Consider the following 45,904-nt stretch of genomic DNA (forward strand, 5'->3'; position numbering starts at 1 on the left):
GCATCGAGCACCGGTGGCGGTGCGGCCGGCCCGGTGCTGACGCCGGTGGCGCCCTGCTCCAGGATGGCGCGCGCGTCGGCGTCGTCGTGATCTTTGGGGGTATTGGTGCAGGCGGCCGCCAGGACGGCGGCGGCGAGCGCGGCGGCGCGCCAGGCGGCGGAGCCGGCACGCGACAGCGGCAAAGCAGGCTTCATGGACACGTCAATGCAGGGTGCGGGGCATGGCCAGCACGAATTCAGGGATGTCGACTTCAAACGGCACGCCGTTCTCGCCGACACAGTGATAGGTGCCCCGCATCGTACCGACGGGGGTCGAGAGCGGGCAACCGCTGGTATATTCGAAGCTCTCACCGGGTGGCAGCAGCGGCTGCTGACCGACGACACCCAGACCACGGACCTCTTCCGTGCGTTCGTCCCCGTCGGTGATGATCCAGTGCCGGCTGATCAGCTGGGCTGGATGGGCCCCCGTGTTCGTGATGCGAATCGTGTAGGCGAACACGTACTGCCTGCGCGCCGGATCGGACTGCTCCGGCAGATAGCGCGGCACCACCGTCACGGACATATCGTAGGGTTTCATTCGTCTTCAAGGAATATTCAGCATGTCGAACACCGGGCCCGGCGCCACGCGCATTGCCCCCAGCATTCTATCCGCGGATTTCGCCCGCCTGGGCGAGGAGGTCCGCAACGTCGTGGCCGCCGGCGCAGACTGGATCCACTTCGACGTCATGGACAACCATTACGTTCCCAACCTCACCATCGGCCCGATGGTCTGTGAGGCTCTGCGCCCGCACACCCAGGCGCCCATCGACGTGCACCTGATGGTCGAACCGGTCGATGCCCTCATCCCGATGTTCGCCAAGGCCGGTGCGAACAGCATCACCTTCCACCCGGAAGCGAGCCGCCACGTCGATCGCACGCTGCAGCTGATCCGCGACCACGGTTGCCAGGCCGGTCTGGTGTTCAATCCGGCCACCTCGTTGGATTGGATGGATCACGTGATGGATCGTCTGGACCTGGTGCTGCTGATGTCGGTGAACCCCGGATTCGGTGGCCAGAGCTTCATTCCGGCCACGCTGCCCAAGCTGCGCGAGGCCCGCGCCCGCATCGATCGCTGGACGGCCGAGACGGGCCGCCCCATCCTGCTGGAGGTGGACGGCGGCGTCAAGACCGACAACATCGCCGAGATCCGCGCGGCGGGCGCCGACACCTTTGTCGCCGGCTCGGCCATCTTCGGCAAGCCGGACTACGCCCAGGTGATCCGCCAGTTGCGCGACGAGATCCGTCGGGGCGAATCGACCAGCGCCTGAGGTGGCGCCAACGACCCTGTCGCGCGACGCCGCGGGGTCGTGTCTGGCAGAGTCCGGGCGCCACGCGATCTTGACGCCTGCGGGCCGCAGCGCGACAGTGTCATCCGGCAGGAGTACGCTCGCAGGTTGCCCGACTCTATCGAGACCGCTCATGTTTGAAGCCGCCCTGTTCGACCTGGATGGCACTCTTCTCGACACCGCCCCGGATCTTGCCCTGGCCGCCAACGCCATGCGCGTGGAATACGGCATGCCGCCGCTGCGCGAGGATGTCATCACGACGTTCGTCGGCAAGGGCATGGAAAACCTCGTGCGGCGCGTGCTGGCCGGCTCGCTCGAGCCCGAGGAGCAGCTCGCGCACCCGATCGAGGAAGCGCTGGCTGTCTTCAAGCGCCACTATCACATCGTCAATGGGGATCGCGTGCGCATCTTCGACGGCGTCCTCGAAGGCCTGCAGGCCATGCGGGCCGATGGGCTGTCGCTCGGCGTCGTCACCAACAAGCCCACGGAGTTCACGCTGCCGCTGCTCGCACAGACAGGGCTGGGCGGCCTTTTCGAGACCATCGTGTGCGGCGACACCTGCGCGCACAAGAAGCCACACCCGGAACCGGTGCTGCATGCCTGCCGCCAGTTGAACGCCGATCTGGCGCGCGCGGTCGTCATCGGCGATTCGGTGAACGACGCGCTTGCCGCGCGCGCAGCCGGCACGGCCGTGCTCATCGTCCCCTACGGCTACAACGAGGGCCGCGACGTGCGTACCCTGGATGCGGACGGCATCGTGCCGGACGTGATGGCGGCTGTCGCCTGGATGCGCGAGCGCGCTTCCTGACGCCGACGCGCGGGCGGGCAGCCATGCCCGCCCGCGCCACGACTTTGGGGCACGCGCTACCTCAAAAGCGCTTGGCGAACCGCGCGCTGCCCTGATGCGACACGAAGTGCCGGCCGAACTGCGCCTGGTACTCGGCAGTGACCTCGTAGCCGTTGATCGTCATCAGATGCACGCCCACCCCAGCATCGCCCAGCACGCGCGTCATGTGCGAGGTGGTGCGGAAGTCCGCCACCACGCCGTCCAGGCCGCGCAGGTTGGCCTGACCCGACAGGGTGTCGTCCGACAGCACGGTGACGCCCAACGAGCCGTACGGACGCAGCCAGCCGCCCGAGGCGAGATCCAGGCGCGCGCCGAACTCCACGTTCGGGCGCAGGGCCACCGTCGTGTCGCTCAGGCCCGACACCTCCAGGTCCAGGCTGCCCGCGCCCGATTCGGTGTAGCCGGGCTTGCGGGTGTGGATGATGTCCAGATCCAGTTGCGGACGCACGTAGGCACGCGGGCCGGCAAACTGGTAGGCCGCGCGCAGACGCGTGCCAAGCGTGGAGACGCGCGTGTCGCTCAGCGCCTGGCGCGTCTGGTCACCCAGCTGGATCGTGCGGCGATTGTCGAACCAGCCCTGCCCCACCGCCAGCGAACCCGCAAAGAGCCAGTTGCCGTATTGACGCTTGAGCGCCACGGCCACGTCCGCACTGTCGCCCCGCGAGCGTGACAGACCATCGAGACCGTCGAGGCGGGAATCCGTATAGGCTGCCGACACCCCCACGAACCAGTCGGGACGCACTTCGCGCTGCACGCCGACGCGATACACGGCCGCATCCTGGCGATAGCCCTGGATGGCGTTGGTCTCCTGCTGGTTGGTCCGGCTCACGTTGGCCTGGCCCCAAACGCAGTCGCCTTCGCGCCAGGCGGTGCCGCTGCCCACGAAGGCCGGGCAGCTCATGACGGACTTGAGCGCGGCACGGCTTGCCTGCAGACGCGCCACGGCGGTGGCCTGCGTGTTCTCCGGACTCATGCTGTCCAGGCTGTCGGCGTAGGCCTCAGCCGAGGGCGTCTGCACGAAAGCGGCGAAGGTGCTCGCCTGTGCTGCGGCGCCCTGGTCCCAGGCCTGCTGCAGGTGCTCGGCCGTGGCGCGCTGGTTTTCCGTCAGCGTGACACCCTCGGGCGTGGCGAAATGGGCGGTCGGCACGAGCGTGAGCGCGCGCTCGCGCTGCTCGATGGACCAGGCGATCGGCACGTGACGCGGCCACGTCCGGATGGCGTCCGCCCCCTGGGCGTCCAGGGCGCCGGTGGACTCGAGGAAGGTATAGCGCCCGGGCAGAAGCGCCGTGATGAGCGCCGGCTGGACATGGCCCTGGAACCGGGTGTCGCCCGTCACCGTCAGGCGATCACTGGTGGGCTGGCCCACGCCGGCGTCGGGCGAGATGTCCACCAGCAGCGTCGCATCCTGCTGATGCCACAACGAGCCCTCCAGGCGGACGTTGGCGATCTGGCCTGACTCACCGATGGCGAGGGTGCCGGCGTTGTTGAGCCAGCCCTGGCGACCGAGCCGTGCGCCAGTCAGGTTGAGGCGGCCGCCAGACAGGTTGTTGACGGTGTTGATGTCCTCACCGCTGGCACCAACCAGATCGAGTCTGCCGGTGAGCGTGCCGGCATTGTCGATCGTCTCCCGCGCAAAGGAGCCTCGCACGGCCGTGCCCGACAAGGCGCTCACCACCGAGCCGGCTTCGAACGTGACGTGGTTGTTCGCGCCGCCTTCCACGACGACTGCGGCGCCCGTGCCGGAACCGCCCTTCAGTTCCCCCGTGTGCCGAATGGTGATGTCTCTGCCCTCGCGGGTGCCATCCAGTGCGCCGGAAGTCGTCTGCACACCACTCTGGGCAAAGATGCCATGTGCGTCCACGCCATCAGCCACGATGCTGCCCTGGGTGGTGATCGTGATGGCACCACCCTGGCCCTTGGCCTGGGTACGCGAGGTGCCGCCGGATTCGGCGACCGGCAGCAGCAAGCCATGGGCATCGGCGGCCAGCCCACCCCCGCCACCCAGGCTTTGCGCGACGATGCCGTGCGCGCGTTCGCCGCGGGTACGGATCGAGGCCGTCGCCCCTGGGCGCATGGCCACGGTCACCGCGCCGCCGTTGCCGCTGCTGCCTGACATGGCATTCTCGAAGACATAGGCGGGCCGCTCCGAGCTGCCGGCCAGCACGGCTGCATCCCAACTGCCCGAGTAGCCTCCGCCCCCGCCGATAGACTGGGCGAGAATGCCGACCGAGCCTGCGCCGTGCGTCTGCACCGTGGATCCATTGCCCAGGGTCACGTTGACGGCGCCGCCGTCGCCTGCGGCGCCGCCAAAGCCGCCCATGCCGATGGCAACTTTGGCATACCGCGAATCGCCCGTGCTGCCGCCGGCGCCACCGCCGCCGCCAATCGATTGCGCGAAGATGCCGAAAGCCGTCCTTCCCTGCGTTTCCACGCGCTGGTCGTTGAACACATTGACGGCCCCTCCGGCACCGCCGGCGCGCCCCGGCCACCAAATTTGAGGTCGACCGACGGGGCGGGCAGGATGGTGGCGTTGTTGTCGAACTGCGCTGACCCGGCATCCGGCATCCCCAGTGCCGTGAAGAGCTTGGTGAGCTCCTTCGTGGCTGCCGCCTCGGCCGCCTTGTCCGCATCGGTCATGTCGACGGCGAAGCGTTCCGGCTGGAGGGGGGCTGCCTGATTGACGTAGAACACCCCGCCGCCGCCGCCCACGCTCTGCGCGAACACGGCGTGCGACTGCCCGCCTTCTGTCAGGATGCTGCCGCCCTGATTGACGGTCACGACGCCGCCCGGCGAGCTCTTGCCGCTATTGCCGCCCAGCGACGCATTGGCCGACACCGAGATGCTGTCGGCGTTGGCCGAGCCACCGCCCAGGCCACCACCGCCGCCCACACTCTGCGCGAAGATGCCGCTGGAGAGCTCACCCCGGGTGCGAATACTGGCGGTGTTACCCACGGTGACGTTGCCTCCGGCACCGCCTTCGTTGCCCCGGCCACCCATGGCATACGTGAGGTTGACCTTGCTGGTGCCATTGGCATAGGCCGACCCGCCACTGCCCCCGCCGCCACCGATCGATTGCGCGAGCAGTGCGTGCGCGTGATCACCCTGGGTGAGCACGTCGGCGGCGTTGGTGATCCGGACGACGCCGCCCGTGCCGCCGCCACCGCCCGTGCCGCCCCACGTGCCGGCGAGCTGTCCGTTCGGCACGGACACCTGACCGGCTTTCAGGCCTTTGTTGATCTCTTCGATCTGCTTCTTCAGCAGCAGTTGCGTGGCCTGCAGATTGAGGTAGAACTCAGCCGCCTTCAGGCGCTCCTGAACGTCCATCTTCTTGCCGTCGATGATGTCGGCGTTGAAACCCTTCAGATACTGCGCGACAGCATCCATGGTCTCCTTGAACCCCGCATTGCTGTCGAGCTGCTTCTTGATCTCTGGCGACATCTTGTAGAACTTGCTCAGTTCCTTCACGATGCGCACGTGCGTGTCGGCCGAATACTGCAGCGAGCCCGATTGCGCCCCCGTGAAGCCCCCGCCCGTGCCGCCACCGCCGCCCACGCTCTGGGCCAGTACGGCATGCGAGCCCGCGTTGCGCGTGCTCACGGCGATGCCGCTCGCCGTGGTGACGTTCACCTCGCCGCCGTTGCCGCCGGCGCCGCCCGTGCCCCCCAGATTGAGATTGGCCGACAGCGTGCCGCTGCCACCGCCCTGATAGCCCCCGGCGTTGCCGCCGCCGCCGCCCACGCTCTGGGCGAAGACCGCCGTGGCGTTGGCGCCACGCGTCGTCACGGAGGCTCGCGTGTCGATGCGCACGGCCCCGCCATGGCCGCCCTTGGCGGCGCTGCCGCCCACGCTGATGTCTGCCGTGACGGAGTCGGCCATCGAGAATGTCTGGACAATCGCGTCGAGCTGCTTGTTCTGCTGGATGCCCACGGCCGTGCGCGCGATGCCCGGACCGCCCGAGCCACCCCCACCGCCAATGCTCGCCGCGGCAAGGCCATAGCTGAACTGTCCTTCCGTCAGCACCGCGCCCTCGTTGCGCACGGCCACGTCGCCGCCTGACCCACCGGACTGGCCCGCGCCACCCAGGGCGTAGCTCATGCCGATGTTCAGTTTGGCACCCAGCAGGTTGGTCACCGCATTGGCGGCACCCGCCACGCCGCCGCCACCGCCTACGCTCAGCGCCTTGATGCCGTGCGATTGCGTGCCGCGTGTCTGAATGCTGGCGTGGTTGTCCACGTCCACCTTGCGTCCGTCGCCACCGGCGCCGCCATTGCCGCCCAACGCATACGTCAGACCGATGGAAGGCTGCGAGGGCGGGGAGATCACGGTGGTGGAGGAATCTGCCGCGCCGCCCACGCCGCCGCCGCCGCCAATGCTCTGCGCGAGAATGCCGAGGGCACTGTTGCCGCGCGTGTCGAGCGCGGACACGTTGTTCACCTGGACCGCGCCGCCGTGACCGCCGTCGCCGCCCGCGCCGCCAATGGCCATGGACCAGCTGGTGATGGCCCCGAGCGAGGACGCGGAGGCGCTGCCTGCGGCGCCCCCAGAGCCCCCCACGCTTTGCGCGAACAGCGCAGTGGCGTTGTTGCCGCGGGTCGTGACACTGCCTGCGGCGGTGCTGCGCGCCAGGGTGACGGCGCCGCCATTACCCCCTTTGCCGCCGTTGCCGCCCACGGCCACGGCAAAACCCAGCGCGCCAGACTTGGCCGTCCCGGCCACACCGCCACCACCGCCGATGCTTTGCGCCACGACGCCGTAGGCATCCTTCTCGTAGGTTGAGAGCGTGCCGCCCGCCGTCACGTTCACGGCGCCGCCATGCCCACCGGAGCCGCCTGCCCCGCCCACGGCGGCGAAAAAGCCCCAGGAGCTGTTGCCACCCGCGCCGCCGCCCACGGGCCGCGCGGTCAACGTGGCTACCTGCAGTGCGGCCAGCGGCGCGCCGCCGCCCACGCTTTGCGCGACTAGCGCAGCCGCGCCCTGACCGCGCGTCTCGATGGTGCCGCTGTTGACCAGGTCCACCTGGCCACCGGCGCCTGCGTTGCCGCCCGAAGCACCACCGAAGTTGAGAAAGTTGCCGTTGCCACCCACGCCACCCGTGCCACCGACAGATTGCGCGAACACGCCAAAAGCCGACGCGCCTTCAGTCGTGATCACACCCGTGTTCGTGCCGCTGATCCGCCCGCCGCTGCCGCCCTGGCCACCCGAGGCGGTCGAGCCGCCGTCCGGTGTGCCGTTGCCACCGTGCCCGCCCACGCTCTGCAGGGTGACGGCCACGGCACGATCGCCCAGGGTGCTGATCGTGCCGGCATTGTCGAAACGCACCGAGGCGTCGGCACCGACGTCCGACACGCTGCCGCCACGCCCGCCGCTGGTCCCCACCTTGGTGACGGAGCCAAAGGCGGTTGCACGCCCGGCGTTGCCGCCGTCGCCCCCATGTGATTCCACAAATACCGCGGGCGCGTCCGTCCCCACCGTGCTCACGCCACCGCCTGCGCGCACGCTGAGGAATGCCGTCCCGCTCGCGCCGCCCTGCCCGCCCAGGCCCGGGTTGGCATTGAGCACCCCTGCGTCGTCGCCCCCCGCGCCACCATCGCCCCCGCGCGAAGACACCACGACGCCAAGCGCGTTGGCCCCGCGGACCTCGATCTTGCCGTCGAGCGTGACGCCAGCCGTCGCGGCAGTGCCCCCGTGATTACCGTACGTGGCGAAGGTCGAGAACCCGTTGGTGCTGCCTCCCGGCCCGCCATCGCCGCCTTGCGAGAGCGCGCGCAGCGCGCTGACCGGCGTCGAGCTCGTGCCCGGGGTGCTCACAAGAATGGTGGCCTGGGCGCCAACCTGGATATGCGCGTCCCCGCCTGCACCTGCGACGCCCGCGCCGGCCGGGTCTGTCCGATCGAGGTGTAGCCCCCGCCACCACTATTGCCGCCACGGCTCTCCACCTCGATCACGCTCGTCGCCGAGGTTGCCTGGATCGACGTGGACGTGGAAAAGCTCACCTCGCCACCCTTGCCGCCCGTGGCAGGCGGCAGTCGGCCATTGCTGAACGGACTCAGCTGCGCGCTGCCGCCGTCGCCACCGCGCGACGACAGGCGGATCAGGCTCGTTGGCCCGGCGCTGCCGGTGACGGGAAGCTCTTCGCGAATGGTGCCGTCGTTGCTCATGCGCACGCGCCCGGCGTCGCCACCGCGAGAGGCCGACAGCAGACCGTCCCCCTTGCCGCCCGCGCCCCCTTGAGACCGCAACAACACCGCTTCTCGCAGCGTGGGGCGCGACGTCGTGATGGTGCCGTGGTTGGTGGCAGTCACATCGCCCCCCGGTGCGCCCGCCGTGGATTCGTCGTTGCTGCCGATCGGGACCCAATCCGCGTTCTGGCCGTCGCGGCCGACTTCACGCAGCCGGAGCTCGGAGACGATCTGGCCCGAGACGACCGTCTGCTCCGCCGCCATCAGCACGCCAGGCAGGAAGACGGCAGCCAGGGCACACGTCATCACCGTCGGGGCGAACGGCAGTGTCACAGGCAGCGCGCACGACGCTGCGCTCCGGGAGATCGGTGAATACATGGCGGCTTCGAATGCAGGATGGCCCGGGCAAGGCAATGCCTGCCATTGTGCCAGCTAAGAAACAATCAGAGAGAATTTCACACCCGCAGTTGCAACGACACGACACGGCGCAGGCATGGGCGGTCATGGGGGGCCCCCGGATCGGCTCGCCGCGTGTCCGTGCCCTGGCGCACGAGGGCACGGGGCTTTCCCCACTGGCAACGCTACGGGACCTCGCGAATAATGCCCCGCAGCAAACTGCGCCCAGGCCTGCGATGACCCCAACCAGACGAACGACGACACTTTGCGCGCTTGCCGCTGCCGTGGGCACGGCGCTCGCGTTCCCGCTTGCGCAGGCGAACGCGGCGGGCATCGACACGATCGACATCCGCGAGGTCCGCGATGCCTTCGACGGGGCGATCCCGCCCGGTGCGGCCGGGCCCTACGTGCTGCTGCAGGGCGTCATGACCGCGCGCATCGATCCGGCCGCGCCTGCCAATGCCGGCATCGTCGATCTTGCGCTTGCCCCGCGCGATGCCGACGGCCTCGTCCGCTACCAGACCGACATTGCCATCCTGCGGCCCAAGGACGGCCGGCATGCCTCGCGCGTCGTGATCTATGACGTGGTCAATCGTGGTCGACCGGTGGCAGCGGGTCTCTTCGCGGGGGTCGCCGACGTCACGGGCGCCGCGGGCCCCGCGCAGGACTTTCCCTCGATCCTGCAGCACGGCCACACGCTGGTCTGGAGCGGCTGGCAAGGGGACGTGCCACTCCATGCGGCCAGCAAAGGCTTCGCACTGGGCACCGCGTTTCCCGTGGCCGTCCAGGCCGACGGCACCCCCGTCACCGGCGCCAGCCGCGAGGAGTACGTCGCCACCGCCCCCGGCGCCTACCGCTTCGCCCTGTCCTATCCCGCCGCCGATCCGGGCGCGCGCGATGCCGTGGTCTTCACGGCCCGGCAAACGTGGCGTGATGCGCAGGGACGCCTGGTGCCCGACGCGCCTGCCGCCCCCGTCACCGATTGGCGTTACGACACGCCGGCCAGCGTGAGCTTCACGCCCCCGGCCGCCGTTCCCCTGCCCGAGGGCGGCAGCGCGGCCCCGGACGCCGGCACCATCTACAGCTTCGTCTACACCGCGCGCGATCCCAAGCTGATGGGGCTGGGCTTTGCGGCGATCCGGGACGTGATGAGCTTCTTGCGCCACAGCCCGCAGGATGCTGCCGGCCAGGTCAACCCGCTGGCGGACTTCCGCACGGCCTGCGACACGGGCCGCACCTGTGCAGATCCGCAGGCCTTCTTCGACACCGGGCTCGCCACAGGGCTCTCGCAATCCGGCCGTGTCCTGCGCGACTTCCTGTACCAGGGCTTCAACCAGTCGCTGGCGAACGACCGTGTCTTCGACGGCATGCTGGCGATGATCCCCGGCGCACGCCGCACCTGGGTCAACACCCGCTTCGCCCAACCCGGACGTTGGTCGCGCCAGCACGAAGACCACTGGATGCCCGGCGACCAGTTTCCTTTCTCGTATGCGGAGCTGACAGATCCGGCATCCGGCCGGCGCGACAGCCTGATGACCGCTTGCCGCAGCACACAGACGTGCCCGCGCATCCTGCAGCTGGACGGCAGCTACGAATGGTGGGGCGGGCGTGCCAGTCTGATCACCACGGACGGCCAGGGTCGCGACATCATGCTGCCCGATGACGTGCGCTATTACACCGTGGCGGGCACGCAGCACAATGGCGGGCCTGGGCTGGCGGACGGGCTGCCTGCGGCCCCCGAACCCGGCCAGGCTTGCGCCCTTCCGGTGAATCCAGTTCCGATCGCGCCGACGGCCCGGGCCCTGCTGTCGGCGCTGATCGATTGGACTCGGCAAGGCACGCCTCCCCCGCCGTCCCGCTACCCCCGGGTGGACGCGGGCGAGCTTGCCGCCCCCGACGCCCTTGGCTGGGACGCTCGGCTGCCGGCCACTATCACGATCCCGGTGCGTGGTGGCGAGGCGACGCTGGCCCTGCCGAGATCGCTCGCCCCCCTGCTCAACACCCTCTTGCCGACAGACTACGCGCAGGCGGTGCCTCGCGTCGATCGCGCGCGGCCCTACACGGTGCTGGTACCCAGCCTGGACGAGACGGGGAATGAGACAGCCGGCATCCGCACGCCGGAGGTGACCGTGCCCCTGGCGAGCTACACGGGCTGGAATCCGCGAGCAGCGGGGTTTGGCGCCGGTGAGGCATGCCCCGCCATGGGGGCCGCCATCCCGCTGACCCGTGACGAGACCACCCGCGTTTCCGGGGACACGCGGCCTGCGCTCGCCCAGCGTTATGCCGACCGCGCCGCCTACGCCCATGCGCTACGCGAGGCGGCAGATGCGCTCGTTGCCGCGCGACTGCTGTTGCCGGCGGACGCCGAGCGCAGCTACGGTACTCAGGCCGCTGGGCGCATCGACGCGCGCCTGCTGCCCTGAAACGCGTAGCGGGTCAGGAGCGCGGGCGCTTGTCGCCCTTGTTCTTGACCCCAGCGTGCAGCAGCTTGCCGCCCAGGAACACGCCAATGATGGTCAGGACGACGATCATGACGCCCACCGCCATGATCTGCTCGGCCTGATCGAGGCCGGCCGCGGCCGAGCCGCGTGCCACCAGGTAGCCCGGTGCCAGCAGGGCAATCACCCAGATGACGGCCGACGTCGCGTTGGCGAGCTGGAACGGGCGCTCGCGCATGCGCATCATGCCTGCCACCAAGGGAATGGTGGAGCGGATGGGCCCGAGGAAGCGCCCGAGAAAGATGGACGCAAAGCCATACTTCATGAAGAAAAGGCGGGCACGGGCCACGCCTCGGCGATGCCGATTCAGCGGCCAGCGGTGCACCAGCGACGGGCCCGCCCAGCGGCCGATCCAGTACGACACGGCGTCGCCCAGGATGGCACCGCCGATCAGCCAGGCAAGGATGGGGGCAGGCGCCAGCACACCCGAGCCCAGCAGCGTACCGGCCACCAGCAGCAGCGCGGTCGCGGGGATCAGAAAGCCGACGAAGGCCAGCGACTCGCCAAAGGTGACGAGGGCGAGCAAGGGGCCGGCCCAGGCATGGTTGGTCTCGATGAACGCAGCCACCTGCGTCATGAACTGGTCGATCAAGGAAGGACTCCGAGGGGGCGGGGGGAGCGCATGCGCGACAGCGCGGCGCGCGAGGGCGCAGGCAAGCGACGTGCCGCACCACGGGGCCCGACTGTAGCAAATGGCGCTCGCACCGCCCACCCCGCGGGGCGCAATGGTATAGTGCCGTCACAATTTTCCTCTCCGCTTCCCATCGAGATGGTCGCCGTTTCCACCCGCCGCGTTGTCGCTGCCGCCCGTGCCCAAGGCACCTGGCGCTGGTGGCGCTCGCCGGCCGGGTGGTGGTGATTCTTCCCCGGTTGTGCGCAGTCCGACTGCCGCGCAACCTCGCTTGACGATCCAATTCCAGAATCCTTCCACCCGCGCCTGGCTCCCAGGTGCGGCGTGCTGCCGACCTGCGGTGCCAGGGGCTCCGGGTGGCTCACGCCTCGGAGGCACTGCATGACCGAACTCGAATTCAAGGCGCTCGCCGCGCAGGGCTACAACCGCATCCCGCTGGTGGCCGAGACCTATGCCGATCTGGACACGCCGCTTGGCCTGTACCTGAAGCTCGCGCACGCCGGACCGCGCGGCGGCCGCATGAGCAGCCTCATGGAATCCGTCGTCAACGGCGAACGTTTCGGCCGCTATTCCTTCATCGGGCTGCCCGCGCGCACGGTGGTGCGCTCGCAGGGCAATCGCACCGAGGTGCTGCGCGACGAGAAGGTCGTCGAGACGCATGAGGGGGATCCGCTCGCCTTCATCGCCGAGTTCCACCGTCGCTTCAAGGTCGCCCTGCGCCCAGGCATGCCGCGCTTCGTGGGCGGCTTGGCGGGTTACTTCGGCTATGAAGCCGTGCGCCACATCGAACCGCGCCTGGGCCCATGCCGCAAACCCGATCCCGCCGGCATGGGCGGCACGACGCCGGACATCATGCTCATGCAGACGGACGAACTGGCCATTGTGGACAACCTCGCCAGCCGTCTCTACCTGATCGTCTACGCCGATCCGACCGAGCCCGAGGCCTACAGCCGCGCCAAGCAGCGCCTGGCCGAGCTGCGCCAGCAATTGCGCAAGCCCGTGGAGCTACCCTACAGCCAGTCCAGCCTGCAGACCGAGGCCCGGCGCGACTTCAAGAAGGCCGATTACCTCGACGCCGTGCTGCGCGCGAAGGAATACATCGCAGCGGGCGATCTGATGCAGGTGCAGGTGGGCCAGGTCATCGCCAAGCCGTTCCGCGATTCTCCGCTCTCGCTGTACCGCGCTTTGCGCTCGCTGAACCCGTCGCCCTACATGTACTTCTGGAATTTCGGTGACTTCCACGTCGTGGGCTCGTCGCCGGAGATCCTGGTGCGCCAGGAGAGCGTCGAGCACCAGGGCGAGGCGCGTTCGCGGGTCACCATCCGGCCCCTGGCCGGCACGCGCCCGCGCGGCAACACCCCCGAGCGCGATGCCGAGCTCGCCGCCGAGCTCCAGGCCGATGAGAAGGAGATCGCCGAACACGTGATGCTCATCGATCTGGCCCGCAACGACGTGGGTCGCATCGCCGAGACGGGCACGGTGGAGCTCACCGACAAGATGGCGATCGAGCGCTATTCCCACGTCATGCACCTGGTGTCCAACGTGCACGGCCTCTTGAAGCGTGGGCTGGACAGCATGGACGTGCTGCGCGCCACGTTTCCGGCAGGCACGCTCACCGGCGCGCCCAAGGTGCGCGCGATGGAGCTGATCGACGAGCTCGAGCCCGTGCGCCGTGGCATCTACGGCGGCGCGGCCGGCTATCTCAGCTACGGTGGCGAGATGGACCTGGCCATCGCGATCCGCACCGGTCTCATCAAGAACGGCACCCTGTACGTGCAGGCCGCTGCCGGCGTGGTGGCCGATTCGGATCCGGAAAAGGAATGGCTGGAGACGGAAGCCAAGGCTCGCGCGGTGCTGCGCGCCGCCGAACAAGTGCAGCAGGGGCTCGACTCGATCGGGTAGCGCGTTCGACGGCCCGGCCTGCGTCCAGGGCGCAAGCCGGCTTGCGCCTCACTGCGCGGGCAGCGGGTGCGCCCCGCTGCCGCTCAGCTGCCAGCCGTCGAGGCGCGCTCCACGACAGCGAATCCGACGTCGATCACCGGCGTCTCGACCCCCTCGCCGCGACAGCGCGCCAGGATCAGCCGGGCGGCATGGTGACCGATGGCCGCGCCGTCCACGCGCACCGTGGTGAGTGACGGCAGCAGGTGCGCGGCGAAGTCCGCGTCGCCGAAACCACAGATCGCCAGATCCTCCGGCACGCGCAGGCCGCGCGCGCGCGCCTCGATCATCACGCCTTCGGCGAGCGCATCCGCGCTGCAGAAGACCGCGCGCAACTGCGGATCCTGCTCGAGCAGGCGCGCACAGGCCTGCCGGCCCAGCGCCACGCTGCTGGGCGCCGGCACGATGGCCGTGGGCACGTCGCGCCCGATCACCGACAGGAACCCCTCGCGCCGCACCGCCGCCCGGCGATCATCCCCCGAGGCCAGCCCCACCCGCTGCCAACCCTTGGCGAGGAAGTAGCCCGCCACGGCGCTGCCGACCTTCAGGTGCGAGAACCCGACCGCCATGTCCAAGGGACGGTCGCTCAACTCCCAGGTCTCCACCACCGGGATGCCGGCGCGCCGCAAGCGCTCGGTCGTGTCACCCTGCGAGAGCAGCCCCGCCGCGACGATGCCATCGACCCGCCGCCCCGCCATCGTCTGCAGCAGGGCCGCCTCGCGGCCGCGGTCGTAGCCCGTCTGCCCCAGGATCAACTGATAGCCCGCACGATCCAGGTCGGTGGTGAGCGCCTGCACGGTGGGCAGGAACTGCGCCACGGAGATACCCGGCACCAGCGCGGCGATCGTCAGGCTGCGGCGGGACTTCAGGCCGCCCGCGATGAGATTGGGGATGTAGCCCGTGAGGCGCGCGGCTTCCTCCACGCGCATGCGGGTGGCGTCCGAGACGCGGCCAGGGTTGCCCAGCGCACGCGAGGCCGTGATCAGGGAGACGCCGGCGGCCCGCGCGACGTCATGCAGAGTGGGCGATGTCGCGGAGGTGGCGGACGGCTTGGCGGTCGACATGGCGGGCAGCATACGCGAAATGCAGCTTGCAGTCCGAAATGGACAACGTTATCCTAACTTGTAGGTTGACGTCGGGCGTTGGCATTGGAGCCGATATACGGCATCGGCATCCGTACGCAGGCCGGCCGCGTTATCAGGTGAGCCTGACGGACTCGCTATCGAGGCACGGCGCCAGCCCAGCGTTCACCTGCCTTCTCGACGATCGCATCCTTACCCTTCACGACCTAAAATGACAACGTTATCCATCGATACTCCGATTCCTGCCTCGCGCATCGCGTGGATCCGCACCTCGGCCTGCACGCTGCCGCTGGCCAATCCGATCAGTGACGCCAAGGTGCTGACCGGCCGCCAGAAGCCCATGACCGAGGTCGCCATGCTGTTCGTGGAGATCGAGACCGATGACGGCCATCGCGGCCTCGGCCTGAGTTACGCCAAGCGTGCCGGCGGCCCGGGGCAGTTTGCGCACGCCCAGGAGATAGCCCCGGTGCTGATCGGCGAGGATGCGAGCGACATCGGCCGGCTGTGGACCCGGCTGTGCTGGGCCGGCGCGTCGGTAGGCCGCAGCGGGCTTGCCGTGCAGGCGCTCGCCGCCTTCGACGTGGCGTTGTACGACCTGAAGGCCCGCCGCGCGGGCCTGCCGCTGGCCAAGCTCCTGGGCAGCTACCGGGATTCCGTGCCTTGCTACAACACCTCGGGCGGCTTTCTGCACACCCCCCTGCCCCAGCTGGTCGAGAACGCCAAGGCCTCGCGCGCACGCGGCATCGGCGGCATCAAGCTCAAGGTCGGCCAGCCGAACACTCGCGAAGACATCCGCCGCGTGCAGGCCGTGCGCGAAGCGCTGGGCGAGGACGCACCGCTGATGGTCGATGCCAATCAGCAATGGGATCGGCCCACGGCCCAGCGCATGTGCCGCATCTTCGAGGCGTTCGGCCTCGTCTGGATCGAAGAGCCGCTCGACGCGTACGACCACGAAGGCCACGCCGCGCTCGCCGCGAGCTTCGACACGCCGATCGCCACGGGCGAGATGCTCACGAGCGTGACCGAGCACGCCGACCTCGTGCGCCATCGGGCCGCCGACACGCTCATGCCCGATGCGCCGCGCGTGGGCGGCATCACGCCCTTCCTGCGCATTGCAAGCCTGGCCGAACAGGCAGGGCTTGCCATCGCCCCGCACTTTGCCATGGAATTGCACGTGCACCTGGCCGCCGCCTACCCCGGCGCGGACCCCTGGGTGGAACATTTCGATTGGCTGGAGCCGCTGTTCAACGAGCGCCTGGAGATCCGCGATGGCCGCATGCTGGTGCCGACCCGGCCCGGCCTGGGGCTCTCGCTGAGTGATCAGCGCGCGCCTGGACTCAGGCCACGGCCGAAGCGGGCAAGCGCCCGTAACCCACGGCCGCCCATCAAGAGGCGGTTGATACAACGACACCAGGAGACACCCCCATGAAGAAGCTCTTCGCCTGCGCGGCGCTCATGCTGGCAGCCGGCGCCACCCACGCCCAGGATTGGCCCAACAAACCGGTGACGCTGCTCGTACCCTTCCCGCCGGGCGGCTCGACAGACCTCATCGCGCGCACCGTCGGCGCCAAGCTGCAGGAAACGTTTGGCGCCACGTTCGTCGTCGAGAATCGCGCCGGGGCGGGCGGTCTGGTCGGCGCCCAGGCGGCACGACGCGCGGCACCTGACGGCTACACCGTCTTCGTGTCCTCGCTCGGGCCCTTCGTCATCGGCCTGCACCTCACCAAGGATCCGGGCTACGACCCGCTCAAGGATTTCGACACCGTGACCGTGGCCGTGCAGGCGCCCAACCTGCTCGTCGTGCCCGCAGGCTCCCCCTACAAGACGGTCGACGACGTCGTGGCCAACCTGAAGGCGCACCCGGGCAAGATGAGCTTCGCCTCGGCAGGCACCGGCACGTCGGATCACCTGACCGCGGAAGTCTTCTGGCAGGCCACGGGCACGCAGGCCAACCACGTCCCGTACAAGGGGGGTGCGCCCGCCATGGTGGATCTCCTCGGCGGCCAGGTCGATGCGAGCTTTGCCAACATCAATACCGTGCTCGCCAACGTGAAGGGGGGCAAGCTGCGCGCCCTGGCGGTGACCAGCGCCAAGCGCTCGCCGCTGCTGCCCGAGGTGCCCACCATGGCCGAACTCGGCTATCCGGACGTGACCGTGACGTCCTGGCAGGCGTTTGCGTTGCCGCACGGCGTGCCGGCGGATATCCGCGACCGTCTGCAGCAGGCGGTCGCCGCGGCGCTGCGCGACCCCGGCGTGGCACCCAAGCTGCTCGAACTGGGCTTTGAGATCGTGGGCAACACCCCGGCCGAGTTCGACCGCTTCCGCGCCACGGAACATGCCCGTTGGAAGACGGTGATCGACAAGGCCGGCATTCAGCCGCAGTGATCACCCGCCGGGGCTTGGCCCCGGCTCAGCGCGCCGCGCCCGCCAGCAGCCGGCGCGCAGCCGCCACGAGTGCGCCGTCGGGTGCAGCAAGTTCGTCGAGCACGTCGAAGTGATTGCGCCCCGGCACCGCCAGGTACTCTGCGGCTTCGCCGGCGGCCTGGCACGCGAGCGCGTAGTCGTGCGAGTGGCGCACGAGCTCGGCAAGCTCGGCGCCCCCCACAGCCACCACCATCGGCACGCCCGGCCCGATCCGGCGTTGCGGACTGAAATGCTCGACCTCACCCGCGCTCAGGTCCAGCGGGTCATTGAGCGTGCCGAGCCGGATCGGCTCGAGATCCATGAGCCCGCTGATGGGCAGCGCGTGCGTGACACGCGGATGCGAACGATGCACGGCGGCGAGATGCCCGCCCGCGGAATGGCCGGACAAGACGAGCGGCGCCTCGCCGATGCCCAGACCATCGCCGTCGCGTGCCAGCTGGTCCAGCAAGGCCCCGATCTCGGCCACGATGCGCGTCATGCTGGCCTCGGGCGCCAGTGTGTACTCGGCGAGCACCACTTGAAAGCCTGCGGCCAGCGGGCCTTCGACCACGAAGGCGAAGTCCTCTTTGCAGCGGCTCTGCCAGTACCCGCCGTGGATGAAGACGAGCACCGGTGCGTCCGGCGTGACGCCGGGAAACCAGTCATAGCGCTGACGCGCACCGTCGCCGTAGGCAAGGTCGCGCTCGTGCGTGAAGTTGGCGTAGGCGTGCTCGCTGCGCGAGAGCATGCTCGCGATCAGCGTCTCCACCTGGGGCACGGCCCGGCTGTTGTTGTAGGCGAGATCCAGGGTCTCGCGGTCCATGCCGCGATACAGGTCGGCCATGTCGGCACCCTCCGGTTGCGATTCGGTCCGGCACGGCGCCGGCCGGACGGACGAGGCCACGATGATAGCTCGCCGGGCACACGGGCCTGCGGTATCGACGCGCGCCGGGCTGCGTGCTATGTTGGGCATAACCAGGAGAAGCTGCGGCGCGATGCCGCACTACCGAAGGCGTACCCCTCAGAACGCTCAGGTCCCCGTACTGGTCACCGAAGACAACTGGAGAGCGCCGGGCCCTGAAGGGTATGCGGCCGCCGAAGGGGCAAGCCGGGCCGAAGGCCGATCCGGTGAATCTCTCAGGCAAAAGGACAGTGGGGGCAGGCAGCGCCAATGCGCCGCCTGCCTCGCACGCGTTCTGGAGCCTGTCATGAAAGTCATCGTCCTGGGCGCCGGCGTCATCGGCGTCGCCTCCGCGTGGTACCTGGCCAGAGCCGGCCACGACGTCACTGTCCTCGAGCGTAATGCGGGCGCTGCGCGCGAGACCAGTTTCGGCAATGGCGGGCAGATCTCCGTCAGCCATGCCGAACCCTGGGCCAATCCCGGTGCTCCGCTCAAACTCCTGCGCTGGCTGGGCCGCGAAGACGCGCCGCTGCTCTTTCGCCTTCGGGCCGATTGGCAGCAGTGGCGCTGGGGGCTCAAATTCCTGCGCGAGTGCCCGGCGGCACGCTCGCGCCACAACATGATCCAGCTCGTGAATCTCGGCACCTACAGCCGTGCGAGCCTGCAGGCGCTGCGTGCGGAGCTTGGCCTCGCCTACGATCAGGTGACGCGCGGCATCCTGCACTTCTACACCTCGCAGAAGGAATTCGACGCTGCCCTGGAACCTGCCCGCGTTATGCGTGAGATGGGCTGCGAGCGCCAGGTGATCGGCCCGGACGAGGCCGTGCGGCTCGAGCCCGCCCTGGCGCACATCCGTCCGCAGCTGGCGGGCGCCACCTACACCAGCGCGGATGAGTCCGGCGACGTGCACCAGTTCACGACCGCGCTTGCCGAGCACGCGGCCCAGCGGGGTGTGCGCTTTCGGTATGGCGTGCGCATCCAGGCCCTGCGCGCCGAGGGCGGACGCATGACGGGGGTGGAGATCGCCAATGAGGAAGGCGGCTACGAGACGCTCACCGCCGACGCCTACGTGCTCGCCCTGGGCAGCTTCAGCGCGGCGCTGGCGCGCCAGGTGGGCGTGCCCCTCGACATCTACCCCGCCAAGGGCTACTCCGCGACGCTACCGGTGCTCGACCCCGCCTGCGCGCCGACCGTGAGCCTGACAGACGATGAATACAAGCTGGTGTTCTCCCGCTTTGGCGACCGGTTGCGCGTGGCGGGCACGGCCGAACTCAACGGCGATTCGCTCGCCCTGAATCCGGTGCGCTGCCAGGCACTGGTACGCCGCACGCTGGCGCTGTTTCCTGGCGTCAGCCGTCCGGAACTCGCGCAATTCTGGGCGGGCCTGCGCCCTGCCACACCGGGCAACGTGCCCTACATCGGCCCATCCGCCGTGCGCGGCCTCTACCTGAACACGGGCCATGGCACTCTGGGCTGGACGCATGGCTGCGGGTCGGGACGCGCCCTGGCCGATCTGATCGACGGGCGCCAACCCGAGGTGGATTTCGCCTTCACGCAGGCGCCGTACGCCCACGCTGGGCGATTCGCACCGGCCTGATCCGGCGAGGCGCACGTGACGCCTTGGCCGCACGCGCGCCGATGGCGGCCTCTTGCGTTGTGCGCAGCTCTCGACGGAGACCAACGGCCACCCTGGGAATGGCCCGCAGATCGTCGTTCCCAAATTTCTCACTGACTCTCGTAAAATGCAATAATTACATTCGCGATGTAAGTGCTTGTTTCCAACGGAGCGCAGTCGTTGAACCAGTCATCAGGAGCGGGACACCAGCAGCGGCAGCGCCCCATCCCCGCCGCGCCAGGGCATGCGCCAGGCTTGCTGGACATCATGACGCGCCGGCTGTTGCGGCCGCACTTTCAACCCGTCGTGGACATCGTGCTGCGCACCGTCTATGGCTATGAGAGCCTGATCCGCGGCCCTCAGGCGAGCCCCTGGCACGAGCCCGCGGCCCTCTTTCGCGAGGCCCACCGTCTGGGCGTGAGCGAGCGCCTGGAGCTCGATTGCGTGCAGGCAGGCATTGCCGACTTCCCGCTCGACGTCGCCTCCTGTCTCTTCCTGAATCTTTCCGCTGGCGCCCTGGTTCAGTACTGGCGGCGATGGGGCCAGCGCATGCCGGGCGAGCTGCTCGGGCCTGCGGCTGCCATGACGCGCACCATCGTGATCGAACTGAGCGGCTGCGATGCCGTCAACGACTTGGGCGCTGACGCGGCGGCGGAGCTCTGCGATGCCATCCTCGCGCTGCGCGATTTCGGCGTGCGCGTGGCGCTCGACGGCGGGCTCAATCCGTCCGCGCTCCAGCTCTGGGCCGACGCCCAGCCGGACCTCATCAAGCTCGATCGCCAGGTATTCGCGGGCATCGGCACCAACGAGCGGCGCCAGAAGCTCGCGCGTGGCCTGGTCGGCATGGCCCGCAGCCTGGGCACGGCCGTCGTGGCAGCCGGCATCGAAAACACCGAAGATCTCGAAGCCGCCCGCGACCTGGGCATCCGCTATGCCCAGGGGTGGTTGCTCGGCCGGCCGGATCCGTGTCCGGCACGCGAGCTGCCTTCTGCCCTGCACGCCGCGCTGGAGCGCGAGCGGCCGATCCGCGCCTCGGAAGATTCCGCCTACGGCACGGTGGCGGCGCTGCGCCTGGCCGCCCCGACGGTATCGGTTGGGGTGCACACCAACGACGATCTGCACCGGCTGTTCGTGGAACACGACAATCTGCATGCCGTCGCCGTCCTCGACGCGCAGCAGCGCCCCGTGGGCATCGTGCCGCGACGCACCTTCGCCGAACGTTACGCGCTGCGCTATACGCGAGAGCTCTTCGGTCGCAACCCATGCACGTCGTTCATGAACGACAACCCGGTCACGATCGACCGCGCCGCCTCGATTGCCCAGCTGAGCCACATCCTGCTCTCGGAAGACCAGAGCTATCTCGTCGACGGCTTCATCATCACGGACGCAGGGCGCTACGAGGGGCTGGGCACTGGCGAGGCGCTGGTACGCGCCGTCACTGAGATGCGCATCGAAGCAGCGCGCTACGCCAACCCGCTCACCTCGCTGCCGGGCAACATCCCCATCAGCCAGCAGCTCGAAGCCCTGCTCGCGCGCGGCAAGAGTTTCGTGGCCTGCTACGCGGATCTGGACCACTTCAAGCCGTTCAACGATGTCTACGGCTACTGGCGGGGCGACGCGATGATCCGGCTGTGCGCCGAGATCATCCAGCGCCATGCCGACCCGCGCTGCGACTTCGTCGGCCACGTGGGCGGCGACGATTTCGTCGTGCTCTTCCTGAGTCCGGATTGGGAGGTACGCGCGCACCACATCGTCGCGGAGTTCGCCGACGAAGCGCGCGCCCTGTATGACGAGGCCGATCGCGCCGAGGGCGGCCTGCACGCCGACGATCGGCATGGCGTCCCGCGCTTCTTTCCCTGCGTCACGCTGGGCATGGGCGCAGTGCGCGTGCATGGCGAGGGCATCGGGCTGTTGCGTGCGGAGGATGTTGCCTCCGCGGCCGCACAGGTCAAGCGCCGAGTCAAGCGCGACGGCTTGTCCCTGGTCGTGCAGGACTATGCGGCCATGGCCCAGCCCACGGTGCCGGGCAGCCCCTGATCGGGGCGATCAGGCGCGGCGGGCGTCCTCGAGCGTCGGATAGTCCACATAGCCGTGCTCACCGCCCCCGTAGAAGGTGGTCTTGTCCGGTACGTTGAAGGGCCCGCCTTCGCGCAGACGCTCGACCAGGTCCGGGTTGGCGATGAAGGGCTTGCCGAAGGCCACGAGATCCGCCTTGCCGCTGGCCACGGTTTCCTCGGCGGTAGCGCCGTCGTAGCCGTTGTTCACCATCCACGCGCCCTTGCCGCCGGCCGCCGCATACGCCTCGCGCAGCACGGCGTAATCGAACGGGCGATCCCCCTGCTGGTGATCGCGCGCGCCGCCCGTGGCACCTTCGATGACGTGGACATACGCGAGCTCGTAACGCGCCAGCACGCGCACCACGTAGTCGAACAGCGCCTGCGGCTGGTCGTCGGCCGCGTCGTTGGCGGGCGTCACGGGCGAGATCCGGATCCCGGTGCGTTGCGCGCCGATCTCCTCGGTCACGGCAGCCACGACCTCCTGCAACAGGCGGGCCCGATTCTCGATGGTGCCGCCATACGCGTCCGTGCGCACGTTGCTGCCGGCGCGCAGGAACTGGTCGATCAGATAGCCGTTGGCCGCGTGGATCTCCACGCCGTCAAAGCCTGCGTCCACGGCGGCCCGGGCCGCGCGCCGGTAATCCGCGACGATGCCGGGGATCTCGTCGATCCCGAGGGCGCGCGGCTCGGACGTGTCCGCGAAACTGCCCGTGCCATCGGAAGACACCAGATAGGTCTTGGCCTTGGCGCGGATCGCCGAGGGCGCCACGGGCGCGCCGCCACCCGGCTGCAGCGAGGTGTGGGAGATGCGCCCGACGTGCCACAGCTGGGTGACGATGCAGCCGCCGGCCTCGTGCACAGCGTCCGTCACCCGCCGCCAGCCCTCGAGCTGCTCGGGCGCATAGAGCCCGGGAACGTCTGCGTAGCCCTGCCCCTGGTGCGAGATGGCGGTGGCTTCGGTGATCAGCAGCCCGGCGCTCGCGCGCTGGGCGTAGTACGTGGCCGTGACCGGCTTGGGCACGGCGTTGGGCGAGCGATTGCGCGTGAGCGGCGCCATGACGATGCGGTTGGACAGCGACAGGGCACCAGCCTTCACGGGGTCGAACAGAGTCGGCATTCGGGAATTCCTGCGAGAGATGAGGGGTGATACACGGGAGTAACGATACGCCGCCTCGGGCGTGCGTGCAGCCAGCACCCCAGCGCACGCCGCATGCCTGCCGTCCGGCCACCAGGGCTTCATGCCTCTCAGGTCTAAGCTAGGAAGGGATTTGTCGTTCGCGCGGTGCCGCCCCGGCTCTAGAGTGGGGCCTCGCCACGGCGCCCGGCAGGCGCCGCCCCCTCTCAGGAGAACGCATGCTTCGCGCCTTCGGCCCCGAAACGGACGGCTTCACCGACTTCCTGTTGCCCCGCGTGCCGGGCGACACGACCGATCCCCAGACGCACGACGCCATGGCCGCCCTGCGTGCCCTGGCGCGCCGCGCCTTCGGCGCCCGCCCGACACAGGCGCCGAGCGACGCTGACAGCGCTGGCTGAATCACCCCGCGGCAGGGCGTGACGCGCACCCATTCGCTGCTGAGCGTGGCGCGAGCGCCCAGAGCACACGCGGATCAGTTGACGCGCGCGGGGACGGGTGCTGGCGGCACCGCCTGCGGGCGCGCCGCGAATCCGCGGGCGAGGAAGGCGCAGGCAAAGAGCTGCAGTTGGTGGAACAGCATCAACGGCAACACGATGAGCGAGACCGCGCTGCCGGCAAAGAGAATCCCCGCCATCGGAATGCCGGTTGCCAGACTCTTCTTGGAACCGCAGAAGATGATCGCGATGCGATCTTCCTCGGAGAAGCCAAGCTTGCGGGCCATGACGCTCGTCACCAGAAGCACCACCGCCAGCATGAGCGCGCACAAGCCGATGAGCCAGCCGAGATCGGCGGCGTCGACCCGGCTCCAGATGCCCGCGACCACGCCTGCGCTGAAGGCCGAATACACCACGAGCAGGATGGAGCCACGATCGGCGAACGAGGTCAGACGCGGATGCGCCTTGAGCTTGGGGCCGAGCCACGGCCGGCACAGCTGACCCACGGCAAAGGGCAGCAGCAGTTGCACACCGAGGTCCACCACCGAATCCAGGCTGATCGTCACGCCCTTGGTGCCCAGCACCAGGGCCACCAGCAGCGGGGTGAGCAACACACCGACCAGGTTGGACACGCTCGCGCTGGTCATGGCCGCCGCGACGTTGCCACGCGCAATCGAGGTGAACGCAATCGAGGACTGCACCGTGGACGGCAGCACGCTCAGGAACAGCAGCCCGATGATGAGATCGCCCGTGACGTGCCCGCGTGCGAGCCAGGCGATCCCCAGGCCCAACACGGGAAAGAGCAGATAGGTGCAGAGGAACACGAAGCTCTGCAGCCGCCAGTGCAGCAGGCCCTGCCCAATGGACTGCAGCGAAAGCTTGGCGCCATAGAGAAAGAAGAGCAGCGCGATGGCGGCATACACCACGTAGCCGAAGATCTCGGCGGCCACCCCGCGCACGGGGAGGATGCTGGCGAGCACGACCGTGCCCAGCAGCATCAGGATGTAAGGATCGATGGAGAACTTGGCAAGCAGGCGTTTCATGACGAGGGACAGACACGGAATGGCCCTGGGGCCGAATACCCGGCACGCTACCACCGCCCTCTATAATTTGGAATCCCTATCACCAGGATATCAGTCATTCACGATGTCGATAGCCGAAGCGCGTCTGCCCGATCCTGTCCTGTTGCGCACCTTCTTGGTGGTGGCCGAAACGCGCAGCTTCACGGCGGCTGCCCGCCGGCTAGGCACGCGCCAGTCCACGGTCAGCCAGCAGATCTCGCGGCTCGAGGCGCACCTGCGTCGCGTGTTGTTCGCCCGCGACACGCACTCCGTGGCGCTCACGCCAGCAGGCACCCAGCTCCTGCCCTTCGCGCGCGACGTGCTCGGCGCGAACCTGCGTCTTGCCCAGGCGGCTACCGGGCGCACCATGAGCGGACGCGTCCGGCTGGGGGTTTCGGAAGACTTCGCCCTCTCCGGGCTCGCAGACGTGCTGGCCGAGTTCACGCAACAGCACGCCGATGTGGAAGTCGAGCTCGACATCGGACTGAGCGGCCTGCTGCATCAGCGCTTCGATGCCGGCGCGCTGGACGTGATCTTTGCCAAGCAACTTCGCGGCGACAGCCGGGGGCGCACGGCCTGGCGCGAGACGCTCGCCTGGGTGGGCCGCGACGGCAGCCGGCCGGATCCGCAGCGTCCGCTGCCCCTCATCGTGTACCCGCCGCCCAGCATCACGCGCCTGCATGCGATCGAGGCCCTGGAGGCCGCCGGCCGCAGCTGGAAGGTGGCCTGCACGAGCAGCAGCGTGAATGGTCTGCGCGCGGCCGCGCTGGCCGGGCTGGGCTATCTGCCGCACTCGCTGCGTCTGCTCCCCGCGGGTCTGTCTGCCGTGAGCCCGGAAGCCGGGCTGCCCGGCCTGGGCGACATTGCCTTCGTGGTCCTGGTGCGGGAGACGGCAGGGGAATCCGCGGCGGCCCTGGCCGAGGTCCTCCTCGAGGGCGCGGCCCGGCTGGCCGTCCTGCCCTCGGCCACTGGGCGCGTATCGCAAGGCATGCGCGGCCCAGGAGCCTGATGACGCATGCGGGCTGCTATCATGATCGCCACGACACGCATGTGCCGCCATACCCACCTTGAAACCTCCCCCTGCCCGACCCCGCGCCGCTCCTGCGGACACGCCGGCCTGGCCCGCCTCCGTGAGTCTCACCCGGTGGCTGCTCGCCCTCATCCTTCTGCTCGCCGGCCTGGTGGGCGCGCTGCACGATCACGGCCCTCCTGTGGCCGAGGAAGCTGCTGACGCACCCAGCGCGTCGCTCTTCGCCCTCACGCCCCACGCGATCATTCGCGATGCCACGCACGTGGCCATCGTGCTCGAACGCACGTCCGGCGCGCCCACGGGCTGGAAAGCCCCCACGCCGGGGTTGCTCGTCACTCCCGAGCCGCACGATGCCGCCGCGCGCCCCCTGCGCACCGAGCCTCCCGTGCTGGCCTCCAGCCTGCGCAGTCTGTTGCGCGGCGCGGTTCAGGCGCGCGGGCCGCCGGCATCCTCCCTCACCGGATTCCCTGTAGCCGCCGTCACCTGACAGCATCGATCGCGTGTCTCGGCCAGCCGGCCTCGTCCGGGCGGGCCGCGCCGTCAGCCACTGAGCGACGCTGACAGCGAACGCCGCCTACCATTGCCCGGTGCGGCCGGAATCGGTGAAGGACCTGTGATGTCGCTCGAATATGCCCTGGCGTGCAGCGCGCTCGCCGTGGTCCTGCTCTTCTCGGCCTGGCGCGAACGCGCTGGCAACCCGCGAGACGTCCGCCTGCTGGCGACGCTCGGTACGGGCGCCGGATTGGCAGCCGCCGCGGTAGGCCTGTAAGCACTGCCGACCGCCCCGGTCCTTCCTCCTGGCAGGACCGGGGCACCCAACCTACGCTGTGAGACCTTCATGCTTGAAATGCTCTCCGACCCAGCCATATGGATCGGCCTGGCCACCCTGGTGGTGCTGGAGATCGTCCTTGGCATCGACAACCTGATCTTCATCGCCATCCTGGCGGACAAGCTGCCGCCACATCAGCGCGACCGCGCCCGCGTCATCGGCCTGTCGCTCGCGCTCATCATGCGCCTTGGCCTGTTGTCGGTGATCTCCTGGCTGGTCACGCTGACCACGCCACTCTTTCACGTCTTCGGACACCCCTTCTCGGGACGGGACCTGATCCTGTTCTTCGGCGGCCTGTTCCTGCTCTACAAGGCCACGACAGAACTGCACGAACGCCTGGAAGGCGTGTCGCACAAGACGGCCACCTCCACGGTCTATGCGAGCTTCTCGGTCGTCGTCGCCCAGATCGTGGTCCTGGACGCCGTGTTCTCGCTCGACGCGGTGATCACCGCCGTCGGCATGGTCGACGAACTACCGGTCATGATGGCCGCCGTTGTCATCTCCATCGGCGTGATGCTGCTCGCCTCCAAGCCGCTCACGCGCTTCGTGAACGCGCACCCGAGCGTGGTGATCCTGTGCCTGAGCTTCCTGCTCATGATCGGCCTCACCCTGGTGGCCGAAGGCCTGGGCTTTCACCTGCCCAAGGGCTACCTGTACGCGGCGATCGGCTTCTCGATCCTCATCGAGTTCTTCAACCAGTGGGCCCAACGCAACAGCCGCAAGCAGGAATCGCGTCTGCCGCGTCGTCAGCGCACCGCCGAGTCGGTGCTGCGCCTGCTGGGCGCACGTCAGGCAGCCGACGCCATGCCGGCGGGCGCGCCCATGGCCGAAGCCGACGGCCCGGCCGATGCCCCGACCTTCGCGGACGAGGAACGCCATATGGTGAGCGGTGTTCTCACCCTCGCCGAACGCAGCGTGCGCTCGGTGATGACGCTGCGTAGCGACATCTCCTGGATCGACCTGGAAGACCCGCCCGAGACCATTCGCCAGCAGTTGCTGGAGACGCCGCATGGCATCTTCCCGGTGTGCCGGGGCTCGCTCGATGACCTCGCCGGCGTGGCACGCGGCAAGGATCTCCTGGGCGATCTCATGCGCCAGGGCCGGATCGATCCGGCCACGCTGCGCGACCCGCTCTACGTGCCGGAATCGCTGCCTGCCATCAAGCTCATCGAGACCCTGCGCCATGCGCGTGGCCAGATCGCGCTGGTGAGCGACGAGCACGGCATGCTCACGGGCCTGGTCTCGCCCATCGACATCCTGGAGGCCATCGCCGGCGAGTTCCCGGACGAGGACGAGACACTCGAGATCCAGCGCATCGACACCAACAGCTGGCTGGTGGCCGGCAGTGCCGACATCCACCTGGTGGAGAACGCGCTGGGCACGCACGGGCTGCGCAGCCCCGACGGCAGCTACACCTCGCTCGCGGGCTTTCTCCTCACGCACTTCGACCGTCTGCCCCTGGCGGGCGACAGCATGACCCACGACGGCTTCGTGCTGGAAGTGGCGAGCGTGAACGAGAACCGCATCCTCACGGTGAGCATCCGCCGGGAGGCGCCGCAGCCAATCGACGGCGCCGAGCCCGTCCCGGCGTGAGGCGGACAGCGGAGGGGTGTCCTGACCGGCCAGCAGGCGGGTCAGCACGCCTGACGCGCGAGCGCATCCCCTACGCGCTCGCCGGGGCCGGCCAGCTTCTGCTCGAGCCGGCCCACGATCCTTCGGCCTCGATCACTCCGCGGTGATCTTGCCCGCGCGAATCACCTCGGCCCAGCGGTCGGCGTCCTCGCGCACCAGCGTCGCGAATTCAGCAGGTTCCGAGGTTGCCGGCACCATGCCCTGCGCTTCGAAGGCCGCTGCCACCTCCGGCGCGGCCAGCACGCGGCCGATCTCGTCGTTCATGCGCTGCACCACGTCGTCCGGCGTGCCCTTGGGCGCGAAGACGCCGTACCACATGTCCACGCTGTCCATGTCCACGCCGGCCTCCTTCAGCGTCGGCACGTCCGGCAGCGTGGTCAGGCGTTCGTCGCCTCCGGTCGCGAGCACGGCGAGCCGGCCGGACTTCACGTGCGGCAAGGCCACGTGCACCGGCAGGAACATCGCATCGATACGGCCACCCAGGAGATCCGTGACGGCACCCGCCGTGCCCTTGTAGGGCACGTGCAGCAGCTCGGCGCCCGTGCGCTGCGTGAACAAGGCCATGGCCAGATGATGGGGCGTGCCCACGCCCGGAGTGGCGTAGGTGAGCGCGCCGGGCTTGTCCTTGGCCGCGGCCAGCAGGCCCGCCACATCCTTGGCCGGCTGCACCTGCGGGTTGGTGACGAGCAACAGCGTGCCCCACGACGTCTGCGCCACTGGCACGAAGTCCTCCACCGGGTCGTAGGTGAGCGAGGTGAAGAGGCTCCGGTTCATCACCAGGGTGTTCACCTGCACGAGCAGCGTATGCCCGTCGGGCTTGGCGCGTGCCGCCTTCTCGCTGCCGATGTTGCCGCTCGCGCCCGCGGCGTTGTCCACGATCACCGGCTGGCCGAGGGCGTCGGGCAGCCGGGCGCCCAGTTGGCGCGCGATGATGTCGATGCCCGTGCCCGGCGTGTAGGGCACGACGAAGGTGATCGGCTGAGTGGGCCAGGCCTGAGCCGCCGTTGCACCGAGCAGGAGTGCCGTGGCGGCAAGGCGCCGCAAGCAGGTCGAAAGCATGTTGAGTCTCCGTATGTCATCGTGAGGGCCACGTCAGCGAGGACTCGGCCCGTGAAAGCCGTCAAACGAATGAAGGACGAGCGCGCAGCTGCGCCGGGTCATAGCCTGCCACGCGCTTGTAGTTGTCCGAGATGGCCTGCAGCTCGGCGCGCGGCACCACGGATTCGATGTCGATGAAGCGCTGGCCACCCGAGCGCTCGAACACCTCCCGCAGGATGGCATCCGGCGGATTGCGCCGGTTGGTCAGCACGACGTTGCCGGTGGCCGGCACGCGTTCCGCATCGTAGGCCGCCAGGGCATCCTCACCCACGCCCTGGCGTTTGAGCCGGCCGGCGAGGCAACGAGCGTCCAGGATCGCCTGGCCCGCGCCATTGGAGCCGCGCGGCACCATCGGGTGGGCCGCGTCGCCCAGCAGCGTGATGCGCCCGTGCGTCCAGCGCGGCAGCGGGTCCTGGTCCACCATCGGATACTCGAGCACGTCCTCCGAGGCCCGGATGAGCGCGGGCACGTCCAGCCAGTCGAAATGCCAGTCAGCGAAGGCGGGCAGGAAGTCTTCCAGGCGGCCCGGACGGCTCCAGTCGCGGATCGCGGGCGTCTCGTCCTCGATTTCGGCCACCCAGTTGATGAGCTGGCGGCCCTGGGCGTCGCGCACGTCGCGGATCGGATAGATCACCATCTTGCCCACCGTCAGCCAGCCTGCGCGAATCATGCTCGCGCCCGACAGGATGGGCTCCCACCAGGTGGTGCCGCGCCACATGTTCACGCCGGAATAACGCGGCGCCCCCTCGTCGGGATAGAACTGCCGGCGCAGTGCCGAATGCACGCCGTCGCAACCCACGGCCACGGCCCCACGCGCTTCGCCCGCCGGCTCGCCGTTCGGGTCGACGAACCGCGCGACGACGCCCGTCTCGTCCTGCGTGACACCCGTGCAGCGTCGGCCGCACACCACCGCATCCTCACCCAGTCGCTCGCGCACGGCCGCCAGCAGCACGGTCTGCAGATCGCCCCGGTGGATCGAGAACTGCGGCCAGTCGTAGCCGGCGGCGGTGCCCGCGGGCTCGCGGAAGATGAGCTGGCCGTGTTCGGTGAAGAAGACGGATTCCTGCGTGCGCACCGCCACCGCGTCGAGCGCGCCGAGCAGGCCGAGTTCATCGAGCTCGCGCACGGCGTGCGGCAGCAGGTTCACGCCCACGCCGAGCGGCTTGAGCTCGGGCACGGCTTCGTAGAGACGGCAGGCGATGCCGGCCTGATGCAGGCTGAGCGCCAGCGTGAGGCCGCCGATGCCGGCGCCGAGGATGAGAACTTGAGTGTCGTGCTGGGCCATGGACAGTGCAATCGCAGGAAGAGACGGATTCGCCATTAGGCCGCGCGTGGGACAATAAGGGAAATTTAGATGTGACATGGGTTCATAAGCTCTGCCTATGAATATCTCCACGCGTCAGATGCGCGCATTCCTTGCCGTCATGCGCACCGGCAGCTTTACGCGCGCGGCCGAGCAGGCCCACATGACGCAGGCCGGCCTGAGCCTGCTCATCCGCGAGTTGGAGAACCAGCTCGGTGCGCGCCTCTTCGATCGCACCACGCGTTCCGTGCAGCCCACCCCCGCTGGACGCAAGCTCGCGCCCGTGGTCGAGCGCGCCTTGCTGGAGCTGGACAACGTCACTGACGACATCGGCGCACAAGGGCTGGCCGCACGCCGCCAGTTGCGCATCGCTGCCACGCCGCTGGTGTCCTCGCACCTGTTGCCGCAGCTGCTGGCGGGCTTCATCGCGGATCACCCCGATACGCGCGTCACGCTCATCGACAACAGCCTGGGCGACGTCGAGGCGGCCGTGGCCTCCGGCGAGGCGGATTTCGGCCTGGGCTTCTTCTTTCAACGCACGCCGGGCCTCATGCGAACCCCTATTGGCCGCTTCGCGCTCATGCGGGTGACGCCAGCCGACGCCTTGCTTGCGAAGCCGGGCCGCGCGCCGTGGTCCTCGCTCGCCGGCCAGCGCCGTATCGGCCTCCCACCGGACAACCCGATTCAGAAGACCATCGATGCCCAACTAGTGCGCCTTGGCATCGCGCAGGCCGACACCCAGGCCGTGCACTTCTTCGGCACGCTCATCGCCATGGCGGAGGCGGGCTTTGGCACGGCTATCATGCCCACGTTCGCCCTGTCGGCGTGCCGACACTACCGTGTGCGCGCCGATGTGCTCACCCATCCCCGAGTGAGCCTTGGCTTCTACCGCATCACCAAGCGCGGGGCTGGCGAGACACCCGCCATGATGGCATTCACGCAGCGGCTCACTTCCGCATTGCCCTTGATGTCGGGCTAGCTCCGCGCAAAAGGGGACAGCCACGTGCCACTGTCGGGCATGTCACTTGCTGTTACGGCGGTCCTCCCATGCCACCGTGCCGGACGCCACGCTCGCGCTCATGCCTACGCCCACACTCACCGAACGCCCTTCCGTCAAGCCGATCCCCTCGATCGTCGGCATCGTGCTCTTCGCGCTCGTCCTGTGGTTCCCGGCGCCCGATGGCATGACGCCAGAAGCCTGGCGGCTCGTCGCGGTGGCCCTGCTGATGATCACCTGGTGGATCACCGAGGCCATCCCCGTGTCGGCCACGGCCCTGCTGCCGGTGGCGCTGTTTCCGATGGTGGGCGCCACGAGCGCGCGCGAGGCCACGTCGCCCTACGGCGACCCGATCATCTTTCTCTTCATGGGCGGTTTCTTTCTCGCCATGGCGATGGAGCGCTGGAGCCTGCACCGGCGCATCGCGCTGAACATCGTGTCGCGCACGGGCTCGCAACAGCACCGCATCGTTGCCGGCTTCATGATTGCCACGGCGTTCTGCGGATTGTGGGTCTCCAATACGGCCACGGCCGTCATGATGTTCCCTGTTGCCTTGTCCGTGGCCAAGCTGATCGCCGACAAAGGCGGCTCCTCGCAGTTTCCGCTGGCCCTGATGCTCTCGGTGGCCTACGCCGCCTCCATCGGGGGCATAGGCACGCTGATCGGCACGCCGCCGAACGCCCTGCTCGCGGGTGCGCTGAACCAGACCTACGGTTATGACATCGGCTTCGCGCAATGGATGATCTTCGGCATTCCGATCATGCTCGTCATGCTCTTTGGTGCCTGGGTGCTGCTCACGCGCGTGTCCATCCGTCTGGACCGCAAGACGATCGAGGGCGCCGACGAACTCTTCCAGGCCCAGCTGGCCGATATCGGCCGCTGGTCCACCGCCGAGAAGCGGGTGGCGATCGTATTCGTCGTCACGGCCCTGCTCTGGATCTTCCGTACGCTGCTGCAGGACTTCATCCCGGGCCTGTCCGACGCCTCGATCGCGATTCTCGCGGCCATTGCCCTCTTCCTGATCCCCGCTGGGGACAAGGACGGCGGTGCCCTGGTCGACTGGGACATGACCAAGAACATGCCCTGGGGGATCCTGGTGCTCTTCGGCGGTGGCTTGAGCCTGTCGGCCGCCGTGGTGGCCACGGGGCTGGATGGGTGGATCGGCAACCAGCTGGGTACCTACGCAAGCGCGCTGCCCACCATCGGCATCGTCCTGCTGGTGGCCTTGGCGGTGCTGGTCATGACCGAATTCATGTCGAACACGGCCACCGCCGCCACTTTCATTCCCATCGTCGCGGGACTGTCGGTGAGCCTGGGCGAGAATCCCTTGCTGCTCATGGTGCCCGCCACCCTCGCGGCATCCATGACGTTCATGTTGCCGGTGGCTACGCCCCCCAACGCCCTGGTGTTCAGCTCGGGCTACATCACCATCGGTCAGATGGCTCGGCACGGCTTCCTGACGAACGTCCTGTCGCTCATGGTCATTACCGGCCTGGGCTACTGGCTGCTCATCCTGTTCTTCGGTGTCGTGCCTGGCGAACTGCCAGATTGGGCCGTGCGCGCGAATCCGAGCTGACGGCTCCCGCAACGCGTTGGAATTCGGGCTCTGAGTTCAGGCACGCCTCAGGCGTGCCACCGGCTCAGGGCCCGTCGCGTTTGAGGCGGTCCAGTGCCTCGGCCGACCAGCCTGGTGCATCCGTGAGCGAGGCCCAGGCGTCCACGTAGTGTTCGAAGGCATAGGTGTGCCCGTACCCCTTGGGCGGCTCCACCGCGAACATCACGTCGAACGCCAACTGCACCGCGCTCACCACCGGAATCCAGCGCAGGTCCGGCGCCACGTCCGGCCCGAGCGGCGGCTGCATCCAGTCCGGCCGGCGCCACAGAGCGCTGGGCTCGAAGAACGTGACCGCATCACTCGCATACTGCAGGAAGACCACGCGGTACGGCCCCCAGGGCGCGGGCGTGTCCTCCAGGGCGTTGTGCTGCGAGGTGAAACGGATCACCGACCCGTCACGGAACTGCGGGAGCCAGGCCGGCGTACCGGGGTTGCGATCGGCCGTCACCACTCGCCACGTCGGCGTGTTGAAGGGTGGCCCCGACCACAGCGCGCCGTGGTAAGGATCGCCAATCACCTGATGCAGGTCATGACTCAGATTGGAGTTCAAGGCGCCCAGGCTCAAACCGTGCAGGTAGAGACGCGGACGGGCGTCCTCGGGCAGGCTGCGCCAGTGGTCGTACACCGCCGAGAACACGGCACGCGCCGTCTCCACGCCGTAGTCCGGATCGGCCAGCAGGGCAATCCAGCTGGCCAGATAGGAGTACTGCACCGACACCGTCGCCACGTCGCCCTGCAGCACATACTCCAGCGCCGACTGGCTTTCCGGATCCACCCAGCCCGTGCCCGTGGGCGTCACGATGACAAGGTTGGATCGCGAGAAGGCGTCGATGCGCTTCAACTCCGCCAGGGCCAGCGCCGCACGCGCCTGCGGCGAATCGGCGGAGTTGAGGCCGACATACACCCGCAGCGGCTCCAGCGCAGGGCTTCCTGTGAACTCGGCGATGCGCTCTCGATCCGGCGCGGCGGACACCATGTAGCGCCCTTGCCGGCCGAGGTCAGACCACGACAACAGCGAGCCGGGCCCGCCGGTCTTCAAGGGATCCTGCGGCCGTGTGCTCGCTTCGTCGAAGAGGCCGTCGAGCTCGCGATAGGTGCCGTCCAGGGCGCGCATCACGCCCTGCACGAGCAAGCCATTGCCGATGTTCCAGAAGAGCACGGAGGTGACCACGAGGGCGAGCAGCGCCGCCGTCGGCCCGGGCACGTGGCGCGCGAGGCGCACCGACAACCGGCGCGCCACCAGCCCGAAGAGCCGGCACACCAGCACGATCAGGAGAAACAGCGCCAGCGCCATCACCGCCAGCGTGAAGGGCCCTGCGCCGTCCACGGCGGGCATGCCCATCAAGTCGCGCAGGCGATTCTGCCAACCCGTGGACCACCACAACGTGGCAGCGGCCGCGACGCTGCAGACCACGGCGGCCACCCCCAGCACGATGCGGTGCGCGCGGCCCTGGGCCGAGGGCAGGCCCAGCGCGGCCCATGCCAGCCGCAGCAATACGCCGATGCCGTAGCCCGCTGCCAAGCACAGCCCGCCCAGCGCCCCCTGGATCAGGGGCGAGCGTGGCACGAGGCTGGGCGTGAGGGAGGCCGCAAAGAAGAGCGTGCCCAGGATCAGGCCTGTGCTCGATAGTGACGAGAAGAAGGCCGCGACGAGGCGCAGCGGAGGAAACGACAGAGGCATGGCGCGCGGGAATAACTCAGGCTGCCCGCGATGATGACACAGCGCATCTCGCCGATGGATTCGGGGCGATTGTCGCCCGTGATAGAATCGCTCATCCTCTGGGTGCGCGCTCGCGCTGCGCCCGCTGCAGGGCTCATACCCTCTCGAGATCATGATCCGTTTCGCTTCTGCCCGTCCTGCCCAGTGGTGGCGCTTCCTCTAGGAAGCGGCACGTTGTTGCGGCACGCGCCGCACCTTGCCGCCGAACCGGCAGACAAGGTGCATTAGAAGCTCTCCGGCAAGGCGGCTCCCCTACCCAAGGAGATTGCCCCCATGCCATCCACGCGCCACCCGATCACACCCCCTGCATTCGCACGCAACGCCCTGCGCAGCCCCGTCACGTCTGCACTCATCGCCACGCGAGGCCAATGACCATGGCCCGCCTGCTGATGATCGACAACTACGACTCCTTCACCTACAACCTCGTGCAGTACTTCGGCGAGCTCGGTGAGGATGTCCACGTTGCCCGCAACGACCAGATCACGATCGAGGAGATCGAAGCCCTGGCACCGGATCGCCTGTGCATCTCGCCCGGGCCCTGCGCCCCGGCGCAGGCCGGCATCTCGATCGCCGCCATCCGCCACTTCGCGGGCCGCCTGCCGATCCTGGGCGTGTGCCTGGGCCATCAGGCCATCGGCGAGGCCTTTGGCGGCAAGGTCGTGCGCGCGCAAGTGGTGATGCACGGCAAGACATCGCCCATCACCCACGAGGACTGCGACGTCTTCGCCGGGCTGCCCTCGCCCTACACCGTCACGCGCTATCATTCGCTCGCCGTCGAGCGCGCCTCCCTGCCCGACTGCCTGGCCGTGACGGCCGAGACCGCCGATGGCGAGATCATGGGTCTGCGTCACACCAGCCTGCCGATCTACGGCGTCCAGTTCCACCCCGAGTCGATCCTGAGCGAGCACGGCCACGCGCTCCTGAAGAACTTCCTCGTCCTCTGACGGAGACAGCCATGACCGCCATTTCGATCAATGACGCCCTGACGCGCTGCATCGAGCACCGCGAGATCTTCCACGACGAGATGCTGCACCTGATGCGGCGCATCATGCGTGGCGAGCTGTCCGAGTCCCTCACCGCGGCCCTGCTGCTGGGCCTGCGCGTGAAGAAGGAGACGATCGGCGAGATCGCCGCCGCCGCGCAGGTGATGCGCGAGTTCGCCACGCCCGTGAAGGCGTCGGACCCGGCCAACCTGCTCGACATGTGCGGCACGGGCGGCGACGGCAGCCACACCTTCAACATCAGCACCACGGCCATGTTCGTTGCCGCCGCGGGCGCGCGCGCATCGCCAAGCACGGCAACCGCAGCGCTTCGTCCTCCTCGGGCAGCGCGGATGTGCTCGAAGCCCTGGGCGTGAATCTCGCGCTCTCGCCCGAGCAGATCGCCGAGTGCGTGGACGCCACGGGCATCGGCTTCATGTTCGCCCCGGCCCACCACGGCGCCATGAAGCACGTGGCTGCCGTGCGCAAGGAACTGGGCGTGCGCACGATCTTCAATATCCTGGGTCCTCTCACCAATCCGGCCGCGCCGCCAATCAACTGATGGGTGTCTTCCACCCTGATCTGGTCGGCATTCAGGTACGTGTCTTGCAGCGATTGGGCTCGCGTCACGTGCTCGTCGTGCACGGCATGGACGGCATGGACGAGGCCTCGCTCGGGGCAGCCACCCTGGTCGGGGAACTCAAGGACGGCGAAGTCGCCGAATACCAGATCCATCCCGAGGACTACGGCATGGCCATGGTCTCCAACCGCAGCATCAAGGTGGCCGGACGGGACGAATCCCGTGACCGCGTGATCGAGGCCCTGGACAATACGCCCGGCACCGCACGCGACATCGTCGGCTACAACGCCGGGCTCGCGCTGTATGCAGCCAACCTGGCCGGCTCTATCGACGAAGGCATCCGCAAGGCCTTCGACCTGATCGCCAGTGGGGCAGCACGCGAGAAACTCGAACAGTTCGCTGCCTACACCCGGCGATTCGCCTGACTCAGAACATCATCCTATGAACGACGTTCTCCAACGCATTCTCGCCGTCAAGGCCGAGGAAGTCGCCACTGCGCGCCAGCTGCGCAGCGAATCCGAACTGCGCCGCGAGGCCGAGCTGCGCCAGGACGTGCGCGGCTTTGCCGCGGCCCTGGAAGCGACCATCGCCAGCGGCCGCCCCGGTGTGATCGCTGAAATCAAGAAGGCGTCGCCCTCCAAGGGCGTGATCCGGGCGGATTTCCATCCCTCCGTGATTGCCGGCACCTATGCGGCCCATGGTGCGGCCTGCCTGTCGGTGCTCACCGACGTGCAGTTCTTCCAGGGCGCGCATGATTTCCTGCGCCAGGCCCGTGCCGCGTGTTCGCTGCCCGTGCTGCGCAAGGACTTCATCATCGACAGTTACCAGGTGGCCGAAGCGCGCGCGCTCGGGGCGGATTGCATCCTGCTCATCGTCGCGGCGCTCGAGCCCGCCCGCCTGCGCGACCTGGAGGCGCTGGCCCACGGCCTGGGCATGGACGTGCTGGTCGAAGTGCACGATGCAGCCGAGCTGGACGTGGCGCTCACGCTGCGCACGCCGCTCATCGGCATCAACAACCGCAACCTGCGCACTTTCGACGTCACGCTGGACACGACGCTGGGCCTGCTCTCGAGCATCCCGGCCGATCGCCGGGTCATCACCGAGAGTGGCGTGTCCACGCCGGAAGACGTGAAGCGCCTGCGCGAACGCGGCGTCGAAGCCTTCTTGGTGGGCGAGAGCTTCATGCGCGCGGACGATCCGGGCGTGGAACTGCAGCGGCTCTTCGCGGCATGATGGGGATGCTGACGATGCATGGCGCGCCCGGCGTTGCCGGGCGTGCGGCTCGCGGCACGATCGCCCAGGAGCGCCCATGAGCCAGTTCGCCCCGAATCGACTGCGGGAACCCCTCTCGGCCCACGTCGAGTGGCTGCCCGAACCCTGGAAGCCTGCGCTGGCGGACGTCCTCGCCTCGCCCGGCTTCGCCGCCCTCGATGCCTACATCGCCGAGCGGCTCGAGGCCGGTGCGGTGATTTACCCCTCGCATCCCTTCCGAGCGCTCGAGCTCACGGCGCCTTACCAGGTGCGCGCCGTGATCCTCGGACAGGACCCATATCATGGACCGGGACAGGCTCAGGGATTGAGCTTCTCAGTGCCCACGTGCGAGCGGCGCCCGCCGAGCCTGCGCAACATCTTCGCGGAGATCGCTGCCAGCCTGGGGGGCGATGCCGCGCAGTTCGACAACGATCTGACCCGCTGGGGCAAGCAGGGCGTGCTGCTGCTCAATGCCATGCTGACAGTCGAGGACGGCCAGGCCGCCTCGCACGCCAAGCGCGGCTGGGAAGCCTTCACGGATAGCGTGATCTCCGCCGTGGCGGCCGATGACGCGCCCAAGGTGTTCCTCCTGTGGGGCGCCCATGCCCAGAGCAAGCAGGCCCTGATTCCGCGTGGCTCGCCGCATCTCGTGCTCTCGTCCAATCACCCCTCCCCCTTGTCGGCGACGCGCCCGCCCGTGCCGTTCATCGGCTGCGGACACTTTCGCCGGGCGAACGAATGGCTGGTCGAACAAGGTCTGCCGCCCATCGACTGGGTGGGCACGCTGGTAGCGTCGGCGCGAGGCTGAGCGCATGAGCCACGACCACCAGAGCGCGCCCTTCTCGGGCCAGGACAGCCCGTCGAGACAGGCAGCCAGCGCCGTCGACCCGCACGGCGCGCCACGACAGAACGCCGGCGCTGTCGAGGCTGGCGACACGCGTCCACAGACAGCCAGCGCCGCCACCGGCCTGCCCCTGCCAGACGACGACAGCCGCGCCCATTCGACTCGCGTTGCAGCGCACCTGCGTACGCGGATCGACGCCGGCGGCGGCTGGCTATCCTTCGCGGATTTCATGGCCGACGCGCTGTACGCGCCAGGCCTGGGTTACTACGCCGCGGGCAGCCGCAAGTTCGCCGCCGACGGCGATTTCGTCACGGCGCCCGAGCTGACGCCGCTCTTTGGCGCGACGCTGGCCGGCCCGGTGGGCCGCGTGCTGCGCGAGACGGGTAGCCTGGAAGTCCTGGAGTTCGGTGCCGGCACGGGTGCCCTCGCCGAAGCGCTGCTCGAGGCCCTGGCCGACCAGGGGCTGGAAGTCCGCTACAGCATCCTGGAGGTCTCGGCTGACCTGCGCGAGCGGCAACAGACGCGGCTGGCCCGCTTTGGCGAGCGTGTGCGCTGGCTCGACGCCCTGCCGCGCGGCTTCGTTGGCTGCGCCGTGGCCAATGAAGTGCTGGATGCCATGCCCGTGCATTTGGTGCGGCGCAGCGAGGACGGCACGCTTCAGGAGCGGGGCGTGGTGCGCGAAGGCGACGCCTTCGCCTGGGAGGACCGCCCTGCCGCTCCCGCGCTCGCGGCGATGGCCGAGGATCGATTGCCCCCATTGCCCGGCTACCTGAGCGAGATCAACCTGCAGGCCGAGGCCTTCGTGCAGGGCGTTGGCACCTGGCTCGCCCACGGCGCGCTGCTCTTGATCGACTACGGATTCCCGCGGCACGAGTACTACCATCCGCAGCGCGCCGAAGGCACGCTCATGTGCCACCTGCGCCACGTGGCGCATGCGGACGCGCTCGCCTGGCCCGGCATCCAGGACATCACCGCCCACGTGGACTTCACCGCCATGGCCGATGCGGCCCTGGAAGGCGAGTTGGACGTACTCGGCTACACCGCCCAGGGACGCTACCTGCTCAACGCCGGATTGTCAGGCCATTTGCAAGCGCTGCAGGCACGCGACGCCACGGCCTACGCGCGCAGCCTGAATGCCGTGCAGAAGCTGGTATCTGAAGCCGAAATGGGCGAGCTCTTCAAGGTGCTGGCCGTGGGCAAGGGCCTGGACGAGATGCCCGGGTTCGAGATCGGGGATCGGCTGGACCGGCTGTAGCCGTCAATGCCTCAGGCTTGGTAAGCCACGTTGCAGTTCTGCGAGAATGCAGGAGTCGCAAACTCCGGCCTGCGCAGGCCAGACTCTCGCCATGAATGAGGAAATTCGCTACCCCCGCCGTCTCCAGACTTTAGTCCAGCGGCTTATCAGCGAGGACGCTGAGAGTGAATGGTTGGAGTTCAAGGCGGGCAATGAAAACCCCTCGGAGATCGGCGAGTACATCTCCGCACTTGCCAATTCAGCGACGATTTGCGGCAAGAGTCACGGCTATGTGATTTGGGGCGTCGACGACGAAAGCCGTGAGATCGTCGGCACCGCGTTCCGTCCAGCCGAGGCTAGACGGGGCAATGAAGCCCTTGAGGCCTGGCTCCTGCGTAGCCTGGTCCCTCAGGTGAGCTTCCATTTCTACGAACTGACGGTGGACGCCAAACGTGTCGTCATCCTGAAGGTCGCTCGCGCCTCTAATCGCCCCGTCGCATTCTTCGGCACCGAGTTCATACGGGTCAGCTCTTACAAGAAGCCACTGAAAGAGGCACCCGAGAAAGAACGCGTCCTTTGGCGGCTTTTCGACGCAGTCCCGTTCGAAAGACACGCTGCCCTGGTGGGCCTTTCCGAAGGCGATGTGACACAGCTACTGGACTACCCTGCCTACTTTGATCTTCGCGAACTTCCGCTTCCTGAGCATCGGCAAGGCATCCTGCAGGCACTCGCAGATGATCGTCTGATCGAGATCGAGGACGAGGGTGACTGGGCCATCACGAATCTGGGAGCTGTTCTTTTCGCGAGGCGTCTGTCGGACTTCGAGAGGCTCGGGCGCAAGGCTGTTCGCGTCATTCGCTACGGAGAGAACGGACGGGTATCGTCAGGCTCGGAGCACATGGAGACCCGCGGATACGCGTCTGGATTCCGTGATCTGCTTGCTTATATTCATCGCTTCGTGCCTAACAACGAGATCATCGGGCAGGCGCTTCGCCGGGCGACCCCTATGTATCCCGAAATCGCCATTCGGGAGCTCATCGCGAATGCGCTCATCCATCAAGACTTCACGATCACCGGTGCTGGTCCCCTCGTCGAGATCTTTCCCGGACGCATCGAGATCACGAATCCTGGTACGCCGCTCATGCCGGTAGACCGGTTGCTGGACAAAGCACCACGCTCCCGAAATGAGGCACTTGCAGCTCTCATGCGGCGATTCGGGGTGTGCGAGGAGCGCGGCAGTGGCATCGACAAAGTCGTTCAGGCTACCGAAATGGCGCAGCTGCCGGCGCCGGAATTCCGTTCCGAGGACGATAGCTTTCGCTCGACACTATTTTCCTATTCGTCCTACAACCAGATGGACAAGGCGGACAAGATCAGAGCAACCTATCTCCACGCCAGCCTGCGATACGTTCAACGTGACATGATGACGAACACGTCCCTGAGAGAGCGGTTTGGAATTCCCCAGGCGAACAGCGCCATCGTCTCTCGCTTGATCAAAGACACCGTGGAAACCGGCCTTATCCATCCTCACGACGAGAATGCCGGCAGACGTTTCATGAGGTATGTCCCTCATTGGGCTAAGAGTGCCTAACCGGGCTTTGTGGTCTTTCCTTGGGACTTGCCGCATTTGATCGCCATTTGACGAGACATGGTGGATAGCCAACCCACCCAGCATTAGTCGCGCTAATTCAACAACTTGTGTATCGCACGCCATTTGACGGCCATTTGATGACCGACGAATATAACCCGGGTTTTATTGGCCATGACTGCTACAGTCGCTCGCTATCATGGTCAGTCAAGACCTAACTGAGGAGACACGCCCATGACCGAACCCGCTACCCTCCAACACGTCGTGCACGAAGACGAATGGCGTCTTCGCGTCGAGCTCGCCGCCTGTTATCGCCTGGTGGCGATGTACGGCATGAGCGATCTCATCTTTACGCACATCAGCGCCAAGCTGCCGGAAAGCGTGACGGGTGGCGAGGAGCAGTTCCTCATCAATCCCTACGGCATGTTCTTCGATGAGATCACCGCGTCCTCGCTGGTGCGCATCGACATGGAGGGCAACAAGCTCTCGGACAGCCCGTACGAGGTGAACCGTGCGGGCTTCGTGATCCACAGCACCATCCACGAGGCGCGCCCGGACGTGGGGTGCGTGATCCACACGCATACCCGTGCCGGCGTGGGCGTGAGCGCCCAGCGCGACGGCCTCTTGCCGATCTCCCAGCAATCCACATTCATCACGCGCGATCTGGCATACCACGATTACCAGGGCCTGGCCGTCAACGACGAAGAGCGCGTGAGCCTGGTGGCGGATCTGGGCACCCACAACTACTTGATGCTGCGCAACCACGGCCTGCTCGTCGCCGGCAAGGGCGTGCCGCAGGCCTTCGTGAACATGTACTTCTTCGAGACGGCCTGCCAGATCCAATTGGCGGCGCAGTCCGGTGGCGCCGAGCTCACGCAGGTCACCCCCGAGGTGCTGGCGGGCGTGGGGCAATCCAGCGCCAAGATGCGTACGGTACACCCGGGCTTGCTGGCCTGGCCGGGCTTGCTGCGCCGGCTGGACCGGCTCAATCCGGGCTACGACAGCTGAGCTTGCCACGAGCGGCGTGCGTTGGCGGGCTGAAGCATTCTGTCCCGCCGACGGCGACCCTGCTCACGCCTCGCTCGCCATCTCCGCCCCGCGCCGCTGCTCGATCATGCGGCGCAGCATCACCTTCAACTGTTCCCCCCGCTCCAGGCCGAACGGCTCCATCACCTGGCGTTCGTGCTCCTTGGCGAGCTCCATCAGCCGGGCCACGGTGGCCTGGCCTTGCGCCGTGATGCGCACGAGCGTCACCCGGCGATCCTTGGCATGCGACAGCCGCTCGACGTCGCCCTTGGCTTCCAGGCGGTCGAGCATGCGTGTCACGGTGGGCTGCTTGGTCACCGACATGCTGGCCAGCCCGCCGATGCTCATCGCGCGCCCGCCGGCCAATGAGGCCAGCACCCGCCAATCCGACACCGTCAGCCCATGGGCGAGCACCACCCGGTGGAACTCGTGCGAGATCAGGCGGCTCGCCTGCGCGAGCAGCGCGGGCAGGTAGTCATCGACGAAGGCCTCGCCATCGTCGCCCGGCACGGGTGCCGGGGTGCGGGATTCCGCCGTTTTCATGCAGTCCTCTTGCGGTGTCTGGGCAGGCACGGTCTCGGTGCTTTCGCGTGGCGGCAAGCACCACCGTGACGCATCCAATCCCGATGATGGCCCACGCCCGTTGTCAGGAATTCGCGCCATACCGAGGGTTTGTCTGGATGCGCGATTCTGGCATACGAGTTGCATAATGTTCCATGAATATTCATATATTCAAAGCTAAATCACTTGCGTGGTGCGCGAGACGATCGCCCCCGCAGCGACAGCCGGAGGCCTCGCGACATGGCGGAAAGATCCTTTGCGGAAGAAGTGAAGAAGCTGCGCCTGGGTGAAGGCGAGGTCTTCAGTGGCGAGGGCATCCTCGCCATCACCAAGGCTTTGCTGGAATCCGGCGTGGCCTACGTGGCGGGCTACCAGGGCGCGCCCATCTCGCACCTGATGGACGTGCTGGCCGACGCGCAGGACATCCTCGCGGAGAATGGCATCCGCTTCGAGAACAGCGCGAGCGAGGCCACGGCCGCCGCCACGCTGGCCGCCTCGGTGAACTACCCGCTGCGCGGCGCCGTCACCTTCAAGGCGACGGTGGGCACCAACGTGGCGTCCGACGCGCTTGCCAACCTCGCCTCGGGCGGGGTCACGGGCGGCGCGCTCGTCATCGTGGGCGAAGACTACGGCGAGGGCTCCTCGATCATGCAGGAGCGCAGCCACGCCTTCGCCATGAAATCGCAGATCTGGATGCTCGACCCGCGCCCCAACCTGCCCAGCATCGTGGATGCGGTCAAGCATGGCTTTGCGCTCTCCGAGGCCAGCCATACCCCCGTGATGCTGCAGGTGCGCATCCGCGCCTGTCACGTGCACGGCCAGTTCACGGCCTCGGACAACGTCAAGCCCAGCTTCACGCTCAAGGACGCGCTCGAGCAGCCGCAGCGTGACGTGGACCGCATCGTGTTGCCGCCCGCGAGCTTCCTGCACGAGCAGGAGAAGATCCGTGAGCGCTGGCCCGCGGCGGTCAAGTACATCCAGGACCACGGCCTGAACGAGGTGTTCGCCGAGGACACGGCCGACGTGGGCATTCTGTTGCAGGGTGGGGTCTACAACACCGTGCTGCGCGCGCTGGAGCGCCTGGGCATGGCCGACATCTACGGCAATTCCCAGGTGCCGCTATACGTGATGAACGTGGCCTACCCGGTGGTGGACGACGAGGTGCGCCGCTTCTGTGCCGACAAACGCGCGGTGCTGGTGATCGAGGAAGGCCAGCCCAACTACATCGAACAGAACATCGCCACCATCCTGCGCCAGGCGGGCATCGCCGCCGCGCTGCACGGCAAGGATCTGCTGCCGGTGGCGGGCGAGTACACGGCGGCGGTCGTCAAGCAGGGCGCGCAAGCGTTCCTGGAACGCTATGGCCTGATCGACGTCCCGGCGCCGGTGGTGCCGCAGCAGAAGGTGATTCCGCTGGTGGCCGAGGCCAAGCGCCCGCTCAATGACAGCGTGCATGCCCGCCCGCCCGGCTTTTGCACGGGCTGTCCGGAGCGGCCGATCTTCGCGGCCATGAAGCTCGTCGAGCGCGAACTCGGCCCGCACCACATCAGCGCGGACATCGGCTGTCATCTCTTCTCCATCCTGCCGCCCTTCAACCTGGGCAACACCACCATGGGCTACGGCCTGGGTGCGGCAGGCGCCGCGGCACTCAACACGAACGCCGACAAGCGGGCCATCGCCGTCATGGGCGACGGCGGCTTCTGGCACAACGGTCTGACCAGCGGCATCGCCAATGCGGTGTTCAACCGCAGCAACAACCTCACCATCGTGGTCGACAACAACTACACGTCGGCCACGGGTGGGCAGGACATTCTGTCCTCGACAGCGACCAATCCCACTCGCAGCACCGGCCACGAGATCGAATCGGCCGTGCGTGGCGTGGGCGTCAAGTGGGCCCGCACCGTGTCACGGACCTACGACGTGGCCGGCATGCGTGACGTGCTGCGCGAGGCGCTCACTACGCAGGAGCCCGGCCCGAAGGTGGTGATCGCGCAGAGCGAATGCATGCTCAATCGCCAGCGTCGTGAAAAGCCGTTGGTGCGCAAGGCCACATCCGAGGGCAAGCGCGTGGTGCGCGAGCGCTTCGGCGTGGATTCGGACACCTGCACCGGGGATCACTCCTGCATCCGCATCTCGGGCTGTCCGTCGCTGTCCATCAAACCCAATCCCGATCCCCTGCGGCAGGACCCGGTGGCCACGGTGCTCGACAGCTGCGTGGGCTGCGGCATGTGCGGCGAGGTCTCGCACGCCGCCGTGCTGTGCCCCTCGTTCTATCGCGCGCAGATCGTGTCCAACCCCACGCGCTGGGATCGCCTGCTCGAGCGCGTGCGCGGCCGCGTGATCGGCTGGCTGCAATCGGCCGCGGCGCGTCGTCGCGCCCGCCTGGCCTTCTAGGAGACGCGGCATGAACGCGCAACCGATCAAGATCGCGATCCTCGCCATGGGCGGCGAAGGCGGCGGCGTGCTGGCCGACTGGATCGTCGATCTGGGCGAGCACAACGGCTACATCGCCCAGACCACCTCCGTGCCGGGCGTGGCCCAGCGCACGGGCGCCACGATCTACTACGTGGAGCTCTTCCCGGCGAACGCGGCCCAGAAGGCCGGCGGCGCCCCGGTGCTGGCCCTGATGCCCCTGCCGGGCGACGTGGACATCGTGCTCGCCTCCGAACTGATGGAGGCCGGGCGCGCCGTGCAGCGCGGGCTGGTCACGCCGGATCGCACCACGCTCGTGAGTTCCACCCACCGCGTCTATTCGATTGCGGAGAAGTCCGCCCTGGGCGATGGCCGAGTGGACAGCCGGGAGCTGCTGGCCCACGCCGAGCGCGCCGCCCGGCACTTCGTGCGCTTCGACATGGCCGAGACCGCCGTGCAGGCGGGCAGCGTCATCAGTGCCGTGCTCTTCGGTGCGCTGGCGGCCACCGGCACCCTGCCGTTCTCCCGGGCGGATTTCGAATCCACCATCACGCGCGGCGGCGTGGGCGTCAAGCCCAGCCTGAAGGCCTTCGACGCGGCCTTCGCCAAGGCACGTCACCCGGCGCCCGACGCCACCGCCGCTGTCGCCTCCACGGCGGCTCCGGACGGCCCGGTGCACGGCATGGGCGCCACCGGCGCCACC

The 45,904-nt window shown here is 68.3% G+C and carries 36 protein-coding genes, 2 pseudogenes and 1 riboswitch; of the genes and pseudogenes, 24 read left to right on the top strand and 14 right to left on the bottom strand.

Features of this window, described 5'->3' with window-relative positions:
• Both IMZ29_RS17115 and apaG read right to left on the bottom strand, forming a co-directional pair.
• The coding region (locus tag IMZ29_RS17115) for a hypothetical protein (RefSeq protein ID WP_216186358.1) at positions 1-194 on the bottom strand (194 nt) is incomplete at its 3' end.
• 7 nt (positions 195-201) lie between these two features.
• On the bottom strand, positions 202-576 hold the full coding sequence (apaG, locus tag IMZ29_RS17120; protein WP_216186360.1) for a Co2+/Mg2+ efflux facilitator ApaG/CorD: 375 nt from the start codon (positions 574-576) through the stop codon (positions 202-204).
• A gap of 22 nt (positions 577-598) precedes the next feature.
• Between apaG and rpe the strand changes: the two genes are divergently transcribed.
• Complete coding sequence (gene rpe / locus IMZ29_RS17125; RefSeq protein ID WP_216186362.1) at positions 599-1,306, top strand: ribulose-phosphate 3-epimerase; 708 nt, start codon at positions 599-601, stop codon at positions 1,304-1,306.
• A 151-nt stretch (positions 1,307-1,457) separates the two neighbouring features.
• The gene (locus tag IMZ29_RS17130; protein WP_216186364.1) at positions 1,458-2,132 is read left to right on the top strand and encodes a phosphoglycolate phosphatase; all 675 of its coding nucleotides are present in this window, start codon (positions 1,458-1,460) and stop codon (positions 2,130-2,132) included.
• Between the two features lie 61 nt (positions 2,133-2,193).
• Here the strand turns inward: IMZ29_RS17130 and IMZ29_RS23380 are convergent, their stop codons facing one another.
• The 3 genes from IMZ29_RS23380 to IMZ29_RS17140 are packed head-to-tail and all read right to left on the bottom strand — an operon-like array spanning position 2,194 to position 8,683.
• Entirely contained in the window at positions 2,194-4,491 is a 2,298-nt protein-coding gene (locus tag IMZ29_RS23380; protein WP_371820328.1) for an autotransporter outer membrane beta-barrel domain-containing protein, read from the bottom strand.
• The gene (locus IMZ29_RS22885) at positions 4,443-7,979 is read right to left on the bottom strand and encodes a hypothetical protein (protein WP_253207212.1); all 3,537 of its coding nucleotides are present in this window, start codon (positions 7,977-7,979) and stop codon (positions 4,443-4,445) included. Before IMZ29_RS22885 ends, IMZ29_RS23380 begins: the two co-directional genes overlap by 49 nt.
• Entirely contained in the window at positions 7,976-8,683 is a 708-nt protein-coding gene (locus tag IMZ29_RS17140; protein ID WP_216186368.1) for a hypothetical protein, read from the bottom strand. Before IMZ29_RS17140 ends, IMZ29_RS22885 begins: the two co-directional genes overlap by 4 nt.
• Positions 8,684-8,982: 299 nt before the next feature.
• Between IMZ29_RS17140 and IMZ29_RS17145 the strand changes: the two genes are divergently transcribed.
• Positions 8,983-11,169, top strand: coding sequence for an alpha/beta hydrolase domain-containing protein (locus IMZ29_RS17145; RefSeq protein ID WP_216186370.1), 2,187 nt, complete (start codon positions 8,983-8,985; stop codon positions 11,167-11,169).
• A gap of 13 nt (positions 11,170-11,182) precedes the next feature.
• Here the strand turns inward: IMZ29_RS17145 and IMZ29_RS17150 are convergent, their stop codons facing one another.
• Positions 11,183-11,833 carry a DedA family protein gene (locus tag IMZ29_RS17150; protein ID WP_216186421.1) on the bottom strand — a complete coding sequence of 217 codons (651 nt, stop codon included), beginning with the start codon at positions 11,831-11,833 and terminating at the stop codon, positions 11,183-11,185.
• Positions 11,834-12,256: 423 nt separating this feature from the next.
• On the opposite strand from IMZ29_RS17150, the gene IMZ29_RS17155 reads away from it, so the two are divergent.
• A complete protein-coding gene (locus IMZ29_RS17155) occupies positions 12,257-13,777 on the top strand; it encodes an anthranilate synthase component I family protein (RefSeq protein WP_216186372.1) in 1,521 nt (506 codons plus the stop codon).
• Between the two features lie 83 nt (positions 13,778-13,860).
• Here the strand turns inward: IMZ29_RS17155 and IMZ29_RS17160 are convergent, their stop codons facing one another.
• Entirely contained in the window at positions 13,861-14,877 is a 1,017-nt protein-coding gene (locus IMZ29_RS17160; protein WP_216186374.1) for a LacI family DNA-binding transcriptional regulator, read from the bottom strand.
• A gap of 229 nt (positions 14,878-15,106) precedes the next feature.
• Here IMZ29_RS17160 and IMZ29_RS17165 point away from each other — a divergent pair.
• A pseudogene (locus IMZ29_RS17165) lies at positions 15,107-16,266 on the top strand (L-talarate/galactarate dehydratase).
• Between the two features lie 54 nt (positions 16,267-16,320).
• Positions 16,321-17,280 (top strand): Bug family tripartite tricarboxylate transporter substrate binding protein, encoded by a 960-nt coding sequence (locus tag IMZ29_RS17170; protein WP_216186376.1) that lies wholly within the window; start codon positions 16,321-16,323, stop codon positions 17,278-17,280.
• Positions 17,281-17,305: 25 nt separating this feature from the next.
• On the opposite strand, the gene IMZ29_RS17175 is transcribed toward IMZ29_RS17170, so the two are convergent.
• On the bottom strand, positions 17,306-18,142 hold the full coding sequence (locus IMZ29_RS17175) for an alpha/beta hydrolase (RefSeq protein ID WP_216186378.1): 837 nt from the start codon (positions 18,140-18,142) through the stop codon (positions 17,306-17,308).
• 206 nt (positions 18,143-18,348) lie between these two features.
• Positions 18,349-18,461, top strand: a riboswitch (glycine riboswitch).
• Positions 18,462-18,506: 45 nt separating this feature from the next.
• On the opposite strand from IMZ29_RS17175, the gene IMZ29_RS17180 reads away from it, so the two are divergent.
• Together IMZ29_RS17180 and IMZ29_RS17185 are read left to right on the top strand one after the other, a co-directional pair.
• A complete protein-coding gene (locus tag IMZ29_RS17180; protein WP_216186380.1) occupies positions 18,507-19,796 on the top strand; it encodes a D-amino acid dehydrogenase in 1,290 nt (429 codons plus the stop codon).
• Positions 19,797-20,081: 285 nt separating this feature from the next.
• On the top strand, positions 20,082-21,851 hold the full coding sequence (locus tag IMZ29_RS17185) for an EAL domain-containing protein (protein ID WP_216186423.1): 1,770 nt from the start codon (positions 20,082-20,084) through the stop codon (positions 21,849-21,851).
• 9 nt (positions 21,852-21,860) lie between these two features.
• Here the strand turns inward: IMZ29_RS17185 and IMZ29_RS17190 are convergent, their stop codons facing one another.
• On the bottom strand, positions 21,861-22,988 hold the full coding sequence (locus IMZ29_RS17190; protein ID WP_216186382.1) for an alkene reductase: 1,128 nt from the start codon (positions 22,986-22,988) through the stop codon (positions 21,861-21,863).
• Positions 22,989-23,224: 236 nt separating this feature from the next.
• Here IMZ29_RS17190 and IMZ29_RS17195 point away from each other — a divergent pair, with 236 nt between their 5' ends.
• Positions 23,225-23,404: a hypothetical protein gene (locus IMZ29_RS17195; RefSeq protein WP_216186384.1), complete on the top strand. Its 180-nt coding sequence runs from the start codon at positions 23,225-23,227 to the stop codon at positions 23,402-23,404.
• Between the two features lie 74 nt (positions 23,405-23,478).
• Here IMZ29_RS17195 and IMZ29_RS17200 read toward each other — a convergent pair whose 3' ends face one another.
• Positions 23,479-24,483 (bottom strand): bile acid:sodium symporter family protein, encoded by a 1,005-nt coding sequence (locus tag IMZ29_RS17200; protein WP_216186386.1) that lies wholly within the window; start codon positions 24,481-24,483, stop codon positions 23,479-23,481.
• A 103-nt stretch (positions 24,484-24,586) separates the two neighbouring features.
• On the opposite strand from IMZ29_RS17200, the gene IMZ29_RS17205 reads away from it, so the two are divergent.
• From IMZ29_RS17205 to IMZ29_RS17220, 4 genes are all read left to right on the top strand, one after another.
• Positions 24,587-25,510: a LysR family transcriptional regulator gene (locus tag IMZ29_RS17205; protein WP_216186388.1), complete on the top strand. Its 924-nt coding sequence runs from the start codon at positions 24,587-24,589 to the stop codon at positions 25,508-25,510.
• 121 nt (positions 25,511-25,631) lie between these two features.
• Positions 25,632-26,018 (top strand): hypothetical protein, encoded by a 387-nt coding sequence (locus IMZ29_RS17210; RefSeq protein WP_216186390.1) that lies wholly within the window; start codon positions 25,632-25,634, stop codon positions 26,016-26,018.
• Positions 26,019-26,147: 129 nt separating this feature from the next.
• Positions 26,148-26,300, top strand: a complete 153-nt coding sequence (locus IMZ29_RS17215; protein ID WP_216186392.1) for a hypothetical protein — start codon at positions 26,148-26,150, stop codon at positions 26,298-26,300.
• 69 nt (positions 26,301-26,369) lie between these two features.
• A complete protein-coding gene (locus IMZ29_RS17220; RefSeq protein ID WP_216186394.1) occupies positions 26,370-27,953 on the top strand; it encodes a TerC family protein in 1,584 nt (527 codons plus the stop codon).
• 132 nt (positions 27,954-28,085) lie between these two features.
• Here IMZ29_RS17220 and IMZ29_RS17225 read toward each other — a convergent pair whose 3' ends face one another.
• The gene (locus IMZ29_RS17225) at positions 28,086-29,051 is read right to left on the bottom strand and encodes a tripartite tricarboxylate transporter substrate binding protein (protein WP_216186396.1); all 966 of its coding nucleotides are present in this window, start codon (positions 29,049-29,051) and stop codon (positions 28,086-28,088) included.
• A 61-nt stretch (positions 29,052-29,112) separates the two neighbouring features.
• Positions 29,113-30,375, bottom strand: coding sequence for a flavin-dependent oxidoreductase (locus tag IMZ29_RS17230; RefSeq protein WP_216186398.1), 1,263 nt, complete (start codon positions 30,373-30,375; stop codon positions 29,113-29,115).
• Between the two features lie 97 nt (positions 30,376-30,472).
• Here IMZ29_RS17230 and IMZ29_RS17235 point away from each other — a divergent pair, with 97 nt between their 5' ends.
• Positions 30,473-31,372: a LysR family transcriptional regulator gene (locus IMZ29_RS17235; RefSeq protein ID WP_216186400.1), complete on the top strand. Its 900-nt coding sequence runs from the start codon at positions 30,473-30,475 to the stop codon at positions 31,370-31,372.
• A gap of 100 nt (positions 31,373-31,472) precedes the next feature.
• Positions 31,473-32,966, top strand: coding sequence for an SLC13 family permease (locus IMZ29_RS17240; RefSeq protein WP_216186402.1), 1,494 nt, complete (start codon positions 31,473-31,475; stop codon positions 32,964-32,966).
• A 64-nt stretch (positions 32,967-33,030) separates the two neighbouring features.
• On the opposite strand, the gene IMZ29_RS17245 is transcribed toward IMZ29_RS17240, so the two are convergent.
• Positions 33,031-34,686, bottom strand: a complete 1,656-nt coding sequence (locus tag IMZ29_RS17245; protein WP_253207214.1) for an alpha/beta hydrolase — start codon at positions 34,684-34,686, stop codon at positions 33,031-33,033.
• A 413-nt stretch (positions 34,687-35,099) separates the two neighbouring features.
• Between IMZ29_RS17245 and IMZ29_RS17250 the strand changes: the two genes are divergently transcribed.
• From IMZ29_RS17250 to IMZ29_RS17280, 7 genes and pseudogenes are all read left to right on the top strand, one after another.
• Positions 35,100-35,669 (top strand): anthranilate synthase component II, encoded by a 570-nt coding sequence (locus tag IMZ29_RS17250; RefSeq protein ID WP_253207215.1) that lies wholly within the window; start codon positions 35,100-35,102, stop codon positions 35,667-35,669.
• Positions 35,670-35,680: 11 nt separating this feature from the next.
• Positions 35,681-36,710: pseudogene (trpD, locus tag IMZ29_RS17255) on the top strand (anthranilate phosphoribosyltransferase).
• A gap of 16 nt (positions 36,711-36,726) precedes the next feature.
• Positions 36,727-37,518 carry an indole-3-glycerol phosphate synthase TrpC gene (trpC, locus tag IMZ29_RS17260; RefSeq protein WP_216186404.1) on the top strand — a complete coding sequence of 264 codons (792 nt, stop codon included), beginning with the start codon at positions 36,727-36,729 and terminating at the stop codon, positions 37,516-37,518.
• A gap of 76 nt (positions 37,519-37,594) precedes the next feature.
• Complete coding sequence (locus IMZ29_RS17265) at positions 37,595-38,344, top strand: uracil-DNA glycosylase (RefSeq protein ID WP_216186406.1); 750 nt, start codon at positions 37,595-37,597, stop codon at positions 38,342-38,344.
• Between the two features lie 4 nt (positions 38,345-38,348).
• Positions 38,349-39,635, top strand: coding sequence for a class I SAM-dependent methyltransferase (locus tag IMZ29_RS17270; protein WP_216186409.1), 1,287 nt, complete (start codon positions 38,349-38,351; stop codon positions 39,633-39,635).
• A 91-nt stretch (positions 39,636-39,726) separates the two neighbouring features.
• Positions 39,727-41,205: an ATP-binding protein gene (locus IMZ29_RS17275; protein ID WP_216186411.1), complete on the top strand. Its 1,479-nt coding sequence runs from the start codon at positions 39,727-39,729 to the stop codon at positions 41,203-41,205.
• A gap of 231 nt (positions 41,206-41,436) precedes the next feature.
• Positions 41,437-42,210, top strand: coding sequence for a class II aldolase/adducin family protein (locus IMZ29_RS17280; protein WP_216186413.1), 774 nt, complete (start codon positions 41,437-41,439; stop codon positions 42,208-42,210).
• Positions 42,211-42,273: 63 nt separating this feature from the next.
• Here IMZ29_RS17280 and IMZ29_RS17285 read toward each other — a convergent pair whose 3' ends face one another.
• Positions 42,274-42,771, bottom strand: a complete 498-nt coding sequence (locus IMZ29_RS17285) for a MarR family winged helix-turn-helix transcriptional regulator (RefSeq protein ID WP_216186415.1) — start codon at positions 42,769-42,771, stop codon at positions 42,274-42,276.
• A 258-nt stretch (positions 42,772-43,029) separates the two neighbouring features.
• Here IMZ29_RS17285 and IMZ29_RS17290 point away from each other — a divergent pair, with 258 nt between their 5' ends.
• Positions 43,030-45,183: a thiamine pyrophosphate-dependent enzyme gene (locus tag IMZ29_RS17290; RefSeq protein ID WP_216186417.1), complete on the top strand. Its 2,154-nt coding sequence runs from the start codon at positions 43,030-43,032 to the stop codon at positions 45,181-45,183.
• A gap of 10 nt (positions 45,184-45,193) precedes the next feature.
• A partial coding sequence (locus tag IMZ29_RS17295) for an indolepyruvate oxidoreductase subunit beta family protein (protein WP_216186419.1) occupies positions 45,194-45,904 on the top strand: 711 nt, incomplete at its 3' end.

This window comes from Verticiella alkaliphila (genome assembly GCF_018904615.1).
GTDB classification, from domain to species: Bacteria; Pseudomonadota; Gammaproteobacteria; order Burkholderiales; family Burkholderiaceae_B; genus Verticiella; species Verticiella alkaliphila.

Excerpts from the sequence above, each read along its gene's own strand:
- trpC (WP_216186404.1), top strand. The coding sequence starts at position 36,727 with ATGAACGACGTTCTCCAACGCATTCTCGCCGTCAAGGCCGAGGAAGTC.
- IMZ29_RS17245 (WP_253207214.1), bottom strand. The coding sequence starts at position 34,686 with ATGCCTCTGTCGTTTCCTCCGCTGCGCCTCGTCGCGGCCTTCTTCTCG.
- IMZ29_RS17290 (WP_216186417.1), top strand. The coding sequence starts at position 43,030 with ATGGCGGAAAGATCCTTTGCGGAAGAAGTGAAGAAGCTGCGCCTGGGT.
- rpe (WP_216186362.1), top strand. The coding sequence starts at position 599 with ATGTCGAACACCGGGCCCGGCGCCACGCGCATTGCCCCCAGCATTCTA.
- IMZ29_RS17270 (WP_216186409.1), top strand. The coding sequence starts at position 38,349 with ATGAGCCACGACCACCAGAGCGCGCCCTTCTCGGGCCAGGACAGCCCG.
- IMZ29_RS17240 (WP_216186402.1), top strand. The coding sequence starts at position 31,473 with ATGCCTACGCCCACACTCACCGAACGCCCTTCCGTCAAGCCGATCCCC.
- IMZ29_RS17280 (WP_216186413.1), top strand. The coding sequence starts at position 41,437 with ATGACCGAACCCGCTACCCTCCAACACGTCGTGCACGAAGACGAATGG.
- IMZ29_RS23380 (WP_371820328.1), bottom strand. The coding sequence starts at position 4,491 with ATGGGCGGCTTTGGCGGCGCCGCAGGCGACGGCGGCGCCGTCAACGTG.
- IMZ29_RS17170 (WP_216186376.1), top strand. The coding sequence starts at position 16,321 with ATGAAGAAGCTCTTCGCCTGCGCGGCGCTCATGCTGGCAGCCGGCGCC.
- IMZ29_RS17235 (WP_216186400.1), top strand. The coding sequence starts at position 30,473 with ATGAATATCTCCACGCGTCAGATGCGCGCATTCCTTGCCGTCATGCGC.
- IMZ29_RS17220 (WP_216186394.1), top strand. The coding sequence starts at position 26,370 with ATGCTTGAAATGCTCTCCGACCCAGCCATATGGATCGGCCTGGCCACC.
- IMZ29_RS17215 (WP_216186392.1), top strand. The coding sequence starts at position 26,148 with ATGTCGCTCGAATATGCCCTGGCGTGCAGCGCGCTCGCCGTGGTCCTG.
- IMZ29_RS17230 (WP_216186398.1), bottom strand. The coding sequence starts at position 30,375 with ATGGCCCAGCACGACACTCAAGTTCTCATCCTCGGCGCCGGCATCGGC.
- IMZ29_RS17180 (WP_216186380.1), top strand. The coding sequence starts at position 18,507 with ATGAAAGTCATCGTCCTGGGCGCCGGCGTCATCGGCGTCGCCTCCGCG.
- IMZ29_RS17265 (WP_216186406.1), top strand. The coding sequence starts at position 37,595 with ATGAGCCAGTTCGCCCCGAATCGACTGCGGGAACCCCTCTCGGCCCAC.
- IMZ29_RS17195 (WP_216186384.1), top strand. The coding sequence starts at position 23,225 with ATGCTTCGCGCCTTCGGCCCCGAAACGGACGGCTTCACCGACTTCCTG.
- IMZ29_RS17155 (WP_216186372.1), top strand. The coding sequence starts at position 12,257 with ATGACCGAACTCGAATTCAAGGCGCTCGCCGCGCAGGGCTACAACCGC.
- IMZ29_RS17190 (WP_216186382.1), bottom strand. The coding sequence starts at position 22,988 with ATGCCGACTCTGTTCGACCCCGTGAAGGCTGGTGCCCTGTCGCTGTCC.
- IMZ29_RS17160 (WP_216186374.1), bottom strand. The coding sequence starts at position 14,877 with ATGTCGACCGCCAAGCCGTCCGCCACCTCCGCGACATCGCCCACTCTG.
- IMZ29_RS17205 (WP_216186388.1), top strand. The coding sequence starts at position 24,587 with ATGTCGATAGCCGAAGCGCGTCTGCCCGATCCTGTCCTGTTGCGCACC.
- IMZ29_RS17275 (WP_216186411.1), top strand. The coding sequence starts at position 39,727 with ATGAATGAGGAAATTCGCTACCCCCGCCGTCTCCAGACTTTAGTCCAG.
- IMZ29_RS17250 (WP_253207215.1), top strand. The coding sequence starts at position 35,100 with ATGGCCCGCCTGCTGATGATCGACAACTACGACTCCTTCACCTACAAC.
- IMZ29_RS17285 (WP_216186415.1), bottom strand. The coding sequence starts at position 42,771 with ATGAAAACGGCGGAATCCCGCACCCCGGCACCCGTGCCGGGCGACGAT.
- IMZ29_RS17185 (WP_216186423.1), top strand. The coding sequence starts at position 20,082 with ATGACGCGCCGGCTGTTGCGGCCGCACTTTCAACCCGTCGTGGACATC.
- IMZ29_RS17130 (WP_216186364.1), top strand. The coding sequence starts at position 1,458 with ATGTTTGAAGCCGCCCTGTTCGACCTGGATGGCACTCTTCTCGACACC.
- IMZ29_RS17145 (WP_216186370.1), top strand. The coding sequence starts at position 8,983 with ATGACCCCAACCAGACGAACGACGACACTTTGCGCGCTTGCCGCTGCC.
- IMZ29_RS17200 (WP_216186386.1), bottom strand. The coding sequence starts at position 24,483 with ATGAAACGCCTGCTTGCCAAGTTCTCCATCGATCCTTACATCCTGATG.
- apaG (WP_216186360.1), bottom strand. The coding sequence starts at position 576 with ATGAAACCCTACGATATGTCCGTGACGGTGGTGCCGCGCTATCTGCCG.
- IMZ29_RS17225 (WP_216186396.1), bottom strand. The coding sequence starts at position 29,051 with ATGCTTTCGACCTGCTTGCGGCGCCTTGCCGCCACGGCACTCCTGCTC.
- IMZ29_RS17175 (WP_216186378.1), bottom strand. The coding sequence starts at position 18,142 with ATGGCCGACCTGTATCGCGGCATGGACCGCGAGACCCTGGATCTCGCC.